This window comes from Nocardioides sp. Z13_37, from assembly GCF_058355585.1.
Map to the genome: position 1 here is coordinate 960732 of NZ_JBZGDV010000001.1, position 56683 is coordinate 1017414.

General features: G+C 72.7%; 52 protein-coding genes and 1 tRNA gene (2 of these 53 only partly in view). 34 read left to right on the top strand and 19 right to left on the bottom strand.

Annotated features, from left to right (window positions below):
• The 3 genes from AC4H2S_RS04500 to AC4H2S_RS04510 form a co-directional block, all read left to right on the top strand.
• Positions 1 to 81, top strand: partial view of an EscU/YscU/HrcU family type III secretion system export apparatus switch protein gene (locus AC4H2S_RS04500; RefSeq protein ID WP_491495753.1) — the 3' end only. Its footprint begins 1119 nt before the window's first position; only the last 81 of its 1200 coding nucleotides appear in the window; its start codon lies off the left edge, out of view; it ends in the stop codon at positions 79 to 81.
• A gap of 72 nt (positions 82 to 153) precedes the next feature.
• Positions 154 to 2199 carry a flagellar biosynthesis protein FlhA gene (flhA, locus tag AC4H2S_RS04505; RefSeq protein WP_491495754.1) on the top strand — a complete coding sequence of 682 codons (2046 nt, stop codon included), beginning with the start codon at positions 154 to 156 and terminating at the stop codon, positions 2197 to 2199.
• Entirely contained in the window at positions 2196 to 2438 is a 243-nt protein-coding gene (locus AC4H2S_RS04510; RefSeq protein WP_491495755.1) for a hypothetical protein, read from the top strand. Before flhA ends, AC4H2S_RS04510 begins: the two co-directional genes overlap by 4 nt.
• A 269-nt stretch (positions 2439 to 2707) precedes the next feature.
• On the opposite strand, the gene AC4H2S_RS04515 is transcribed toward AC4H2S_RS04510, so the two are convergent.
• Positions 2708 to 4069, bottom strand: coding sequence for an MFS transporter (locus AC4H2S_RS04515; protein WP_491495756.1), 1362 nt, complete (start codon positions 4067 to 4069; stop codon positions 2708 to 2710).
• Positions 4070 to 4162: 93 nt separating this feature from the next.
• Between AC4H2S_RS04515 and AC4H2S_RS04520 the strand changes: the two genes are divergently transcribed.
• Complete coding sequence (locus AC4H2S_RS04520; protein ID WP_491495757.1) at positions 4163 to 4609, top strand: Ohr family peroxiredoxin; 447 nt, start codon at positions 4163 to 4165, stop codon at positions 4607 to 4609.
• Positions 4610 to 4652: 43 nt separating this feature from the next.
• Here AC4H2S_RS04520 and AC4H2S_RS04525 read toward each other — a convergent pair whose 3' ends face one another.
• A complete protein-coding gene (locus AC4H2S_RS04525) occupies positions 4653 to 5492 on the bottom strand; it encodes an IclR family transcriptional regulator (RefSeq protein WP_491495758.1) in 840 nt (279 codons plus the stop codon).
• Positions 5493 to 5677: 185 nt separating this feature from the next.
• On the opposite strand from AC4H2S_RS04525, the gene AC4H2S_RS04530 reads away from it, so the two are divergent.
• The 17 genes from AC4H2S_RS04530 (at position 5678) to AC4H2S_RS04610 (ending at position 25203) form a co-directional block, all read left to right on the top strand.
• On the top strand, positions 5678 to 7702 hold the full coding sequence (locus tag AC4H2S_RS04530; RefSeq protein ID WP_491495759.1) for an oxidoreductase: 2025 nt from the start codon (positions 5678 to 5680) through the stop codon (positions 7700 to 7702).
• Between the two features lie 20 nt (positions 7703 to 7722).
• The gene (locus AC4H2S_RS04535; RefSeq protein ID WP_491495760.1) at positions 7723 to 8499 is read left to right on the top strand and encodes an SDR family NAD(P)-dependent oxidoreductase; all 777 of its coding nucleotides are present in this window, start codon (positions 7723 to 7725) and stop codon (positions 8497 to 8499) included.
• Between the two features lie 169 nt (positions 8500 to 8668).
• Positions 8669 to 10273, top strand: a complete 1605-nt coding sequence (locus tag AC4H2S_RS04540; RefSeq protein WP_491495761.1) for an ABC transporter substrate-binding protein — start codon at positions 8669 to 8671, stop codon at positions 10271 to 10273.
• Positions 10274 to 10432: 159 nt separating this feature from the next.
• Entirely contained in the window at positions 10433 to 11452 is a 1020-nt protein-coding gene (locus AC4H2S_RS04545) for an ABC transporter permease (protein WP_491495762.1), read from the top strand.
• Positions 11449 to 12390, top strand: a complete 942-nt coding sequence (locus AC4H2S_RS04550) for an ABC transporter permease (protein ID WP_491495763.1) — start codon at positions 11449 to 11451, stop codon at positions 12388 to 12390. Before AC4H2S_RS04545 ends, AC4H2S_RS04550 begins: the two co-directional genes overlap by 4 nt.
• A gap of 4 nt (positions 12391 to 12394) precedes the next feature.
• Positions 12395 to 13414: an ABC transporter ATP-binding protein gene (locus tag AC4H2S_RS04555; protein WP_491495764.1), complete on the top strand. Its 1020-nt coding sequence runs from the start codon at positions 12395 to 12397 to the stop codon at positions 13412 to 13414.
• A complete protein-coding gene (locus tag AC4H2S_RS04560) occupies positions 13411 to 14415 on the top strand; it encodes an ABC transporter ATP-binding protein (protein ID WP_491495765.1) in 1005 nt (334 codons plus the stop codon). The genes AC4H2S_RS04555 and AC4H2S_RS04560 overlap by 4 nt, the downstream gene beginning before the upstream one ends.
• A gap of 13 nt (positions 14416 to 14428) precedes the next feature.
• On the top strand, positions 14429 to 16429 hold the full coding sequence (locus AC4H2S_RS04565) for an oxidoreductase (protein WP_491495766.1): 2001 nt from the start codon (positions 14429 to 14431) through the stop codon (positions 16427 to 16429).
• 15 nt (positions 16430 to 16444) lie between these two features.
• On the top strand, positions 16445 to 16888 hold the full coding sequence (locus tag AC4H2S_RS04570; RefSeq protein ID WP_491495767.1) for a carboxymuconolactone decarboxylase family protein: 444 nt from the start codon (positions 16445 to 16447) through the stop codon (positions 16886 to 16888).
• Positions 16888 to 17619, top strand: a complete 732-nt coding sequence (locus AC4H2S_RS04575; protein WP_491495768.1) for a DUF2848 family protein — start codon at positions 16888 to 16890, stop codon at positions 17617 to 17619. Before AC4H2S_RS04570 ends, AC4H2S_RS04575 begins: the two co-directional genes overlap by 1 nt.
• A gap of 4 nt (positions 17620 to 17623) precedes the next feature.
• Entirely contained in the window at positions 17624 to 18406 is a 783-nt protein-coding gene (locus tag AC4H2S_RS04580; protein ID WP_491495769.1) for a maleate cis-trans isomerase family protein, read from the top strand.
• Positions 18403 to 19236: an alpha/beta fold hydrolase gene (locus AC4H2S_RS04585; RefSeq protein ID WP_491495770.1), complete on the top strand. Its 834-nt coding sequence runs from the start codon at positions 18403 to 18405 to the stop codon at positions 19234 to 19236. The genes AC4H2S_RS04580 and AC4H2S_RS04585 overlap by 4 nt, the downstream gene beginning before the upstream one ends.
• 85 nt (positions 19237 to 19321) lie before the next feature.
• Positions 19322 to 20521, top strand: coding sequence for a CaiB/BaiF CoA transferase family protein (locus AC4H2S_RS04590; RefSeq protein WP_491495771.1), 1200 nt, complete (start codon positions 19322 to 19324; stop codon positions 20519 to 20521).
• Between the two features lie 43 nt (positions 20522 to 20564).
• On the top strand, positions 20565 to 21395 hold the full coding sequence (locus tag AC4H2S_RS04595; RefSeq protein ID WP_491495772.1) for a cyclase family protein: 831 nt from the start codon (positions 20565 to 20567) through the stop codon (positions 21393 to 21395).
• Positions 21388 to 22827, top strand: coding sequence for an MmgE/PrpD family protein (locus AC4H2S_RS04600; RefSeq protein WP_491495773.1), 1440 nt, complete (start codon positions 21388 to 21390; stop codon positions 22825 to 22827). The genes AC4H2S_RS04595 and AC4H2S_RS04600 overlap by 8 nt, the downstream gene beginning before the upstream one ends.
• A 56-nt stretch (positions 22828 to 22883) precedes the next feature.
• Complete coding sequence (locus AC4H2S_RS04605) at positions 22884 to 24341, top strand: dihydroorotase (protein ID WP_491495774.1); 1458 nt, start codon at positions 22884 to 22886, stop codon at positions 24339 to 24341.
• Between the two features lie 7 nt (positions 24342 to 24348).
• The gene (locus tag AC4H2S_RS04610; RefSeq protein WP_491495775.1) at positions 24349 to 25203 is read left to right on the top strand and encodes an HpcH/HpaI aldolase/citrate lyase family protein; all 855 of its coding nucleotides are present in this window, start codon (positions 24349 to 24351) and stop codon (positions 25201 to 25203) included.
• 39 nt (positions 25204 to 25242) lie between these two features.
• On the opposite strand, the gene gad is transcribed toward AC4H2S_RS04610, so the two are convergent.
• The 8 genes from gad to AC4H2S_RS04650 all read right to left on the bottom strand — a co-directional run bounded on the left by gad (position 25243) and on the right by AC4H2S_RS04650 (position 37402).
• Positions 25243 to 26619, bottom strand: coding sequence for a glutamate decarboxylase (gad, locus tag AC4H2S_RS04615; RefSeq protein WP_186339871.1), 1377 nt, complete (start codon positions 26617 to 26619; stop codon positions 25243 to 25245).
• Positions 26620 to 26810: 191 nt separating this feature from the next.
• Positions 26811 to 27422, bottom strand: a complete 612-nt coding sequence (locus AC4H2S_RS04620; protein WP_491495776.1) for an ACT domain-containing protein — start codon at positions 27420 to 27422, stop codon at positions 26811 to 26813.
• A gap of 363 nt (positions 27423 to 27785) precedes the next feature.
• Complete coding sequence (gene recD / locus AC4H2S_RS04625; RefSeq protein ID WP_491495777.1) at positions 27786 to 29573, bottom strand: exodeoxyribonuclease V subunit alpha; 1788 nt, start codon at positions 29571 to 29573, stop codon at positions 27786 to 27788.
• A 61-nt stretch (positions 29574 to 29634) separates the two neighbouring features.
• Positions 29635 to 33006, bottom strand: a complete 3372-nt coding sequence (locus tag AC4H2S_RS04630) for a UvrD-helicase domain-containing protein (protein ID WP_491495778.1) — start codon at positions 33004 to 33006, stop codon at positions 29635 to 29637.
• 1 nt (position 33007) lies between these two features.
• Positions 33008 to 36397, bottom strand: coding sequence for an exodeoxyribonuclease V subunit gamma (recC, locus tag AC4H2S_RS04635; RefSeq protein WP_491495779.1), 3390 nt, complete (start codon positions 36395 to 36397; stop codon positions 33008 to 33010).
• 102 nt (positions 36398 to 36499) lie between these two features.
• On the bottom strand, positions 36500 to 36628 hold the full coding sequence (locus tag AC4H2S_RS04640) for a hypothetical protein (protein ID WP_491495780.1): 129 nt from the start codon (positions 36626 to 36628) through the stop codon (positions 36500 to 36502).
• Between the two features lie 88 nt (positions 36629 to 36716).
• A complete protein-coding gene (locus AC4H2S_RS04645; protein WP_491495781.1) occupies positions 36717 to 36890 on the bottom strand; it encodes a CsbD family protein in 174 nt (57 codons plus the stop codon).
• Between the two features lie 227 nt (positions 36891 to 37117).
• On the bottom strand, positions 37118 to 37402 hold the full coding sequence (locus AC4H2S_RS04650) for a DUF7218 family protein (RefSeq protein WP_491495782.1): 285 nt from the start codon (positions 37400 to 37402) through the stop codon (positions 37118 to 37120).
• A 115-nt stretch (positions 37403 to 37517) separates the two neighbouring features.
• Between AC4H2S_RS04650 and AC4H2S_RS04655 the strand changes: the two genes are divergently transcribed.
• The 4 genes from AC4H2S_RS04655 (at position 37518) to AC4H2S_RS04670 (ending at position 40387) form a co-directional block, all read left to right on the top strand.
• Positions 37518 to 38117 (top strand): Dps family protein, encoded by a 600-nt coding sequence (locus AC4H2S_RS04655; RefSeq protein WP_491495783.1) that lies wholly within the window; start codon positions 37518 to 37520, stop codon positions 38115 to 38117.
• 65 nt (positions 38118 to 38182) lie between these two features.
• Positions 38183 to 38761, top strand: coding sequence for a TetR/AcrR family transcriptional regulator (locus AC4H2S_RS04660; protein ID WP_491495784.1), 579 nt, complete (start codon positions 38183 to 38185; stop codon positions 38759 to 38761).
• Complete coding sequence (locus tag AC4H2S_RS04665) at positions 38758 to 39882, top strand: SGNH/GDSL hydrolase family protein (protein WP_491495785.1); 1125 nt, start codon at positions 38758 to 38760, stop codon at positions 39880 to 39882. The genes AC4H2S_RS04660 and AC4H2S_RS04665 overlap by 4 nt, the downstream gene beginning before the upstream one ends.
• 22 nt (positions 39883 to 39904) lie before the next feature.
• A complete protein-coding gene (locus tag AC4H2S_RS04670) occupies positions 39905 to 40387 on the top strand; it encodes a MarR family winged helix-turn-helix transcriptional regulator (protein WP_491495786.1) in 483 nt (160 codons plus the stop codon).
• A 15-nt stretch (positions 40388 to 40402) separates the two neighbouring features.
• Here AC4H2S_RS04670 and AC4H2S_RS04675 read toward each other — a convergent pair whose 3' ends face one another.
• The 3 genes from AC4H2S_RS04675 to AC4H2S_RS04685 form a co-directional block, all read right to left on the bottom strand.
• Positions 40403 to 41221, bottom strand: a complete 819-nt coding sequence (locus AC4H2S_RS04675) for an alpha/beta hydrolase family protein (protein WP_491495787.1) — start codon at positions 41219 to 41221, stop codon at positions 40403 to 40405.
• 126 nt (positions 41222 to 41347) lie between these two features.
• Complete coding sequence (locus AC4H2S_RS04680; RefSeq protein WP_491495788.1) at positions 41348 to 42187, bottom strand: nucleoside hydrolase; 840 nt, start codon at positions 42185 to 42187, stop codon at positions 41348 to 41350.
• The gene (locus tag AC4H2S_RS04685; RefSeq protein ID WP_491495789.1) at positions 42184 to 44451 is read right to left on the bottom strand and encodes an LLM class flavin-dependent oxidoreductase; all 2268 of its coding nucleotides are present in this window, start codon (positions 44449 to 44451) and stop codon (positions 42184 to 42186) included. Before AC4H2S_RS04685 ends, AC4H2S_RS04680 begins: the two co-directional genes overlap by 4 nt.
• A gap of 63 nt (positions 44452 to 44514) precedes the next feature.
• Here AC4H2S_RS04685 and AC4H2S_RS04690 point away from each other — a divergent pair, with 63 nt between their 5' ends.
• Positions 44515 to 44874 carry a winged helix-turn-helix transcriptional regulator gene (locus tag AC4H2S_RS04690; protein ID WP_491495790.1) on the top strand — a complete coding sequence of 120 codons (360 nt, stop codon included), beginning with the start codon at positions 44515 to 44517 and terminating at the stop codon, positions 44872 to 44874.
• A 13-nt stretch (positions 44875 to 44887) separates the two neighbouring features.
• Here the strand turns inward: AC4H2S_RS04690 and AC4H2S_RS04695 are convergent, their stop codons facing one another.
• The gene (locus AC4H2S_RS04695) at positions 44888 to 45427 is read right to left on the bottom strand and encodes a hemerythrin domain-containing protein (RefSeq protein ID WP_491495791.1); all 540 of its coding nucleotides are present in this window, start codon (positions 45425 to 45427) and stop codon (positions 44888 to 44890) included.
• A 147-nt stretch (positions 45428 to 45574) separates the two neighbouring features.
• Between AC4H2S_RS04695 and AC4H2S_RS04700 the strand changes: the two genes are divergently transcribed.
• Both AC4H2S_RS04700 and AC4H2S_RS04705 read left to right on the top strand, forming a co-directional pair.
• The gene (locus AC4H2S_RS04700) at positions 45575 to 46165 is read left to right on the top strand and encodes a DUF2867 domain-containing protein (RefSeq protein ID WP_491495792.1); all 591 of its coding nucleotides are present in this window, start codon (positions 45575 to 45577) and stop codon (positions 46163 to 46165) included.
• A 45-nt stretch (positions 46166 to 46210) separates the two neighbouring features.
• Positions 46211 to 46825 (top strand): TetR/AcrR family transcriptional regulator, encoded by a 615-nt coding sequence (locus AC4H2S_RS04705; protein WP_491495793.1) that lies wholly within the window; start codon positions 46211 to 46213, stop codon positions 46823 to 46825.
• Here AC4H2S_RS04705 and AC4H2S_RS04710 read toward each other — a convergent pair.
• Positions 46807 to 47157, bottom strand: coding sequence for a DoxX family protein (locus AC4H2S_RS04710; RefSeq protein ID WP_491495794.1), 351 nt, complete (start codon positions 47155 to 47157; stop codon positions 46807 to 46809). The two genes, AC4H2S_RS04705 and AC4H2S_RS04710, sit on opposite strands and share 19 nt — an antisense overlap.
• A gap of 84 nt (positions 47158 to 47241) precedes the next feature.
• Between AC4H2S_RS04710 and AC4H2S_RS04715 the strand changes: the two genes are divergently transcribed.
• Positions 47242 to 47682 carry an SRPBCC family protein gene (locus AC4H2S_RS04715; RefSeq protein ID WP_491495795.1) on the top strand — a complete coding sequence of 147 codons (441 nt, stop codon included), beginning with the start codon at positions 47242 to 47244 and terminating at the stop codon, positions 47680 to 47682.
• Positions 47683 to 48118: 436 nt separating this feature from the next.
• Here AC4H2S_RS04715 and AC4H2S_RS04720 read toward each other — a convergent pair whose 3' ends face one another.
• The 3 genes from AC4H2S_RS04720 to AC4H2S_RS04730 are packed head-to-tail and all read right to left on the bottom strand — an operon-like array spanning position 48119 to position 49877.
• Positions 48119 to 48769, bottom strand: coding sequence for a TetR/AcrR family transcriptional regulator (locus AC4H2S_RS04720; protein ID WP_491495796.1), 651 nt, complete (start codon positions 48767 to 48769; stop codon positions 48119 to 48121).
• Entirely contained in the window at positions 48766 to 49158 is a 393-nt protein-coding gene (locus AC4H2S_RS04725) for a DUF6463 family protein (RefSeq protein ID WP_491495797.1), read from the bottom strand. The genes AC4H2S_RS04720 and AC4H2S_RS04725 overlap by 4 nt, the downstream gene beginning before the upstream one ends.
• The gene (locus tag AC4H2S_RS04730) at positions 49155 to 49877 is read right to left on the bottom strand and encodes a DUF2867 domain-containing protein (protein WP_491495798.1); all 723 of its coding nucleotides are present in this window, start codon (positions 49875 to 49877) and stop codon (positions 49155 to 49157) included. Before AC4H2S_RS04730 ends, AC4H2S_RS04725 begins: the two co-directional genes overlap by 4 nt.
• Before the next feature lie 61 nt (positions 49878 to 49938).
• Here AC4H2S_RS04730 and AC4H2S_RS04735 point away from each other — a divergent pair, with 61 nt between their 5' ends.
• A complete protein-coding gene (locus tag AC4H2S_RS04735) occupies positions 49939 to 50559 on the top strand; it encodes an NADPH-dependent FMN reductase (RefSeq protein ID WP_491495799.1) in 621 nt (206 codons plus the stop codon).
• Between the two features lie 202 nt (positions 50560 to 50761).
• Here the strand turns inward: AC4H2S_RS04735 and AC4H2S_RS04740 are convergent.
• Positions 50762 to 50834 (bottom strand) — tRNA-Arg (locus tag AC4H2S_RS04740).
• A 171-nt stretch (positions 50835 to 51005) separates the two neighbouring features.
• Here AC4H2S_RS04740 and AC4H2S_RS04745 point away from each other — a divergent pair.
• The 4 genes in view from AC4H2S_RS04745 to AC4H2S_RS04760 are tightly spaced (at most 40 nt apart) and all read left to right on the top strand, a layout consistent with a single transcriptional unit that may run on beyond the window.
• Positions 51006 to 52844: a phosphoenolpyruvate carboxykinase (GTP) gene (locus AC4H2S_RS04745; protein ID WP_491495800.1), complete on the top strand. Its 1839-nt coding sequence runs from the start codon at positions 51006 to 51008 to the stop codon at positions 52842 to 52844.
• Between the two features lie 40 nt (positions 52845 to 52884).
• A complete protein-coding gene (locus AC4H2S_RS04750) occupies positions 52885 to 55167 on the top strand; it encodes a putative bifunctional diguanylate cyclase/phosphodiesterase (protein ID WP_491495801.1) in 2283 nt (760 codons plus the stop codon).
• Between the two features lie 20 nt (positions 55168 to 55187).
• Positions 55188 to 56618, top strand: a complete 1431-nt coding sequence (locus tag AC4H2S_RS04755; protein WP_491495802.1) for a glycosyltransferase family 2 protein — start codon at positions 55188 to 55190, stop codon at positions 56616 to 56618.
• 5 nt (positions 56619 to 56623) lie between these two features.
• Positions 56624 to 56683, top strand: the start of a protein-coding gene (locus AC4H2S_RS04760; protein ID WP_491495803.1) for a hypothetical protein. It continues 141 nt past the right edge of the window; 60 of the gene's 201 nt are visible here — the first part of the coding sequence; it begins with the start codon at positions 56624 to 56626; its stop codon lies off the right edge, out of view.

Below are 56683 nucleotides of genomic sequence, written 5' to 3' on the forward strand. Positions count from 1 at the left end.
GGGCCCGCTGCGCCCGCCGCGCCGGGACCGGCCACTCCCAATCCCTCAGGTGCCGGCGCCGCCGGCCGATGGGAGGCGTGACGCCAGGACGGCGTCACCCGGTGCCACGGACGGCGCGACCCGCGTCAGCGACGACCGAAAGGCACCTCACCCGTGGCCTCCAAGCGACTTCTCCAGCTGGGTGTGCCCGCCGGCATCGTGCTCATCATCGTGATGCTGGTGGTGCCGTTGCCGCCGGTCATGCTCGACATGCTCATCGCGTTCAACATCACCAGCGCCCTGCTGGTGCTGCTCGTCGCGATGTTCGTGCACCGGCCCCTGGAGTTCGCGGCCTTCCCCGCCGTCGTGCTGGTGCTCACCCTCTTCCGCCTGGCGCTCAACGTCAGCGCCACCCGACTGGTCCTGCTCGACGGCTACGCCGGCAAGGTCATCGACACCTTCGGCCACTTCGTGGTGGGCGGCTCCCTGATCGTGGGGCTGATCGTCTTCGCGATCCTGCTCGTCATCCAGTTCGTCGTGATCACCAAGGGCGCCGAGCGGGTCGCGGAGGTGGGGGCGCGCTTCACCCTCGACGCCATGCCCGGCAAGCAGATGGCCATCGACGCCGACCTCAACTCCGGGCTCATCGACGAGGACGAGGCCCGGCGACGCCGCCACGAGGTGCACGCCGAGGCCGACTTCTACGGCTCGATGGACGGCGCCTCGAAGTTCGTCAAGGGCGACGCCATCGCCGCGATCGTGATCACCCTCGTCAACCTCCTCGGCGGGTTCGCCGTCGGCATGGCGCAGCGGGGCATGTCGTTCGGCGACGCGATCACCACCTACAGCCTGCTCTCGGTCGGCGACGGCCTGGTCTCGCAGATCCCGGCGCTGCTGCTGTCGACCGCCACCGGCCTCATCGTCACCCGCAACACCGGCGACTCCGACATGGGCTCCGACATCCTGCGACAGCTCACCAACAACAAGGTGCCGCTGCAGATCGCCGGCTTCGGTGCGCTCGGCATCTGCCTGATCCCGGGCCTGCCCAAGCTGCCCTTCGTCGTCGCCGGCGGGATCATGCTGCTGGCCTCGACGCGGGTGCCCCAGCCCGCCGCCGACGAGCCCGAGGCGGTGGCGGAGCAGGCGCTGAGCTCCGCGCCCGACACCCCCGAGCTGCTCGCCGCCGAGATCCGGGTCGACCCGCTCGGCCTCGAGCTCTCCCCCGACATCATCGACCTCGTCGACCCCGCCAGCGGCGGCGACCTGCTCGACCGGGTCAAGGGCCTGCGCCGCAAGATCGCCGGCGAGCTCGGCATCATCGTGCCGCCGGTGCGCACCCGCGACAGCATCGACCTGCCCGCGAGCACGTACGCCATCCGCCTCTTCGGCATCGAGGTCGCGCGCGGCGAGGCCCCGCGCGGCACCGTCCTCGCGATCGGCGACCACCTCGGCGCCCTGCCCGGCCAGCCCACCCGCGAGCCCGTCTTCGGGCTCGAGGCGTCGTGGATCCCCGCCGAGCTGCGGGTGCAGGCCGAGCTCAACGGGGCCACGGTCGTCGACCGGTCCTCGGTCATCACCACGCACCTCGCCGAGGTCGTGGGCCAGCACGCCGCCCGGCTGCTGGGCCGCGAGGACGTCAAGACGCTGACCGACCTGGTCCGGAGCAGTCACCCGGTCGTGGTGGAGGAGCTGACCCCGGCCCAGCTGAGCCTCGGCGAGGTGCAGCGCGTGCTGCAGGGGCTGCTCGCCGAGGGCGTCGCGGTGCGCGACCTGGTGCGCATCTTCGAGGCGCTCTCGCTCGAGGCGCAGGCCACCAAGGACCCCGACGTCCTGGTCGAGGCCGCCCGCGCCGCGCTCGGCCCGGCCATCGCCGCCCCGCACCTGGCGGAGGGCGCGATCCACGTCATCAGCTTCGAGCCGATGCTCGAGCAGCGGATGCTCGAGGCGGTCCGTCCCGGCGACCACGGCCCGGTCGTCGCGCTGGACCCGATGATCGCGCAGAGCGTGCTCGGCGAGCTGTCCGACCTGCGCACGGCTGCGGAGGAGCGCGGCCTGCGCCCGGTCGTGGTCTGCGCGCCCCAGCTGCGCGCGGCCGTACGCCGCATGGTCGCCCCGGCGCTGCCGAGCACCCCCGTCCTGTCCTACACCGAGCTCGCCGGCGCCGCGCAGGTGCGCTCGGCCGGCACCGTCACCGGCGACCGCCTGGCGGTGACCGCGTGAAGCCGATCTCCGGGACGGTGCTGGTCGTCGCCGCGCTCCTCACCTCGCCGGCCCTGGCGGGCGCTGCGACCGGTGCCGTGCCGCTCGACGTCGCGCTCGGTCGCTACCTGCTCGTGACCGGACTGTGCTGGGTGCTGCTCACCATGGCCGCGGAGTGGCTCTGGTCCGAGCCGCAGCCGGCCGCTCCCGCCGAGCCCCCTTCCGACCCTGCCTCCGGCTCGGAGTCCGATCTCCCCTGACCCCGCCCGCCCGGGGTTGCCGTTGGGCGGTGAGTCAGCAACCGTTTCGACGCGGGGAACGGTTGCTCAGTCACCGCCGGTCGGTGGGCGGGCGTACGGCGGTGAGTCAGCAACCGTTTGCGCGCGGAGGAAGGTTGGTGGGCCACCGCCGATCGACCGGGCGGGCGTACGGGCGGTGAGTCAGCAACCGTTTGCGCGCGGAGGAAGGTTGGTGGGCCACCGCCCGCGGTGGGCACCGGCCGTGGCTCAGCCGACTCCACGGCGGCCGGTCACCGGGTGATGCGCCAGGCCGCGGTGCCGGCGATGCCGCAGAGGCCTGCCGTGACGAGGGAGGCCACGACGAACCCGGCGTGGTCGGGCCCCGGGGAGCTGCCGGCGACGTCGAGCACCACGACGCCGATCGTGCTGCCGACGGAGAAGCCGAGGTAGCGGAGCACCTGCTGGAAGCTCAGCATGCTGCTGGTCTCCACCGGCGGCACGGCGCTGATGATGAGCAGCGGGATCATCGCGAAGGTGCAGCCGCTCCCGATCCCTGCCACCGCCATGACCAGCAGGATCTGCCAGACATGGTCGTGGGCGAGCGCCAGGAGGACGTTCGACATCAGGTAGACGGCGCAGCCGACCGGGAGCACGCGGTTCGGTGGATAGCGACGGCCGAAGGCCAGTGCGAGCCGACTGCCGCCGAGGCTGAGCAGGGAGTACGGCAGCAGCATCAGGCCGGCGACCGCCACCGGTTGGCCCAGGCCCCACCCCGACGGGGAGTCCTCCTGGACGACGATGAGGACCAGGGTGAGCCCGGAGTACATCCCGGCGCCGGCGAGCAGGGCGGTCAGGTGCGCGGCGAGGGCGGCCGGCCGGACGGCCAGGCGCAGGTCCACCAGGGGGTGATTGCTGCGCAGCGTCCACGGGACCCAGGCGAGGACCGCGGCGGTGCCGACGACGGCAAGCACGAGGGTGCGTGTGGACGCCCAGCCCCAGTCCTGGCCCTGGCTCACCGTCAGCAACAGCGCCGCGATGCCCCCCGTCAGCAGCAGCCCGCCGGTCCAGTCCAGACGGGCGCTGCCCGCTGGTGGCGCGGACGGCACGAAGCGCCATGCCGCGGCCAGGGTCACCGTGGTCAGGCCGGCGCCCAGCCAGAAGGCCGCGTCCAGGCCGCCGGTGCCGGCGACCAGGGCCGTCAGGGGGAAGCCCAGGCCGGCGCCGGCCACCCCTGCGACGGAGAGCAGCGACATCGTCCCGCGCATCCGGTCGGGGGCGAGGACGTCGCGGGCCACGGCGAGCGCGAGCGGTGTGATCGCCAGGCCGATGCCCTGCATGGAACGACCGACCAGCAGCCCGACGAAGCCCGTGGGGAGCGCGGAGAGCGCGCACCCGACGACGACGGTCACCAGACCGCCGAGGATGACGGCCCGGCGGTGCGGCCCCCCGCCGGCCCGCCCGACAATGGGGGTGGTCATCGCCCCGGTGAGCAGGGTCGAGGTCAGGGTCCACTGGGCGGCGGTGAGCGAGACGTCGTAGTCCTGCGCCACGGTGGCGACGAGCGGAGCACCCAGGCTGGTCACCACCGCGGTGATCGTCGTGAGCAGGGCCAGGGTGGCCACCACGGGGGCCGGGGCGCCTGCTGAGGGCACTGCCTGCACCTGCCTCAGATGGGTGTCGAGCGTGACGGACCCGCGGTAGCGTACCTGTGAACGGTATACAGGTGCGGCGAGAGGAACAGGATGATGGACAGTTCGGTGGACGGCAAGGTGCTCTACACGGCCTCGGCACAGGTCGAGGGCGGCCGCGCGGGATCTGCCCGGAGTGGGTCGGGCCGACTCGAGGTCGAGCTCTCCCGGCCGACGGACCCGAAGGGGTTGGGCACGAACCCCGAGGAGCTCTTCGCTGCGGGATATGCCGCGTGCTTCGACAGCGCGATGGCGGTGGCGGCGGGTCGGCTCGGTCTGTCGACCGGACCCACGACGACGATCGGTGAGGTCGACCTGGTGCAGGACCCGGACGGCCGCTACGGCCTTCGCGCTCGGCTGCTGGTGCGGGCTCCCGAGGCGACCCCGGGCGAGCTGGAGCAGGTCCTGGCGCTGGCCGACCAGCTCTGCCCCTACTCCCGCGCGGTGCGCGGCAACGTGGCCGTGGAGATCCGGAGCGAGGCTGGCGGGTCCGCAGCCGGCTGAGGCCGCGGCAGGGGAACGGTCGAGGGTCGGGCGGGGACCCCGGTCAGGCGGTGGTGGCGGGCGCGCGCCGGCCGAGCCGCACGGACAGCTCGCGCGTCTCGGCGAGGAGGGCGCCGGCCAGCGCCTCGACGTTCCCCTGGATGCGGGCCGCCGGCCCGCAGACGCTGACCACCGCGGCCGGGCGGTCCTCGAAGTCGAGGAGCGGGGCGGCGACCGCCCCCGCGCCCTGCTGCCGCTCGCCGAAGGACACCGCGTAGCCACGCTCGCGGATCGCGGCGAGCTCGTCTGCCAGCAGACGTCGGTCGATGACGGTCTGCTCGGTCAGGGCGACCAGCTCGACGCTGTCGAGGTAGTCGGCCTGCTCCTCGGACGGGAGGAACGCCAGGAACGCCTTCGAGGAGCTCCCGGCGTGCAGCGGGAACCGCGCACCGACCTCCACCGACATGATCACCTCGCGGCGCGGCGTCACCTGGTCGAGGTAGACGCGGTGGTTCCCGTGCCGGATGGACAATGTCGAGGTCTCGGAGGTCTGTGCGCTCAGCCGCACCAGGGCGTCGCGCGCCAGGTCTCGCACGTCGACGCGCTGCGCGTAGGTGCTGCCCATCACCAGCCACGACGGGCCGAGGGCGTAGCGCCGGGTGGACTCGTTGAGCTCGAGGAAGTCGCGGCTGCACAGCGTCGTGAGGATGCGGTGCACGACGGCCTTCGGCAGGCCGAGGGAGCGGGAGATCTCCGAGACCCCGAGGCTCGTCGCGTTGGGCTGGGTGAACAACAGCAGCACGTCCAGCGCGCGCTCGAGCCCCTCCAGCGTGCGACTGCCTCGCGGGGTCGGTGCGGACTTCCCGGAGCCGGCGGAAGTGATCGGGTCGGCAGAGGAGGGCACGTCAACTCATCTCATGAGGTCGGTAGGTGGGCGTACGTCTCGCTGGGCGGGCCTATCTTTGACACTTCAGGGACCGGATTCTAGGCTTCCGCTCAGCGAGATGTCGATCCTCTGAACGAAACAAGTGGAGAGCGGCTGTGACGGTGACGGGAACGACCGGGTCAGCACCGAGCAGGCCGTCGCCCGTGCCTCCCGCGCTGGAGCCGACCTCGATCGGCCAGCTGCGGCTGCGCAACAGGGTGGTCTTCCCGGGCCACACCACGAACTTCGGGTCCGCGTCCCTCCCCACCGACCGTCATCGCGACTACCTGTCCCGTCGGGCCCGCGGCGGCGCTGCGCTGGTGATCACGGAGGCCATCCGCGTGCACCCGACGAGCGCGGGACGCGACAGCACGCTCGGCTCCTACCATCCCGACGCCGTGCGCGCCTTCGCCTCCGTGGTCGACGCCGTGCACGCCGAGGGCGCGGCGGCCTTCGCGCAGATCATGCACGCCGGTCGCCAGGCCAACGGCGACAGCGCCCGCACGGCCGCCTGGGCACCCAGCCCCATCCCATGGACCTTCGGCGGCCCCGTGCCGCACGCGATGACCCGGGCCGACATCGGCGTCGTGGTCGAGGCCTTCGCGGACGCCGCGCGCCGCATGTGGCAGGCCGGCTTCGACGGCCTCGAGGTGCACCTGGGCCACGGCCACCTGCTCCAGCAGTTCCTCTCGCCGGCCACCAACACCAGGACCGACGAGTACGGCGGAGACCTGACCGGTCGGCTGCGGCTGGCCCGCGAGGTGCTCGCCGCCGTGCGGGGTGCGGTCCCCGCCGACCTCCCCGTCGGCCTCCGCGTGAGCGGTGACGAGTTCCTCCCCGGCGGGCTCGACCTCGACGCGACCGTCGAGGCGGTCTGCCTGCTCGCCGAGGACGGCCCGCCGGCCTTCCTCCACGTCAGCCACTCGGCGTACGTCGGCACGGCGTCGCTCAGCACGCAGATCGCGGACATGAGCCACGACCCGGCGCCGTTCCGGCACCTCCCACGCCGGTTCCGCGCGGATTTCCCGGGGGTCCCGGTCATCGGGGTCTGCCGGATCGACGACATCGAGATCGCCTCGGAGCTGGTGCGGGCCGGGGACGCGGACCTGGTCGCCATGGCACGCGCGCAGATCGCCGACCCGGACCTGGTGGCCAAGGCCGCCTCCGGGCGCACCGCGCAGACCCGCTCCTGCCTGGCCTGCAACCAGGCGTGCATCGGCCGCATCGAGCTCAACCTGCCCCTGTCCTGCGTTGTGAACCCCACGGCGGGTGAGGAGGCGTCGCACGAGCAGGCGCTGTCCCGGGCGAGCGAGGCGCCGGCCCGCTCGGTGCTGGTCGTGGGCGCGGGGCCCGCCGGCCTCGAGGCCGCCGTCACCGCGGCGCGGGCCGGTGCCAGCGTCGTGCTCCTCGAGCGGTCGACCGAGGCCGGCGGCCAGGTCCGCCTGGCGCGCCAGCTGCACGGCCGGGCGCGGCTCGGCCGCCTGGTCGACGAGCTCGAGGCCGAGGCGCGTCGGCGTGGTGTCGACATCCGGCTCGGCACCGCTCTGGGGGAGGCCGGCGCTCCGGACCCCGCCGACTTCGACCACGTCGTGGTCGCGACCGGCTCCGAGGGCCGCGTGCGCGAGCTGGCGGGCCCGGCCCGCGTCGTCGGTGTCGACGACGCGGTGGCGATCCTGGCCTCCGGGACGGACCTGACCGGACGGGGCGTCGCGGTCGTCGACGACGAGGGGAGCTGGACGGCAGCGACGATCGCGGAGTCCCTGGCTGTCGCGGGCGCGCGCGTCCACGTCGTCTCGGCCGGGCCCGGGCTGTTCCCTCGCGTGACGCTCTACAGCCGCCTCGGCCTCGTGGACCGGCTCGCGCGGCACGGCGTGGCCACCCACGCGCTCCGCCGTCCCGTGCGCTCGACCGCGGCGGGCCTCGTGATCGCCGACGTCGTCGGGGGCCAGGAGCAGCTGGTCGAGGGCGTCGACCTCGTCGTGGACCTGCCGGGGCGACGCGCGGTCGACGAGGTCTACGGACGCCTGCAGGACGACGGCGTCGCCCCTCGGGTCCGCGTGGTCGGCGACGCACAGGCGCCGCGCACGCTGACCGAGGCCACCCACGAGGCCCGGAGCACCGTGCTCGGGCTGCTCGACCCCGGGCCGGTCGGCCCGGCCGACGGACCGTCCGCTCGACCGAGCGGGTGAGAACCCTCCGAGAGGACGACATGAACGCAATTCCTGCCGGCGCCACGCCCGACCCCATCCACCTGTCCGGCGCGGTGGCGCTGGTGACCGGGGCGGGCGGAGGCATCGGGCGCGGGGTCGTCGAGCTGCTCGAGGCGCGCGGCGCCCGGGTCGCGGCGGCCGACCGCGAGGGCGGCCCGGGATGGGCAGAGCTCGTGGACACGCGGGTGGGCCGCACCCGCCACGCCCTCGACGTCACGGCCGAGGGGGCCGCGGCCCGCGTCGTGGAGGAGGTCCTCGAGGCTCACGGGCGGCTCGACGTGCTGGTCAACTGCGCCGGGATCAACGCCAGGTCGGCCGCCTCGGAGACGTCCCCCGAGGAGTGGGCGGCCGTCCTCGGCGTCAACCTCACCGGGACCTACCAGGTCATCCAGGCCGCCTACCCGGCGCTGCGGGCCTCGGACCGAGCCGCGATCGTCAACCTCACCTCCACGGCCGCCGCGGTCGCCGTGCCGCACAACACGGCGTACTCCACCTCCAAGGCGGGCCTGGTCCACCTCACGCGGGTCCTGGCCTCGGAGTGGGCCGCCGACGGCATCCGGGTCAACTCGGTCGCGCCCACCATCGTCGCCACGGACATGACGGCTGCCGTGCGCGCGGACGCCGACTACATGGCCGACAAGCTGGCGAGCATCCCGCTCGGCCGGATGGCCAGCGTGGAGGACGTCGCCCACGCCGTGGCGTACCTGGTCTCGCCGGCCGCCGGCATGGTCACGGGCCAGACGCTCTACGTCGACGGTGGTGTCACCACCCGGTGACCCCCTGTCCGGTGTGCCCCGCCCCGCCACTCGTCGACTCCATTTGTAACGGGCGTGTGAAACCCGGGCCGAACCCCTTGACGCGGACCCTCACTCGCGATTGAGTGTGCGCGTTAGAGGAACACCATTCCGCTCGAAGGAACGCTCGGGGTCTCACAGGAGGTTGCACATGCGTGGACGAAAGCTGCGCGTTGGACTGGTCGGTGCCGCGGTACTGACCCTCGCCCTGGCAGGGTGCTCGGCTTCGAACCCGGGCGACGACGGGGACGGCGCGAACAGCGCCGACGACACCCTCATCGTGGCTGCCGTCAACGTGCCCGGCGGCTTCGACGGCGACGTCATCACCCCGGGCACCCAGCACACGGTCACCCAGATCTACGAGCCCCTCGTGAACTACGGCGTCAAGGACGTCGAGGGCGGCGCTCGCGAGGTGGATGCCTCGGTCATCGAGCCGGGTCTCGCCGAGAGCTGGGAGGCCTCGGACGACGAGCTCAGCGTCACCTTCAAGCTCCGCGAGGGCGTCGAGAGCCAGTGGGGCAACGAGCTCACGGCCGAGGACGTCAAGTGGAGCTGGGACAAGTCCCTCGACCAGGGCCGGACCGGTGCGTTCATCGCCAGCGTCTCCAACGTCGAGAGCGTCGAGGTCGTCGACACCTACGAGGTGCGCTTCAACCTCACCGACCCGAGCCCCATCCTGCTCAAGGCGCTCACGCTCTACACCCCGTCGATCTATGACTCGACGGAGATGAAGAAGCACGCGACCAAGGACGACCCGTGGGCCCTGGAGTGGCTCGTCTCCAACAGCGCCGGCTTCGGCCCGTACTACGTCGACGAGGTCAAGGCGGGTGAGGAAGCCGTCTTCAAGGCCAACCCGAACTACTACGGCGACGAGCCGCACTTCTCCACCGTCGTCTACCGCTCGGTGCCGGACGCCTCGACCCGCGTCCAGCTCCTGCAGGCCGGCTCGGTCGACTGGATCGAGGAGCTCACCTTCACCCAGCTCAACGAGCTGGAGAAGAGCGACGGCGTCAAGGTGCAGTCGACGCCGGGCAACTTCCAGGCCCGCGCGCTGATGAACCCCAACTACGAGCCGTTCAAGGACAAGCGCGTGCGCCAGGCGATCAACTTCGCCACCCCGCACGAGCAGATCCTCAACAACGTCTTCGCCGGCCGCGCGCAGCAGAGCCGCGGACCGCTGGTCTCGACGATCCCCTGCTACAACCCCGACGCCTGGGCCTACGAGACCGACGTCGACAAGGCCAAGTCGCTGCTCGCCGACGCCGGGTATGCGGACGGTGTGGACATCACGCTCGAGTACTCCGGCCTGAACTGGTGGGAGGAGCCGCTCGGCATCCAGCTCAAGGACGGCCTCGCGAAGGCCGGGATCCGCGTCAACCTCAAGCGCATCCCGGACGCCGACATGACGGCCCGGGCCGCGATCACCGAGCGCGACCTGCCGTTCTTCACCTTCTACGAGCAGTCCATCGTCCTGGACCCGGGCTACAGCATGCTGCTGACCTCGACCCCGGATGGCTCGGCGGACCGCAACGACTACGACAACCCCGAGGTCACCAAGCTCATCAAGCAGGCGAACGTGATCACCGACGAGGAGGAGCGTTGCAGCCTGATCGACCAGGCGCAGCGGATCCACCTCGAGGACGCGTCCTGGATCTACTCGGCTGAGATCGGGGCCCACGAGGCCATGGCCGACGACATCGAGGGCTGGGTCTGGCACCCGGACAACCACGAGCGCTGGGCCGACCTCAGCCGCTGAGCTCAGGCCGCTCACGCGGCCGCCCGGTGGAGGGCTGCGGGACCGACGACGGCGTCGGTCCCGCAGCACCCCACCCCTGCACGACCCCGGAGCGCCGACGGCGCTCCGTCGATGCACGACACGTGCATCCCTGACTTTCCGTGAAAGGTGGCAGAGGACATGGGGAAGGGACTTGCCAGATACCTGGCCTACCGGCTCCTGTTGCTGGTCCCCCTGTTGTTCGGCGTCTCGGTCCTGACCTTCCTGCTCGTCAGGCTCGGTGACTCGAGCCCGGCGGTGATGGTGGCTGGTCCGACCGCGACGCAGGCGCAGATCGAGGACATCGAGGCCGAGATGGGCCTCGACCGGTCGCTCCCGGTGCAGTACTGGACGTGGCTGACCGACGCCGTGCGCGGCGACCTCGGCACCTCCTGGATGTCGAACCGGCCGGTCACCGAGGAGCTGATGGAGAAGCTGCCCATCACCTTGGAGCTGATCGGCTTCGGTGTCGCCGGCGCGATCGTCTTCGGAGTCCTGATCGGCGTCGCCTCCGCGGTGCGTCAGCGCGGGCTCGTCGACCAGGTGCTGCGCCTCGTCACCCTGGCAGGGGTCTCGATCCCGATCTTCTGGGGCGCGCTCCTGATGATCGCCTTCTTCTTCACGGTGCTCGGGTGGGCACCTGCTCCCCTGGGACGCGTCGAACGCGGTCTGGCCATGCCGCCGCACGTGACAGGGATGCTGGTCTTCGACAGCGTCATCACCGGCTACTTCGCGACCGCCGCGTCGGCGCTCGCCCACCTGGCCCTGCCGGTGCTCACCATCACCGTGATCACCGGCGCGACGATCGCCAAGCAGGCGCGGGCCGCGATGGTCGAGACCCTCGGCAGCCCGGCGGTGCGCTACGCCCGTGCCTGCGGCATGTCCGAGCGCGGCGTGGTGTGGCTGGCATTCCGCAACGCGCTGCCCGACCTGATCGGCTTCTTCGGGATCACCTTCAGCCTCGCCATGGGCGGGGCGGCGATCTCGGAGCTCATCTTCTCCTGGGGCGGGCTCGGACAGCTCGGCCTCGAGGCCATCACCAACGCCGACTTCGCCGTCGTCCAGGGCTTCATCCTGGTGATGGGCGTCCTGACCGCGGCGATCTACCTCATCGCCGACCTGGTGGTCGCTGCGATCGACCCGAGGGTGAAGCTGCAGTGAGCATCCCGATGAACGACGACGCGGTGGCCTCGACCCGGCCGATGCCGACACCGGGCGCTCCGCCCGCGCACGTCGACCACGACCAGGTCGGCCGCCTCCGGGCGACCGCCCGCGGCCTGTGGAGGTTCATGACCTCCAGCATGGCCGCCTTCACCGGCACCGTCATCGTCCTGCTCTTCGTGGTCGTCGGAGCGCTGGCCGACGTGCTGGTCCCGACCGACCCGCTGAAGGTCTTCGGCAGCGACCTGCTCGAGCCCCCGGGCGCCGACCACTGGTTCGGCACCGACGGCAACGGCATGGACGTCTTCGCCCGGACCATCCACGCCATCCAGATCGACCTGGTCATCTCGGTGTCGGCAGTCGCGGCGTCGATCGTGGTGGGCGTGGCGCTGGGCCTCATCGCCGGCTACCGCGGCGGCTGGTTCGAGATGGTGCTGCTCCGCCTGATGGACGTGCTGCAGGCGTTCCCGGCGCTGATCCTGGCGCTGGCGGTCGTCGCCGCCTCGCAGGAGTCGATCACCGCGGTGATCTTCGTGATCGCCTTCCTCGACACCCCGGTCTTCATCCGCATGACCCGAGGCCAGGTGCTGAGCCTTCGCGAGGCGATGTACGTCGAGGCCGCACGCTCCACGGGCAACAAGCCCTGGCGCATCATGTGGCGCCACATCATGCCCAACACGCTTCCGCCCCTGATCATCCAGACCGCGGTCCGGCTCGCGTGGTCGGTGATGATCGTGTCCTCCCTGGCCTTCGTCGGCGTCGGCATCCAGGTCCCGACCCCGGAGTGGGGCGCCATGATCCGCCACGGATCGGCGTTCATCACGTCGGGCCAGTGGTGGCCCTCGGTCTTCCCGGGCCTGGCGCTGATGCTGCTGGTGCTGGGGTTCAACCTCCTCGCGGACGCGATCCAGGATTATCTCGACCCGAGGAAGGACTGAGCGCATGGCCCTGCTCTCGATCAAGGACCTCCGCGTCCACATCGCCACCCCGAACGGCACCGCGCACGCGCTGAACGGCGTCAGCCTCGACGTCGACGAGCACGAGATCGTCGGACTCATCGGCGAGACCGGTGCCGGCAAGTCCCTCACGGCCTGGTCCGTGCTCGGGCTCCTCGGCCCCCGCGCCCAGGTGGTGGAGGGGACCGCGGAGTTCGAGGGGACCGACCTGGTCTCGATGTCCGAGCGCCGTCGCCGCCGCCTGCGCGGCAAGGACCTGGCGGTCATCGTGCAGAACCCGCGCGGTGCGCTCGACCCGCTGCGCTCGGTCGGGCGCCAGATCGCCGAGACCAACCGCCGGCACCGGGGCACCGGGCGCAAGGCGGCGAAGGCGAACGCGATCAGCGCCCTGCGCGACGTCGGCATCTCCGATCCGGCCCGGCGCGCGAAGGCGTTCGCCCACCAGCTCAGCGGCGGCATGGCGCAGCGCGTGCTCATCGCGCTCGCGATGATCAACGAGCCCAAGCTGATCATCGCCGACGAGCCGACCACCGGTCTCGACCTGACGGTGCAGGCCCAGATCCTCGACCTGCTGCGCGCCCGCGTCGACGCGACCGGGTCGGCGGTCCTGCTCATCACCCACGACCTGGGCGTCGTCGCCAACTACTGCGACCGCGTGGCGGTCATGTTCGCCGGCCGGATCGTCGAGCAGGGCACCGTCGAGCAGATCTTCGGCAACCCCCGCCACCCGTACACCCAGGCACTGGTCAAGGCGAGCCGGGAGACGCTGGACGAGACGGTCTCGGAGGAGACCGATCGGTCCGAGCCGCCGAACCTGGTCGACCTCCCCAGCGGTTGCCACTACCGGTTCCGCTGCCCGCTGGCGACCGACGTCTGCGCGACGCCGGTGCCGGAGGTCGAGGTGGGTGGCGGTCACCGCGCGCTGTGCCACTTCCCCGCGGAGTCGACCGGCGAGCCGGGCGCCGACACCGTACGAGCCGAGACCGTCGAAAGGGTGGGCCCATGAGCGAGCACATCGAGGCCCGCGGAATCGTCAAGACGTTCTCCGTCCGGGGCTCTCGCGCCCCGGTGCGCGCCGTCAACGGCGTCGACATCGTGATCCCGCGGGGCAAGACGCTGGGTCTGGTGGGCGAGAGCGGCTCCGGCAAGAGCACCGTCGGACGCTGCCTGCTGCGGCTCCTGGAGCCGACCGAGGGCACGGTCCACCACGGGGAGCACGACGTGCTCGCCATGAAGCCCGAGACGCTGCGACGCCACCGGGCGCGCGCCGCCATGGTGTTCCAGGACCCCTACGAGTCGTTGAACCCCCGGATGCGGATCCGCTCGGTGGTCGAGGAGCCCCTCATGCTCCACACCGACCTCACGCCCTCCGCCCGGCGCCGGCGCGCGGCCGAGCTGATGCGCCTGGTGAGGCTCGAGGAGTTCCACCTCGACCGGTTCCCCCACGAGCTCAGCGGCGGCCAGCTCCAGCGCATCGGCATCGCCCGGGCGCTCGCGACGGACCCGGAGTTCCTCGTCCTCGACGAGCCGACGTCCTCGCTGGACCTGAGCGTGCGAGCCGGGGTGCTCCGGCTGCTGAAGCGGCTGCAGCGCGAGCTCGACATCACCTTCCTCTTCATCTCCCACGACCTGACGACGGTCGCGGCGATGTCCGACGAGGTGGCGGTGATGTACCTCGGCACGGTGATCGAGAAGGGTCCCGCGGCCGAGGTGCTCGGCAACCCCCAGCACCCCTACTCACAGGCTCTGCTCTCGGCCGCGCTCTCGGTCGACCCCGACGGCCGACGCGTGCGGCACGTCCTGGAGGGGGAGACCCCCAGTCCGGTCGACCTGCCGCCGGGGTGCCCGCTCGCCTCGCGGTGCCCGTTGGTCCGCGACGACTGCCGCCAGGCGGTCCCGCCGCTCCACGAGGTCTCGGCCGGCCACAGCGCCGCCTGCGTACGTGTCCCTGAGGGCACCAACGTCCTTCCGGCCACCGGGCCGGCCCCCATCGTCACCGCTAGCTGAGGAGTACTTCTCGATGTCCCACCCCTACGCGCACCTCTTCGACCCGATCAAGATCGGTCCGAAGGAGGCGAAGAACCGGCTGTGGATGACTGCCCACAGCACCCAGCTGGTCAAGGACCACAACTTCACCGACCGGCACGTGGCCTACTACGCCGAGCGGGCCAAGGGTGGTGTCGGCGTCATCACGATGGAGGCGATGGCGACCCACCCGACCACCCAGCCGTACGCCGGCAAGATCCACGCCTTCGACCCGGCCGTCATCCCGAACTACCAGAAGCTGGCCGCCGCGGTGCACGAGCACGGCGCACTGCTGCTGGCCCAGCCGTGGCACCGCGGTCGCGAGACCAACGGCGTGGTCAACCGCCTGCCGGTCTGGGCGCCGTCGTCCATCCCGGACACCGTCTACCGCGAGATGCCGCACGCGATGGACGAGGAGAACATCGCCGAGATCGTCGAGGGCTACACGCTCGCGGCCCGCTACGCCGCCGAGGGCGGACTCGACGGCGTGGAGGTGCACGGGCTGGCCCACGGCTACCTGCTCGGCCAGTTCCTCTCGCCCGCGACCAACCACCGCACCGACCAGTACGGCGGGTCGGACGAGAACCGCCTGCGCCTGGTGCTGGAGATCATCGAGCGGACCCGTGCGGAGGTCGGCTCGGGACTCATCGTCGGCGTGCGCATCAACGGCGACGACGGCGAGGTCGAGGGCGGCCTCCGCACCGAGCACTGGGCGAGGATCGCGCGGGCGATCGCCGACACGGGGTTGATCGACTACGTCTCGGTGTCCCAGGGGACCTACCAGAACCGCATGCTCATCTACCCCACCACTCCCCGCGAGCAGGGCTACCAGATCGAGGCCACGCGGCAGATCAAGCAGATGGTCCCCGAGCTCCCCGTGGTGGTCGCCGGGCGGATGACGTCGCCGGAGAAGGCGGAGTACGCGATCGCCAGCGGCGCCGGCGACATGGTGGGCATGGCGCGCACCCTGATCGCCGACCCGGAGTGGCCCAACAAGGCCCGCGAGCAGCGCGAGACCGACATCCGTCCGTGCGTCGGCGCCAACCACTGCATGGCCTCCATCGTCAGCGCTCCGCTGGCGTGCATCCACAACCCGGCCGTTGGTCGGGAGGCGGAGCTCGGCACCGGCACGCTGCAGATCACCGAGCGTCCCCGGTCGGTCGCCGTGGTCGGCGGTGGTCCCGGTGGCATGCGCGCGGCCCTCACGCTCTCGCAGCGCGGGCACGAGGTGACGCTGTTCGAGAAGGGCACCGAGCTCGGCGGCCAGGTCAACTGGATCGCTCGCTCGGAGAGCTACAGCGAGTGGGGCAGCATCGCCGGCTGGCTGATCAGCCAGCTCGGCGGCACGAACGTGAAGATCGAGCTCGGGGTCGAGGCGACCGTCGAGTCCCTGGTCGCCGGCGGGTTCGACTCCGTCGTCGTCGCGACGGGCTCCACGCCCCTGCGCACCGGCTGGAGCGTCAACCACCCCGTCCGCTGGGCGAACCCCGACGGGGTCCCGGGCGTCGACCAGTTCAACGTGGTGACCGCCCAGGAGGCGCTGCTCGACCACGCCGAGCTGGGCCCGAACGTCATGGTCTTCGACGACATCGGCGGGCGCCACGCGGTGGTCGTCGCCGAGCACCTGCAGGCCAACCGGCACCAGGTCGAGCTGGTCACGACGCTCAGCTCGGTGGCCCCGGAGCTGTCCGCGACGCGTGACGTCGGCTGGGTCCACAAGCGCCTGCGCACCGCCGGCGTGGTCTTCACCCCGAACCGCGAGATCGCCTCGATCGACGAGGACCGGGTGAGCCTGCGCGACGTCCACACCGACGAGGTCGAGGTGCGCGAGCCCGTCGACTCCGTCGTCCTGGTGACCGGCGGCAAGGCCGAGGACTCCCTGTACTACGGCCTCAAGGAGGCCGGCGTCGAGGTGCGCGCAGTCGGTGACTGCGTCTCGCCCCGCCGCGTGTTCAACGCCATCTGGGAAGCCGAGCTGGCTGCCCGCGAGATCTGAGCTGAGGAGAAGAGCATGTCGAAGGTGACCTACGAGTGGCAGTACGACGAGGCGGGCGAGGAGGCCCTGGCGGAGGTGCGTGCGCGGCGCGGGTTCACCCTGCCGGTGCACGAGGTGATGGCGTCGGTCGACCCCGACATCCTGCGCGCCTACAACGCGCTGGCGGGCAACCTGATCTTCGGGCCCGAGCCGCGGCACCTGGACCTCAAGACCCGGTTCCTCGTGCTGGTCGGCGTCACCACCGCGGTGAAGGGTGACCGTGAGGGCGTCGAGTGGGCCTCGCGCAACGCGATGAAGTACGGCGCCAGCGAGAAGGAGGTCCTCGAGGCCATCCTGCTCGCCGGGCTCCCCGGCGGCATGCCGACGGTCGAGGCGGCCACCATCGCCTTCGCCGACATGCTCCAGGGCAACGGCTGGGTCGAGCAGGGCACGCCCGAGACGGACGAGGGCACCGCCTGATGGCCCATGTCTTCACCGCCACGGTCGCCGGCACCGACGGCAGCCTCACCGAGCGGGAGATCACCGTCCGCAGGATGTACAACCTCGGATCGGCGACCCGCGACGCGGCCGTCGCCGTTCACCACCAGGAGGAGGTCGCAGCCGCGGGCGTCCAGATCGCCTTCGACATCCCCGCGCCGCGGATCTACCCGATCGCGCCCTACGCACTGACCTCGGACACCACCGTCGAGGTGCACACGCCGAGGAGCTCCGGTGAGGTCGAGATCGTCCTCGTCGTCACCGGGGGCGAGGTCCTGGTCGGGGTCGGGTCGGACCACACCGACCGCGACCTCGAGCGGCACAGCATCGTCTACAGCAAGCAGGCCTGCCCGAACGTCCTGGCGCCGACCCTGTGGCGGCTCTCGGAGATCGCCGACCACTGGGACGAGTGTGTCCTGGAGTCCTGGGTCGACGGCGAGCCCTACCAGGCCACGCCGACCGGCACGTTCCTCTCCCCCGAGGACCTGCTCGACGTGCTGCGGACCCGGGCGGAGGTGCCGGAGGACGACTTCGTGCTCTACGCCGGCACCATCGTGGCGCTGGGCGGACAGCTGCAGTTCGGGACGACGTTCTCGTTCCGGATGCACGACCCGGTCCTGGACCGCGAGATCCGCCACGAGTACACCCTGGAGCAGCTGATGCCCGAGATGCGTGAGGGCTACCGGGTGCCGATGACGGTGCAGGGGAGCTGATCGCATGTACGGCGAGCGTGCCCGTCTCGGCCTGATCGTCCCGTCGACCAACTCGGTCGTGGAGCCGGAGATCTCGGCGGCCCTGCCGCCCGGGGTCGCGGCGTTCGCCACCCGGGTGCCGGTCGGCGAGGCAGCGCGGCCGGAGGACAAGGTGGCGTCCATCCTGGCGATGCGCGACCGGCTTCCGGCCGCGGCGGCCGAGGTGGGCTCGCTCGGCGTGGACGTCGTCGCCTACGCCTGCACGTCCGGCAGCTTCCTCCACGGCCGCGACTCCGACGCGGAGACCTGTGCGGAGCTCGCGGGCGTGGCCGGCGTGCCGGCCCTGACGACGTCGACGGCCATGGTGGCGGCGCTGCGCACCCTCGGTGCGCGCCGCGTCGCTGTCGTGACCCCCTACATCGGTCCGGTCGCGGACGGGGCGGCGGCCTACCTCGCGCAGTCGGGCTTCGAGGTCGTCGCCCGGCGCGACCTCGACCTGCTGAGCAACCTGGCCAAGGGTCGACTCGGGCCCGAGGTCAGCGCGGGCCTGGTGCGGGAGGTGGACCTCTCGGACGCCGACGCGGTGATGATCAGCTGCACCAACTGGCGCACCTTCGACCACCTCGCCGAGCTCGAGCACGAGACCGGCCTGCCGGTGGTCTCGAGCAACCTGGCCACGATGTGGGCCGCCCTGCGGCTCGCCGGCATCGAGGAGGGTGGGCCGGACGTCGCGCTGCTGCGCGAGCCCGGCACCGCCCTGCCCGACCACGTCCGGCCGCCGGCCACGACCACGGGGCCGGTGGGGTGAGCAGCGGGGAGGCCGCGCTGGTGCGGCGGGCCCGGGTCCGCACGCCGCGCAGCGACCTGCACCTGCGATGGGTGCGGGGGCCAGACGCCTCGTGCGCGTGGGTCCTGCTGCACCAGTCGCCGCTGTCCTCACGTCGCTTCGAGCCGCTCCTGCCCGTGCTCGGACGCTGGTCGGACGCCTACGCGCCCGACACGCCCGGCTACGGCGACTCGCTCGCCGAGGACGGTGACTGGCGGGTCGGGGACTACGCGGACGCGCTGTGGAACGGGATCGACCAGCTCACCGACCTCCCGGTCCACCTCCTGGGCCGGGCGACCGGCACGGTGCTGGCCGTGGAGATGGCCAGGTCCCGCCCGGAGCGGGTCCGGCACCTCGTGCTGCACGGCCTCCCGGTCTACACCGAGGAGGAGAAGACCGACCGGCTCGCCGGGTTCGCCCCGCCGTACGTGCCGAGCGCGGACGGTGCGCACCTGGCCTGGATCTGGGAACGCGCCTCGGGGGAGTACCCCTGGGCGCCACCCGAGCTGATCACCAGCTTCGTCGCGGACTACCTCGCGGCGGGGCCCGACTTCGCCGGCGCCTACCGGGCGATCTGGCGCTACGACCTGCACGCCGCGCTGGCGGACGTCCAACGGGCCGGCCTGCCGACGACCCTCCTCGCCGGGGGACGCGACCGCATCGGCTTCATGCACGAACGGGCCGTCGCGGCCTTGCCCTGGGCCGCCCAGCGGGTGCTCCCCGAGGCCACCGACTTCGTCGCCGAGCAGGACCCGCGTGGGTTCGCGGCTGTCCTGCGCGAGGTCGTCGGCGCCGAGCGCGCGGCACGTTGACGCCTGACTGCCCACCCCCATACGCTCCGTTCAGCGGTACGCCGTTCGTATCAGCGGAACGCTCTCCCGACGTGAAGGAAGACCCATGCAAGACGGACCCCTGACCGGTATGCGGGTCGTCGACGCCTCGACGATCCTCGCCGGCCCGCTGTGCTGCCAGATCCTCGGCGACTTCGGCGCCGACGTGATCAAGGTCGAGCACCCCGTCGCCGGCGACAGCATGCGCGGCCACGGTGAGTCGAAGGACGGCGTGCCGCTGTGGTGGAAGGAGATCTCGCGCAACAAGCGGACGATCGGCCTGAGCCTCTCCGACAGTGACGGGGCCGCGGCCTTCCTCGAGCTCGCCCGGACCGCCGACGTGGTGGTCGAGAACTTCCGGCCCGGCACGTTCGAGCGCTGGGGCCTCGGCCCCGAGGTGCTGCTCGAGGCCAACCCCGGCCTGGTGCTGCTGCGGATCAGCGGCTTCGGCCAGGAGGGCCCCTACTCCTCGCGAGCCGGCTTCGGCACGCTCGCCGAGGCGATGAGCGGCTTCGCGCACCTGACCGGCGAGGAGGACGGCCCGCCGACCCTGCCGGCGTTCGGCCTCGCCGACAGCATCTGCGGCATCGCGGCGTCCTCGGCGGTCTCGATGGCCCTCCTGGCGCGCCAGTCCAACGGCGGTCGCGGCCAGGTCATCGACGCCAACCTCCTGCTCCCGATCATGACCGCGGTCGGACCGGGCCCCACGGTCTACGACCAGCTCGGCGTGATCGGACAGCGCCACGGCAACCGGTCGACGAACAACGCCCCCCGCAACACCTACCGGACGTCCGACGGCTCGTGGGTCGCGGTCTCGACCAGCGCGCAGCGGATCGCCGAGAAGGTGCTCACCCTGGTCGGGCACCCCGAGGTGCTCGACGAGCCCTGGTTCGCCTCCGGCCACGGTCGGGCCCAGCACGCCGACCTGCTCGACGGGTACGTGGGGAGCTGGATCGGCGCCCGCACCCGTGCCGAGGTGATCGACAGCTTCACCGAGGTCGGCGCCGCCATCGCCGCCGTCTACGACGCCCGCGACCTCGTCGAGGACGTGCACGTCCGGGAGACCGGCATGCTCAAGCACGTCCCGGACGAGGACCTCGGCCAGGTCCTCATGCACGACGTCATGTGGCGCATGTCCGAGACACCCGGGCGGATCCGGTTCCCCGGCCGCTCCCGCGGCGCCGACACCGACCAGGTCCTCGTCGAGGAGCTGGGCATCCCGGCCGAGCGTGTCGACGAGCTGCGCGCCCGCGGCGTCGTGTCCTGACCTCATCGTCCCCATTCCCGTCCCCAGCAACGAAGGAACCACCGTGACCTCCACCAGCGTCGAGCCGCTCGTCGCCGCACTCGCGCCAGGCATCGAGGTCTTCGACCTCGGCCGCCCGCTGACCGTCGGCATGCCCCAGTCGCCGAACCACCCGGCGTACTGGCACGCCCTGCCCCGCCGACACGGCGACATGGTCCGCAGCGACGGTGGCTCGGCCGCCAACGACATCATCAGCATGGGCACCCACGTCGGCACCCACGTCGACGCCCTGGCTCACGTCTCGCACGACGGCAAGCTGTTCGGCGGCCTCGGCGTCGACGAGGCGCTCACCGGCGGCCGCTACGAGCAGCTCGGCGCGCACACCATCGCGCCGATGGTCTGCCGCGGCGTGCTGCTCGACGTGCCCGCCGCCCTCGGCACGCCCGAGGGCTGCGAGCCGGGGTACGAGATCACCGCCGCCGACCTCGACGCGACCGTGGCCCGCCAGGGCGTGGAGCCCGGCCCGGGCGACGTCGTCCTGATCCGGAGTGGCTGGGGCCGGCACTTCGAGGCCGGTGCCGCCTACGTCGGCAAGGACTCCGGCGTCCCCGGGGTCGGCGAGGAGGGCGCGCGCTGGCTGGCACGGCGCGAGGTCCGCGCCGCCGGCGCCGACACCATCGCCTTCGAGTGCCTCAAGCCCGGTGCCGGCCACGCGGTGCTCCCCGCCCACCGGGTCCTGCTGGTGGAGACCGGCACCTACATCATCGAGGCGATGGCGCTCGAGGGCCTGGCTGCCGCCGGGGTGCACGAGTTCCTCTTCGTGCTCTCGCCGCTCCCGCTCTTCGGGGCGACCGGCTCGCCCGCCCGTCCACTGGCGGTGGTGAGCCGTGGCTGAGCAGACCCTCGCCCAGCAGCTGGCCGGCTTCGCGGCCGGGGTCGCCCGTGCGGGGACCCCGGAGGACGTCGCCGCGAGCGTGAACCAGCGCGTCGTCGACGTCCTCGGTCTCGCCGTCGCCGCGCAGGCGCTGCCGACCAGCCAGGCCGCCATGTCCTACGCCGAGGACCTCGGCGGGCGCGGCCAGGCGCACGCGGTAGGGGTGGCCACCAAGCTGCCGGCTCCCGCCGCGGCGTTCGTCAACGGGGTGCTCGCGCACTCCCTCGACTACGACGACACCCACCTCCCCTCGGTCCTCCACCCCAGCGCGAACATCGTCCCGGCGGCGCTGGCCGCCGCCGAGGAGGTCGACGCCACCGGCGAGGCACTCGTGCGCGCCGTGGCGGTCGGGCTCGAGGTCGCGGTGCGGCTCGGCATGGCCGGCTACGACGAGAGCATCCGCAACTCCGTCTACTTCGAGCACGGCCAGCACGCCACGTCGATCTGCGGCGCGATGGGCGCGGCGGTCGCGGCGGGCATGTTGCTCGGCCTCGACGAGACCGGACTGGTGGACACCCTCGGTCTGGCCGCATCGATGGCCTCGGGGATCCTCGAGGCCAACCGGACCGGCGGCACCGTCAAGCGGCTGCACTGCGGGTGGGGCGCGCAGTCCGGCGTCTCCGCCGCGCACCTGGTCCAGCGCGGCTTCACCGGGCCCCCGACGGTCCTCGAGGGCCGCTTCGGCTTCTTCGAGTCGTGGCTGCACGGCTCGAAGATCGACCTCGACGCCGTCGTGCGCGGTCTCGGGTCGGAGTGGGCGGTCCCGGGGATCTTCTTCAAGCCCTACCCCGCCAACCACTTCACCCACGCCGCGGTCGACGCGGGCATGGAGCTGCGCGCCCAGGGCGTGCGCCCCGAGCAGGTCCAGCGCCTCGTGCTGGGCGTCGCGGCCGCGCCGCTGCGCACGATCGGCCAGCCCATCGAGACCAAGCGGGAGCCGGCGACGGGCTACCAGGCCCAGTTCAGCGGTCCCTACGCCCTGGTCGCCGGCCTCCTGGGCGGCTCGGGACTCGGGGTCGGGCTCGCCGACTACACCGACGAGCTCGCCCAGGACCCCGAGCGTCGTGCGCTGATGGCCCGGGTCGACGTCGTCGCCGACCCCCGGTGCGACGAGATCTTCCCCTACCAGTTCCCGGCCGTCGTCCGGGCCGAGCTCATCGACGGCACCGAGCGGGTGGTGGAGGTGCTCACCAACCGCGGCGGGCCGCAGCGCCCGCTCTCCGACGACGAGCTGACCGTCAAGTTCCGGGAGAACGTCTCGGGACACCTCGCGGCCCCGGACCTCGATGCGGTCGAGACCGCGTTGCGAGGTCTGCGTGGGCTGGACTCGCTCGCACCGCTCATGTCCCACCTCGCCCGAGCCTCGTCGTCGCGGCTCCAGCACACCCACTGACCCCGCCGGGACCGGCCGCCCCGGCCCCGACCCGGTCGCTACCTAGGAGACAAGCCATGGATCTGCTGCTTAAGAACGTCCGCGTCGTCACGCCGGACCACGACGAGCCCCAGCCGCTCGACATCGCCGTGACCGACGGCCGGATCACCGAGCTGCGCGAGGGCATCGAGCCGGACGCGGGCACCCGCGTCGTCGACGGCGGCGGGAAGATCGCCTTCCCCGGCGTCGTGGACGCCCACCAGCACTGGGGGATCTACAACCCGCTGTCGGAGGATGCCCAGACCGAGAGCCGCGCCTGCGCCCAGGGCGGTGTCACCACCGGCATCACCTACATGCGCACCGGCCAGTACTACCTCAACAAGGGCGGGGAGTACGCCGAGTTCTTCCCCGAGGTCCTGGCGGCGACCGAGGGCCGCTCGCACGTCGACTACGGCTTCCACCTCGCCCCGATGATGAAGAAGCACATCGAGGAGATCCCCTCGCTCGTCGGCGACCACGGGGTCACCTCGTTCAAGGTCTTCATGTTCTACGGCAGCCACGGCCTGCACGGCCGCTCGACCGACCAGAACTCCTTCCTGATGATTCCCGAGGGCGAGCGCTACGACTACGCGCACTTCGAGTTCGTGATGCGCGGGATCCAGCGGGCACGCGAGGAGTTCCCCGATCTCGCCGACGAGATCTCGCTCTCGCTGCACTGCGAGACCGCCGAGATCATGCGTGCCTACACCGAGCTGGTCGAGGGCGCAGGTGAGCTCACCGGGCTCGAGGCCTACCACGAGTCGCGGCCGCCGCACTCCGAGGGACTGGCGATCAGCATCGCCTCGTACCTCGCGCACGAGACCGGCCTGCCGACGATCAACCTGCTGCACCTGACCTCTCGCAAGGCGGTCGACGCGGCACTGCGCATGTCGACGGCCTTCCCGCACATCGACTTCCGCCGTGAGGTCACGATCGGGCACCTGCTCGCCGACATCACCACCGCCGACGTCGGCGCCAAGGTCAACCCCCCGATCCGGCCCCGCGAGGACGTCGAGGCGCTGTGGGAGTACGTCCTGGACGGCAGCATCGACTGGGTGGTCTCCGACCACGCCTGCTGCAAGGACGAGAAGAAGTTCGGCGAGGACCGCGACGACGTGTTCGTGGCCAAGTCCGGCTTCGGTGGCACCGAGTACCTGCTGCCCGGTCTCGTCACCGAGGGCAGCAAGCGCGGCCTGTCCTACGGCCGGATGGCCGCCCTGGTCTCCGGAAACCCCGCGAAGCGCTTCGGCCTGCGCACCAAGGGCGCCATCGCGGTCGGCTACGACGCCGACGTCGCCCTCATCGACCCGGACGTGTCCTGGACCGTCCGCGCCGCCGACTCGGAGTCGACCCAGGAGTACACCCCGTTCGAGGGCTTCGACATGACGGCCCGCGTGACCGACACCTTCCTTCGCGGCCAGCACGTCCTGGAGGCCGGCAAGGTCGTCGGCGAGCCGACCGGTCAGTACCTGCGCCGTCCGCTCGGTCGGGGCTGATCCTCCCGTGAGCGCCGCCCGCACCTACCTCTACGCCCCCGGCGACCGGCCCGACCGGTTCGCCAAGGCGGCGGCGAGCGGCGTGGACGCCGTCGTCCTGGACCTGGAGGACGGCGTCGCGCCGGCCGGCAAGGACGCCGCCCGGCTCGAGGTCGGCCGCCACGAACGCCCCGCGGGACCGCAGTGGTGGGTCCGGCTGGACGTGCGGACGCTCGAGGAGGACGTGGCGGCGGCCGTCCGGCCGGGGACGCACGGCGTCTTCGTGCCCGGCGCCGAGCCCGCCCTGCTCGGCGAGGTGGATCGGCTGCTCACCGCCGCCGAGGCACGTGCGGGCTTGCCCCGGGGCAGCCTCGAGGTCGTCGGCCTCCTGGAGACCGCCCGTGGTCTCCAGGAGGTGGCCGCCGTCGCCGCCGCGCCCCGGGTGACGCGGTTGGGGCTCGGTGAGGCCGACCTCGCCGCCAACCTCGGGATCACCCCCGGTGCCGAGCGCGAGGAGCTCTGGCCCGCGCGGTTCAGCGTCGTCCTCGCCTCGGCCGCCGCGGGGCTCTCGGCGCCGATCGGTCCCGTGGAGACCCGGCTCGGGGACGAGGACCTGCTGCGTCGCTCGACGACCCGACTGGTCCACCAGGGGTTCGCCGGGCGGACGCTGATCCACCCCGCCCAGGTGCAGGTCGTCCACGCCGTCCTCGCGCCGACGGCCGCGGAGGTCGCGACCGCCCGGGAGGTGGTCGAGGTCTTCGACCGCGCCGACGCGGAGGGTCGCGGCGCAGCCGTCACCCAGGACGGGCGGCTCGTCGACCTCGCCGTCGTGCGCTCGGCCCGCAGCGTGCTCGCCCGCGCCGGAGCGACCCCGACCCGGTGACCGGGTGCGGGGGCTCCGGGGGGCTCCTGCGGCAGACCCTCAGTGGTGGAAGGCGGGGTGGGGAGCCTCGACCGGCATCGGCCCCTCGAGGTTGTCGAGGTAGACCGTCTCCTTCTCGATGTCGGCGAGGAGATCGGCGGCCAGGTCCATACTCAGGCCGTTGCGCACCACGATCCGCTGGACCGTGAGGTCGGTCATGTCGTCGGGCATCGGGTAGGCCGGCACCAGCCAGCCCTTCATCCGCAACCGGTCCTGAAGGTGGTAGAGGTTCCAGTTGTCGGTGTGGCCCTTCTTGAGACGCCAGGCGAAGACGGGGATGTCGCTGGCGTCGTTCCACAGCTCGAACGCGTCGATCTTGGCGATGCCCTCGGCGAGGAACTTCGCCACCTTCTGCGACTCCTGCTGCACCGACCGGTATCCCTCGTAACCCAGTCGCAGGAACATGTAGTACTGCAGCAGCACCTGGGCGCCCGGCCGGGAGAAGTTCAGCGCGAAGGTGGGCATCTCGCCGCCGAGGTAGCTGACCTCGAAGACGAGGTCCTCGGGCAGCCACTGGCGATCGCGCCAGACGATCCAGCCGAGGCCCGGGAACACCAGGCCGTACTTGTGGCCCGACGTGCTGATCGAGTGCACGCGCTCGAGGCGGAAGTCCCAGAGGAGGTCGGGCTGGAGGAACGGCGCGATCATCGCCCCGGAGGCTCCGTCGACGTGGATGGGGACATCGAGACCCGTCTTGGCCTGGATCTCGTCCAGCGCCCGGGCGATGTCGGCCACCGGCTCGTACATGCCGGTGTAGGTCACGCCCATGATGGCGACGACGCCGATGGTGTTCTCGTCGACGTACGTGTCCAGGTCGTGGCCGTCGAGCGTCTTGTGCTCCTCGCTGATGGGCACCAGGCGGGCCTCGACGTCGAAGTAGTTGCAGAACTTCTCCCAGCAGACCTGCACCGCCGAGGACATCACGAGGTTGGGCTTGGTGGTGTCCTTGCCCGCCTCGCGGCGCGCGTGCTGCCAGCGACGCTTGAACGCGAGCCCGCCCAGCATGCACGCCTCCGAGGAGCCGATGGTCGAGGTGCCGATGCTCGTCTCGGGGTCCGGCGCGTTCCACAGACCGGCGAGCATGTGCCAGCAGTTGTCCTCGATCGCGGCGGTCTGCGGGTACTCGTCCTTGTCGATCATGTTCTTGTCGAACGCGTTCTCGTACACCTGACGGGCGTCGTCGTCCATCCACGTCCCGACGAAGGTCGCCAGGTTCAGCCGCGAGTTGCCGTCGAGGATGGTCTCGTCGTCGACGATCTGCTTCGCCGTCTCCGGCAACGACTCCTGCTGGGGGATGGTGCGGCGCGGGGCGACGGTCGCCTCGCCGGGCCGAGAGAAGAGCGGCTCCGACGGGCCGTCTGTCTGCGGTGAGGTCATGACTCATCTCCGATCTGCGCGGTTGTGTGGGTCCTCAATCGAGGCTATGCGCACACGCGCGGCTGCCCAGAGGCGTCCGACCGGTGCCGTTCGACCCGGTGGGCCGGTCGCGGGGAGACTCCGCCGCGGCCGGGACGACCGGTCCGGAACGGCTGGAGCCGGACGCCTCGCGCACGCCTGGAGCGGAGCGCTCAGGCGCGGCTGATCGTCATCGCCAGCCCGAGCAGGTGCCCGAAGCGCGCGAGCTCGGAGTCGAGGAACTCCGGGCCGCCGCGGCGGCCCATCAGGACGAGGTCGTCGCCGAACGGCGCGGCGCACTCGACGTAGACCTCGTCGCCCGGCAGGCGGGTAGGGGTGGCGACCTGCTCGACGTCGTAGGCCGACGGCGCGGCGTCGGTGGCGTGGACGACCTGCGCCCCGACGCCGTCGACGCCAGGCGTGACGCGGGCCGCCCAGTCGACGCGGAACGCGACGGGCAGCATCTCCACCAGCCGGTCGGGCGCGGTGGAGGGGTCCTCGGTGAGGGCTTCGACGACCTCGAGGTCGAGGAAGAGGTTGCCACCGGCGGCGTAGCGGTTGATCCACAGCACGCTGACGCCGTCGAGGATGCTGCAGGCGGAGACCACCGAGTCGGGCATGGTGCCGTGCGCCATCTCGAGGAGCACGTCGTCGACGGCGAAGCCGTCACGCTTCTCGACGATCTCGATCGCGTCGATGTCGCCGCCGGCCTCACCGATGGCGGTCGCGACACGACCCAGCGACCCGGGGACGTCCGGGAGCTCGACGCGCATCAGGTAGGGCATGCGTCGAGGCTAGCGGTCACGCGTGTCGCACACATTTCAGACGCGCGACGGCGGGTCGTAGGGGCGGGGAAGCCCCTCCGCCGCCTCGTGTCGGCGCACCGGCGCACGGGCGGTGCGGAAGGGGTTTCCGGGGATGAGAAGTCCCCCTCAGCCACCGCCCGTCGGCGTACCGGCGTACGGGCGGTGAGCCAGCAACCGTTTCGGTGCTGAGGAACGTTGCTGAGCCACCGCCCGTTGGCGCACCGGCGTACGGAAGGTGAGCCAGCAACCGTTTCGGTGCTGAGGAACGTTGCTGAGCCACCGCCCGTTGGCGCACCGGCGTACGGGCGGTGCGGAAGGGGTTCCGGGGACGAGAAGTCCCCCTCAGCCACCGCCTGAAGCGACGCCGCCGGAGCGCCCCGCAGAGGCGAGCCGGACCGCGAGGCCGCTCGCGCGCTGGGCCCGGCGCCCGATCGCCGCGCGGATCGCCGGCTCCGAGCCGACGACGCGCACGCGGGTGCGGGCCCGGGTGACGGCGGTGTAGAAGAGCTCGCGCGAGAGCAGCCGGGAGTCCTCGTCGGGCAGCAGCACCGTGACGACGTCGGCCTGCGAGCCCTGCGACTTGTGGATCGTCATCGCGTGCATGGTCTCGACGTCGCCGAGTCGGGAGGGCGCCAGGTCGCGCGGCCCGTCGCTGGCGGCGATCACCGCACGGGGCCCGGCGGGCGTCAGCACGACCACCCCGCTGTCGCCGTTGTAGACGCCGAGCTGGTGGTCGTTGGCCGTGACCAGCAGCGGCCGGCCGACGTAGGCCCGCTCGTGGAGCGGGTCGCCGGTGACGGCGGTGAGCCAGTGCTCGATGCGCCGGTTCCAGTGGCGTACGCCGAACGGGCCGTCGCGGTGCGCGCAGAGCAGGCGGTGCCGGTCGAGCGCGGCGAGGGCCCCGGGCACGTCGCCGCGCTCGGCGGCGTCGCGCACGGCGAGGGCCGCGTCGAGGGCGGTGGTGCGGATGCGCGAGGACGGGTCGGGCTCGTCGACCCACTCGACCGCGTCGTGACCGGCGGCGAGCACCTCCAGCGCGGCGTCGGCGTCGCCGGTGCGCAGCGCCTCGGCGAGCGCGCGGATCTCGGGGCCGAAGCGGTGGGTGGACTCCAGCGCCGTGACCGGCGAGTCGGCCCGCCCGGCGAAGCCGCGCACCACGTCGCTGAGCACCGCGCCGGCCTCCACGGACGACAGCTGGTGCGGGTCGCCGACCAGCACCAGGCGCGCGTCGGGGCGCACCGCCTCGAGCAGGCGCGCCATCTGGGTCAGCGAGACCATCGACGACTCGTCGACGACCACCACGTCGTGGGGCAGCCGGTTGCCGCGGTGGTGGCGGAAGCGGGTCGAGTTGCCCGGGTCGGGTCGCAGGAGCCGGTGCAGGGTGGAGGCCGTCACGCCGGCCAGGCGCAGCCGGTCGGCCTCCTCGAAGGCCTCCGCCTCCTGGTGCACCGCCTGCTGCAGGCGCGCCGCCGCCTTGCCGGTCGGGGCGGCGAGCGCGATCCGCAGCCCGCGCGGGTGCTGGTCGAGGAGCCCGACGAGCAGCGAGGCGACGGCGGTGGTCTTGCCGGTGCCCGGGCCGCCGGTGAGCACGGTGGTCCACTGGCCCGCCGCCGCGAGGCACGCCGCCACCTGCTCGTCGTAGGTCGTCCCGGGGCGCGCCCGCTGCATCGCCGCCACCACCCGCGCCATCGAGGCGCGCATGAGGTCGGGGTCGTGCTCGGGCGAGGTGGCGGCGCGCGAGAGCAGGTCGTCGACGACCTGGGTCTCCTGCTCGTGGTAGCGGTCGAGGTAGAGCAGGTCGTTGTCCCAGCGCACCAGCCCGGCCGCGACCAGCGGGCTCGCGGCGACCGATGCGGTCCAGTCGCCGGTCTCGGTCCAGGGCAGGTCGGGCGGGTCGGCGACCGTCGCCAGGTCGACGCACACCGACCCGCCGCGGACGGCGCGCACGGCCAGCGCGACGGCGAGCAGCACCCGCTCGTCGGACTCCTGGCCGAGGCGGCCGAGGGCGGCGGCGACGTGGACGTCGGCGCTGGTGAGGACGCCGGCGGAGTTGAAGGCCGCCAGCAGCCCGGTGGCGCCCAGCGCCAGCCGGGCGTCGGTGCCGTCGACCGGCTCGAAGAGGTCGCTCATGCGGGGTCCCTGCGGCGTCGGTCGGAGGAGCGGAGCGGGGGAGAGGGACGGCGGGGGGTGTTCACGGCCGCACCCCGTCGAGCAGGTCGGAGACCGACGTGACGAGCGCGACGGGCGGCTGCCACGAGAAGACGCCGCACGGCCGGCCGTCGACGCTCGGCGTCGCGGGGCCGCACATGCCGCGCAGGTAGAGGTAGAGCACCCCGCCGAGGTGCTCGGCGGGGTCGTAGTCCGGCAGCCGCCAGCGCAGGTAGCGGTGGAGCACCACGACGTAGAGCAGCGCCTGGAGGGGGTAGTCGGAGTGCCCCATCGCCTCGTCGAGGACGGCCGGGCGGTAGTCCCAGGCCGTCGCGGGCGTGGCGCGGTCGCCCAGCCAGTTGGTCTTGTAGTCGATGGTCAGGTAGCGGGTGCGGCCCTCGACCGGCACCCGGACCACCACGTCGATCGAGCCGGTGAGGTAGCCCAGCAGGCGCTGCGCCGCGAGGTCGGGATCGGACTCGAGCGTCGCGGCGAAGGCCAGCAGGGGGTCGCCGGCCGGCAGGTGCGCACGGAGCAGCGGACCGAGGTCGCCGAGGACGACCGGGGCCGCATCGCGCGCGGCGGCCAGGTCGCCGCCGGCGAGGGGCACCTCGAAGTCGAGCTCGCGCAGCCGGTCGCCGACGTGGATGTCGCGCAGCGTCAGCCCACCAGCGAGCGGGCCCAGCGGGGAGTCGCAGACCGCGACGAGCGCGTCGGCCAGGGCGTCGGCGTCGACGTCGACGGCCCACCACGCGCGGTGCTCCTCGATCTGCGCCAGCAGCTCGGCGCGGAGGTCGGGCGAGGCGGGGTCGGCGTGCTCGAGGACCTCGTGGACCAGCGAGCCGAACTCCGCGCCCACCGGGAGGTCGGCCATGGGCGAGGCGACGGCCGCCAGGTCGAGGTCGGGGTCGGGGACGGGCCCGTCGTCGAGCGGGTCGAGCTCGACGTCGTCGAGCTCGGGCGCGTCGTCGGGCTCGGACAGCACCCGCTCGGCGGCACCGCCGTGCGGGGCGCCGGCGGCGGCCAGCGCGGAGTAGGACGTGCGGCGCCAGTCGGTGTCGACGTCGCGGTCGAAGCGGCGCACCGCCAGCGGGGGGAGGTCGCGCTGGATCGGGGTGGTGTCGACGGGCGCGAGGACGGCGAGCTCGGGCTGCGGCCCGCCGGCCGACTTCCAGCGGCCCAGGATCTCGACCAGCTCGTCGTCGCCGACGACCGGCTGCTCGTCGTTGACGCGGGGGTGCCCGGGCGCGCGCCCGAAGAGCATCCGGTGGAGCGGCGCGCTGGCGGTGTTGTTGGCGGTGGGGCAGTACCACGCGACGACCTGCGACTGCGCCCGCGTGAGGGCGACGTAGAGCAGCCGGAGGGACTCGCCGGCGTCCTCGTGGCGGCTCGCGGCGACGGCGGCGTCGCGCCACCGGCTGGGGCCGCCGACGTCGCGGCAGCGCTCGCCGTCGGCGTCGTGGAAGAGCGGCACGTCCTCGTCGCGCACCCAGCGGTCCCAGAGCGTCGGCAGGTAGACGACGGGGTACTCCAGCCCCTTGCTGCCGTGGATCGTGACGAGCTGGACGGCGGCGGCGTCGGAGTCGAGTCGCCGGGTGCGCTCGGAGGCGACCTCGACCTTGTCGTCGGCCACCTGCGCGCGCAGCCAGCCGAGCAGGCCGACCACGCCGAGCCGTTCGCTGACGGTGACCTTGTGCAGCGCCTCGCCGACGTGGCGCAGGTCGGTGAGGGTGCGCTCGCCCCCGACGCGGCCCAGCACCCGGGCGGTGAGCCCGTCGAGCACCGCACTCTCCAGCACCGCGGCGACCCCGCGGGCGGCGAAGACGTCGGCGAGGCGGCGTACGTGCTCGCTCAGCGCGTCGGTCGGGTCGGGCGTGGTCTGGAGGTCCTCGGCGGTGCGCCCGAAGAAGTCGGTCAGTGCCGCCGCGCGCACCCGGTCGGCGCGGTGGGGCTGCTCGAGCGCCTCGAGCAGCGTGAGCCACTGCGTCGCCGCGGCGGTCTTGAAGACCGAGCCGCCGGCGTTGAGCACCGCGGGGACCCCGACGGCGGCCAGGGCCTCCTGCGCGGCGAGCAGGTCGGCTCGACGGGCGGCGAGCACCGCGACGTCCTTGGGCTCGATCGGTCGGGCCTCGTCGCCCGTGCCGACGGTGGCGTCGCTGGTCAGCAGCCGCTTGACGTCGGCGGCGAGGTCGGTGAGCACGTGCTGGCGCCAGTCGCCGATGCGCGGACGCCGGCGCCCGAGCTCGTCGTGGCGCACCACCCGCAGCCGGAACGGCGGCCCGGCCCCGTCGAGCCGGGGTGTGCGGTGGTGCGCGGACACGGGGTGGACGGCGATGCGCTCGTCGCCCAGGGCGGCGCCCTCGACCAGCACGTGGAGCGAGTCGAGCAGCGGCCGGTCGGCACGCCAGTTGACCCCGAGGGTCTGCCGGGTCGTGGCCTGCTCGGCCGCCTCCAGGTAGGTGACGATGTCGCCGCCGCGGAAGGCGTAGATGGCCTGCTTGGGGTCGCCGATGAGCACGAGCGTGGCGACGCCGTGGAACGCCCGCTCGAAGACCTGCCACTGCACCGGGTCGGTGTCCTGGAACTCGTCGATCAGCGCGACCTTCCAGCGCTGGCGCATCCGGGCGCGGGCCGGTGCGTCGTCGTCGCGCAGCGCGTCGGCGAGCTGGCCGAGGAGGTCGTCGTAGGACAGCACGCCCAGGCGGCGCTTGCGGCGCTCGATCTCGCCGAGCACGTCGCAGGCGAACCGCACGCGCGCGGCCGGGAGCCCGTCGGGCTCCTCGACCAGCGCCTCCTGCGGCGCCACCCGGGCGCGGGGATCGCCCACGACCGCGCGGGCGATGCCCAGCGCGTCGTCGCGGCTCCACGAGGCGTGCTCCTGGCGGGCGAAGAGGTGGAGGTAGCGGTCGTCGGTGACCTCGGTGGTCAGCTGCTCCAGGTCCTCGACGAGGACGGCGCCGGTGTCGGTGTCGCCGGCGACGCCGAGGCTGCGCAGCACCAGCTGGCAGAACTGGTGGATGGTGGCGATGGTCGCGGCGTCGAACGAGGTCAGCGCCTCGGTGAGCCGGGCGCGGCGCACGACGCGCTCGGCCTCGTCGGCGGCGAGGAGCCAGTCGTGCAGCCGGTTGGCCGGGTCGGCGGTGGTCGGGTCTGCCAGGACGGCGGCAGCCTCGTCGAGCTGGCGGCGCACGCGGTCGCGCAGCTCCTGGCTGGCCGCGCGGGTGAAGGTGACGACGAGCATCTCCTCCAAGGTGGCGGCGCCCTCGACGACGTAGCGCGTGACGAGCGCGGCGATCGTCCAGGTCTTGCCGGTGCCGGCGCTCGCCTCGAGCAGGGTGGTGCCGGTGGGCAGGGGGCCGCAGATGTCGAAGGTCTCCATGGCAGCCGGGTCGGGCAGGTCGGGGAGCTCGCTCATGTCAGATCCCCCGCACCAGCTCGTGGGCGAGCAGCGGTGACCAGACCCGCAGGGCGTAGTGGCCCAGGCGGTGGGGAGCGGCGGTGCCGTGTGCCGACTCCTCGACCGCGGACCGCTCGTCGGGGAGCAGCGGCGCGGCGAGCAGGTCGTAGGGGGCGCGCTCGCCCCACGCGCGGACGTGCCACTGGTCGCCGTCCTCCTTGGGGAAGCCGGTCTCGTTGAAGCGCGGGGTCTCCCACTCGGCGCGGGCCTTGGCGTCGGGGTCGGCCTGGCTGCCGCCCCCGGCGCGGGTGGCGATGGCGTGCTCCTCGGCGTAGGCCAGGCTGGTGCGCACCGGCAGCGGCAGCGGCTCGCAGCGGCCGCGCTCCATGACGGCCACGAGGTCGCGCAGGTGGGTGCGGGCGTCGTCGTCGGGCATCGGCGACACCAGCGCGCGGCGCCCGGACCGCCCCCAGCGCCCGATCGTGTGGGCGGTCCAGTTCTCGTCGGGGTGGCCGGCCGCCAGGGCCAGGGCGTCGAGCCACGCGGCCAGCCGGTGCTTGGCGGCGAGGCTGGAGTAGCTCACCGCGACGAGGTTGTTGCCGAAGACGCCGCCCACCGTGCCGGTCAGCCGGCGGTCGCCGAGGTCGATGTCGACGTCGAGGGTGCGCGCGGGTCCGCGGCGGAGCGGCACCGCGGCCTCGACCAGCGGGCGCACGCGCTGGACGATCTCGGTGAGCATGGCGGCGCCGAGGTCCTCGGGCGGGAGGAGCCCGCGCAGCTGCTCGGCGAGCATCGCGGCCTGGGGGTCGCCGCCGTTGAGCACGTCGCGCACCAGCCGGTCGCCGACGTCCCACTTCTCGAGCCCGTCGAGCGAGATCGGGATGGCGTCCTTGGTCTCGTCGACGTCGTAGGGGGTGGTGATGCGCAGCTGGTGGCGCAGGAAGCTGCGCACCGGGTGGGCGAGGAAGTCGTGGAGGTCGGCGAGCTCCACCTCGCGGGCGGGCTCGGGCGGCGCGAGCGGGCCGGGCACGAGCGCGCGCGGCGCCGGCCGGGGCGCCCGCGCCGCCCGCGCGCCGGCGAGCGCCGTGCGGTCGAAGGAGAAGGGGCGGTCGCCGGGGGCGACCAGCGTGCCCGCGGTCAGGTTGGCCTCGTCGAAGGGTTGGAGCGGGTGGTGCACCAGGACGTCGTCGCGCACCGGGGCGCTGCTGGTGCGGTCGAGCGCGTCGAGCAGCTCGCCGAGCGGGACGGCCGGCGGCTTGTCGTCGTTGGTGTGCTCGCCGCGGCCGGCGTAGGTCACCACGAGCGTCTCGGTGGCGGCGCCGATCGCGTCGAGGAGGAGCTGCCGATCCTCGGAGCGGATGTCGCGCTCCCCGGCCATCGGCCGCCGGGCCAGCACGTCGTCGCCGTCGACGGCCTCGAGGCGCGGGAACACGCCGTCGTCGAGCCCGACGAGGCACACCACGCGGTGCGGCACCGACCGCATCGGCACCATCGTGCAGACCGTCAGGGTGCCGGTGCGGAAGTTGCTCCGCGTCGGGCGCCCGCGCAGCCGGTGGCGCAGCAGCGCGCGTACGTCGGCGTGGCGCAGGCGGGTGTCGTGGTCGCCGACGCCGGCGTCGATGCGGGCCAGCTCGCGGTCGAGCTGCGCGACCCGCCAGGCGTCGTCGGTGCCGCTCCGGGTGAGCCCGTGCACCGCCCGGCCGAGCGCGCCCGTCCAGTCGCCGACGGTCGTCGCGGCTGCGGCCTCCCGCACGAACGTGTGGAGGCGCTCGACCATCTCGACGAAGCTGCCGACGAGGTCGAGGTGGCCGTCGCCGACGTCGTCGAGCGGCAGCGTGCCGCGCACGAACCGGTGCCCCTCGCCGGACATCGCCGCGCCCAGCAGCACCCGCTGCAGGCCGGCGAGCCAGGTGTTGGCGTCGAGGTCGAGGCCGAAGCCGGCGCGGTGGTCGCGGTCGTAGCCCCAGCGGATCGCCGCCTGGTCGACCCAGCGCGCGATCCGCTCGAGGTGGTCGTCGGTGAAGCCGAAGCGGGCGCGGACCGGCTCGGTCGCGGCGAGGTCGAGCACCGCGGTGGCCGTCATCCGGCCGGCGGCCAGCTCGACGAGGTCGGCGGCGACCCCGAGCAGCGGGTTGGTCGCGCCGGGGGACCGGTCGGCGAGGCGGACCCGCAGCCGGTGCGCCGGGTGCCCGGCGTCCTCGTGGGCCACGTCGGCGAGGCCGAAGCCCGCCGAGATGAGCGGGGCGTAGGTCTCGATGTCGGGGCACATCACGAGGATGTCGCGCGGCTCGAGCGTCGGGTCGTCCTGGAGCAGCCCGACCAGCACCTCGCGCAGCACGTCGACCTGGCGCGCGGTGCCGTGGCACGCGTGCACCTGCACAGAGAGGTCGGTGCGCCCACGCACGCGACCGGCGCGGGCGCCCGGGTCGGGCAGCCGGTTGGCCCGCAGGTCGGACTGCAGCCAGCCGAGCAGGGTGGCGGGGTCGGCGTGGCCCGACGGGTGCTGCTCGGCCTCGAGCTCGCCGAGCGTGCGGCGCAGCTCGCGCGCGTCGCGGCCGAGCGAGGCGAGGAGCGGGTGCGCGACCAGGCCGGCGGAGCGGTCGTCGGCCCGCGGCACGGGCCCCTCGGCCCCCGTCGGGGCCAGCGCCTCCCAGAGGGCGGGGGAGGGCTGCGGCAGCCACAGGTGGACGTCGCGGCGCTCGGCCAGCGCGCGCAGCAGCTCCACCTCGGTCACCGGCATCCGGGTGTGGCCGAACAGCGACAGCCGGCCGGGCAGGTCGAGCCCGTCGTCGCCGTCGCGCAGCAGCCGCAGGGTCGTCTCGTGGCGGAGGTCGGGCGGGGGCGCGTCGATGCGCTCGAGCAGGCGGCGCCACAGCTGTGCCTGCCACTGCAGGTCGGTGTCGAGCGGCCCGCCCGCGCCGTCGGTGTCGTGCCCGGCCCGCCAGTCGCGCACCAGCTGCGGGCGCTGGACGGCGTAGGAGGAGAAGAGCCCGGCGAGGCGGCGGGCCACCGCGTAGCGGCGCGCGGAGCGCTCGTCGTCCGGGTCGCCGGCGCCGAGGTGGCGGGTGAGGTCCTCGAAGCCGGCGCCGCCCATCGCCTCGTCGATGACCTCGAGCAGCGGCCAGGCCAGCCGGTCGGGGCTCCACGGGTCGTCGGCGTCGCGGTCGAGAAGCATCGAGACCAGCGACGAGGGGGTCACGAACTCCACGCCGGCGCACACGCCGTCGCCGCCGCGCGCGCCCACGCCGAGGCGGTGCGAGAGTCGCTGGGTCAGCCAGCGCTCGATGCCGCGGGCCGGCACGACGACGACCTCCCGCGCGAAGGGGTCGGGCAGCGGGGTGACCAGCAGGTCCGCCAGGCCGTCGGCCAGCGCGTCGGTGCGCTCGGCGGTGTGGAGGTGCAGGGTCACGGGCGCCACCCTATGAGCGGCGACCGACACCCGCAGCGGTGCGGCAGGCCCGGACAGGCCGGAACACGCCAGGAGTGGGCCGGGAGCGGGCAGAGGCCGGCGTCAGCGGGCGATGAGGTAGACGACCACCATCAGGGCGAGCGCGAGGAACAGGCCGACCAGGGCTCCGACGAGCATCACGGGGCGACCGCTCTGGTTCGACGGGTCGATCTTGTCGGGGTCGTTGGTCATGGCCGGGAGGTACCCATCGACCGGCGCGGCATGCGCGGCGTACGCGGCGGCCGCGCCGGTCGGCGGGCGGATGGCTCGAGGAGCCCGGTCAGCCCTTGAAGGCGTCCTTGATCTTCTCGCCGGCCTGCTTGAGGTTGGCGCCCGTCTGGTCGGTCTTGCCCTCGGCCTCGAGCTTCTCGTCGTCGGTGGCCTTGCCGGTGGTCTCCTTGGCCTTGCCCTTGAGCTCGTCGGACTTGTTGTCGAACTTGTCGTCCAGACCCATCGTCGTTCCTCCTCTGAGGTAGGTGCGGGACCAGCTGGTCCTTCCTCCAACCTGCCACGGCGCTGGTCGGACAAGGACACCCGTGCGGGTGGCCCCCGCCGGGCCGTCGAGTCGGCGCGTCCTGACCGCGGATGACCGTCGAGTCGGCGCATCCTGACGGCGAATGACCCTCGAGTCGGCGCGTCCTGACCGGCGGCGCGGGCGCAAGGGGGGCGCAGGAACGGCGCTCAGTGGTTGCGGAGCGCGTCGATCAGCTCGGCCTTCGACATGGTGGAGCGGCCCTCGATGTCGAGCTCGGCCGCGCGCTGGCGCAGCTCGTCGACGGTGCGGTCCTCGTAGGCGGTGGCCTCGCCCCCGCGCTCGCCGACCGACGAGCGGCCCCGCGCCGCCGAGGCGTTGGCGATGCGCGCCGCCTTCTCCTTGCTGGCGCCGTCGTCGCGCAGGGCCTCGTAGACCTCCGCGTCCTTGACCGACGGGCCCGGATCCTTCTTCGTCGTCTTCTTCTCGGCCATGCGACCACGGTGCCACCGGCCCCGCGGCGGGCTCCTCACCCGGGAGGGGGAGGGGCGTCGCGACGGCTCGGATCGCGGCCCCGGACTGCTTGTGCGCCGGGCCTAGGTTGGAGACATGACCAAGAAGACGACACGTACCCCCACCCCGTCCCAGGTCACCAGCGACGCCGACGCGCCGCTGACCGTCCCGGGCCTCGACACCGCGACGGGCCACGCCGTCGCCGACGCCCTCCAGATGCGGGTGCACGCCCTCAACGACCTCGCGCTGACGCTCAAGCACGCGCACTGGAACGTCGTCGGGCCGCACTTCATCGGCGTCCACCAGATGCTCGACCCGCAGATCGACGGCGTACGCGCCATGGTCGACGTCCTCGCCGAGCGGATGTCGACGCTGGGTGTCGCGCCCAACGGTCTGCCCGGCGCCCTCGTCGCGGCCCGCTCGTGGGACGACTACGACCTCGGCCGCGCCGACACCGCGGCGCACCTGGCCGCCCTCGACCTCGTCTACAACGGCATCATCGCCGATCACCGCGCGGCGATCGAGGCGGTCGGCGACGACCCGGTGACCGAGGACATCCTCACTGGGCAGACCGGCGAGCTCGAGCAGTACCAGTGGTTCATCCGCGCGCACCTGCAGGGCGCGAGCGGCGCGCTGGTCAGCGAGGGCGCCAAGGACGAGGTCGACGCGGCTCGCAAGGCGGCCCGCGCGCGCTGAGTCCCCGACCTCCTTCCTCATGCCATAAGGTTCAGGCCTCACCGCATGAGGAAGGAGGTCGCGCCATGCCCCGAGCCGGGTTGACCAGCGCGCGCGTCACGGAGGCTGCCGCGGAGCTCGCCGACGAGGTCGGCCTCGACCGCGTCACCCTCGCCGCGCTCGCGCAACGCTTCGGCATCGCCACCCCGAGCCTCTACACCCACGTCCGCAGCGTCGACGACGTACGCGTCCGGGTGGCGCTGCTCGCGCTGGAGGAGACCGCCGGCGCCGTCGCGACCGCGCTCGCCGGGGTCAGCGAGCGTTCGGCGCTGGCCGCCCTGGGCGGTGTCTGGCGCGACTACGCCCGGGCCCACCCGGGCCGCTACGCCGCCACGCGGCTGCCGCTCGACGCCGAGGCCGCCGCGGCCAGCGCCGGCCCGCGGCACGCCGAGCTGACCCGGTCCGCCCTGCGCGGCTACGCGCTGTCGGAGGCCGACGAGACCCACGCGGTGCGCCTGCTCGGCGCGACCTTCCACGGCTACGCCGCCCTCGACGCCGCCGGCGCGTTCGGCCACGGCGGCCCGTCCGCTCCCACGTCCGACGACACGTGGGAGCGCGTGCTCGACGGGCTCGACACCCTGCTGCGCTCCTGGCAGGCACGATGATCGACCCCGCCCTCGTCGCCGGCGCGCTCGAGCTCGAGCAGACGGCGCGCGGACTGCTGCCGCACCGGCTGCCCGCCTGGGCCCGCCGCCAGGCCGACGACCCGCAGCTGCGCCTCGTCGAGGCCCAGCCCGCCGGCGTACGCCTCGCGCTGCGCACCGCGGCCACCCGGCTCGAGCTCGACGTGCTGCCCACCAAGCGGCGCTACGTCGGCGCGCCCGCGCGGCCCGACGGCTCGTACGACGTCGTGGTCGGCGGCGAGCTGGTGCAGCGGGTGCAGGCGCCCGGCGGCAACGTGCTCGACGTCGACATGATGACCGGCGCCAGCACGCTCACCGCCGGCGAGCCGACCACCCTGGTGATCGACCTGCCCGCGGACGACGCGACCGGGGAGCGCGACGTCGAGATCTGGCTGCCCCACGACGAGCAGACCGAGCTGATCGACCTCCGGGCCGACGGCCCGCTCGCGCCGCTGGTGCAGGAGCGGCCACGCTGGGTGCACCACGGCAGCTCGATCAGTCACGGCTCGGTCGCGACCCACCCCACCGAGCCCTGGCCGGTGGTGGCCGCCCGCCTCGGCGGGCTCGACCTGGTCAACCTCGGGCTCGGCGGCAGCGCGCTGCTCGACCCGTTCGTCGCCCGCACGATCCGCGACACCCCCGCCGACGTGATCAGCCTCAAGATCGGCATCAACCTCGTCAACGCCGACCTGCTGCGCCGCCGCGCGCTCGGTCCGGCGGTGCACGGCTGGCTCGACACGATCCGCGACGGCCACCCGCGTACGCCGATCCGGCTGGTCTCGTCGGTCTTCTGCGGCATCCACGAGTCGACGCCCGGCCCGACGGGACCCGACATGGAGGCGCTGGCCGAGGGGCGCGTCGCCTTCGTCGCCACCGGCGACCCCGAGGCGGTCGGGCGGGGCGCGCTGACCCTGGAGGTCGTGCGCGAGGTGCTGGCCGAGGTGGCCGAGCGGCGCGCCGACCCGCACCTGGCGTACGTCGACGGCCTCGCGCTCTACGGCCCCGCCGACGCCGAGCGGCTGCCGCTGCCCGACAACCTGCACCCCGACTCGCAGACGCACCGGCTCATCGGTGAGCGGTTCGCGGCGTTGGGCGAGTGGTAGCGGGCCACCGTAAGGTGCCGCCATGTCTCGGCGATCCTCGGACCCGGCCCCGCCCGTGCTCGACGAGCCGGGCAGCAACCTGCTGCTGGACCTCTTCGTGCTGGACCAGCGCCTGGGCGCGCTCCTCAAGACCGCGCTCCTGCGCGAGGGTGTCGCACCCGCGCACTACGCGGTCTACGGCCAGGTCCACCGGGGAGCGGACACCCCCGGCCGGCTCGCCGAGCGGCTGTCGCTGTCCCCGGGCACCCTCACGGGCTACCTCAACCTCCTCGAGCGCCGAGGCCACCTGAGGCGCACGAAGTCGGAGAGCGACGGGCGCTCGGTCACCCTCACGCTGACCGCAGCGGGCGAGGCCAAGCGGAAGGCGTGCGAGGCGATCGTCGCCGACGTCGTACGCCGCCTCGACCGGTCGGTCGGGGGTGCGGCCGCGCGTGACGAGCTCCGTGCGGCGCTGGGGCGCATCGCCCACGGCCTGGACGACGTGTCCGCGACCTGGCACCGCTGACCGGCCGCGTCCGCACTACCGGTCGTCGCACGCCCCCGGCCGGCCCGAGCAGACGAACTCCAGCACCGCCCGTCCCACGCGCGTTGGGCGGTCGTCGAGGTCGAGCAGCATGTCCCAGCCGTGCCCCGAGGGCGCCTCGACGAACGTCGCTCCGGTGCGCGCGGCCAGCCGTCGGGCCCGACCGAACTCGGCAGGGTCGCCGTCGCTGCGCGCCCGGACCACGAGACCGGGCTCGTCGACATCCCCGGCCACGTCCAGCAGCCACTGCCCCTCCCACGCGCTGGGTCCGGAGAGGTCGACCCAGCTGTCGACCGCGGCGCCGGCGCCCATCGCCCGTACGGTCTGCGACCCGCCCATCGAGGCACCCATCAGCACGACGCGGTCGGCGCCGAGGTCACGCAGGTGGTCGATCGCGAGCCCGACCTGGGCCTCGATCGGCACGTCGCAGTCGGACTCGCCGTAGCCGCAGGGATCCACCGGCAACGACGTCACCCCGGCGCGCGCCATGACCGCGGCGTACGGCAGCCACCCGCACAGGCCCGCCGGCCCGATCTGCGGCAGCAGCACGACCCCCGTCGTCGCGGGTGAGTCGCCCACGACGGCTCCGACCATCTCCGTGCCATCCCGCTCGAGCACGACGCGCTCGACCGGCACGCCGTCCGGGTACGCGCTGAGGCAGCGATCGGGCAGCGGGGTGGTCGTCGCCGCCGACGGCCGCGGGGCGTCCGCGGGGTCCGGCTCCTCGGCACATCCGGACGCTCCGGCGACCACGAGCGCCGTCACCAGGGCGAGCTCGGCCGACCGGCGCAGGCGGTGACCGAGGCGGCTCGACATCTCCGCATTCTTTCGCATCCGAAGTACATGTGCCAGACCCTCGCGTCCGGGAGGAAGTCCCGTTCGTCCTGCCCAAGCCGTAGCGGCACGAGCGGCCGCGGCACGACCGGCCCGGCCCGGACCTCGTCAGCGCGCGAGCAGCGCCTCGACGAAGGTCCGGGCCACCGCCGGGGCGTCGACCTGGACCACCACCTGCAGCACGCGGCCGTCAGCGGTCTCGGTGAGGTGGGCGCCCGCCTGCCCCACCCGCCGCGGCTCGACGCGGAACAGGTGCGGGTGGGTGAGCAGGACGAGCGCCCCGGCGTCGCCGACGAGGTGGGCGCGGCGCACGGCGAGCAGGTCGCCGGCGAGGGCCGCGGCCGGGCGGTCGGACGACCGGAGCCGCTCGACGTCATCGGGCTCCACCGAGACCTGCTCGAACACGTCCGCGACGTACAGCGTCGTCGGTCGGTCGCCGGCGAGGACGCGCGCCGTGGCGTCGGTGTCGTGGGCTGCGTTGAGCTCTGGCGGCTCCTCGACCGCGAGCTCGCCGGCGACGAGCACGAGGTCGCGCACGAGGTCGCCGGCGAGGTCGGCCAGAGACGCCAGGTTGGTCTGGGGCGCCAGGCCCGCGAAGGTGATCGGTCCGCCGTCGGCCGCGGTGCGCAGCACGGCCGCCGGGTCGGCGTACGCCGCGTCGCGCGCGGACGGCAGCCGCACGCCGCCGAGCCCGTCGCGACCATGGTTGCTCGCACCCTCGCGCGCCCCGGTGCCGGACAGCGTGGTCGTGGCGCCGAGCGCCACGGGCACGTCGCCGGCGCCGGCGTGGGCGAGGACGGCCGCGGAGTTGCGGGCCGCGACGTCGGCCGGGACGTTGCCGACCACGGTGGTGACCCCGCACAGCTCCAGGGCCGGGCTCGCGACGGCGTAGAGGATCGCGAGCGCGTCGTCGATCCCGGTGTCGACGTCGAGGACGACCCGCCTCACGCGGCAGGGCCCTCGGCGGCGAGGTCAGAGGCGACGTCAGACGCGACGGCCGGAGGGATGAAGAAGTTGTCGCGGAACAGGCCCGTGGGGTCGTACCTGCCCTTGAGCTCGCGCAGCCGGGCGAGGTGGGCCGGCGGGAAGGCGCGCTCGAGCCAGACCGGCCCGGTGCCGGTCTCGAAGCTGAGGTAGCTGCCGGACAGGTGCGGCACCAGCCGCTCCCAGGCGTCGTCGAAGCGGCCGTCGGCGCCGAACGCCGACAGCGAGAAGGCCGCGCTGCGCCCGGCGTACGCCGTCGCGTGGCTCGGCACGTCGCTGACCGCGCCGCCGACCGCGCGGATCGAGAAGAAGTAGGACGACCCGCCGTCGAGCAGGGCGGCGACCTCCGCGGCGAGCTCGGGGGTGAAGTGGTCTGCCAGGCCGGAGTGGGTGTGCGGCTCGCCCTGGCCCTGCTGCGGCGCGTCGCTGCTGAACAGCCCCATCACCTGGTCGTACGTCGTCAGCGCGACGTTCTGCTGCACGAGCGGCGCCACCTCGGCCACTGGCTGCAGCCGCGCGACGACGGTCTCGGGGTCGTCGGACTCGACGACCAGCATCGCCTGCGCGATCCGCTGCCCGCCGCGCCGCTGGCCGAGGATCACCTGGCCGGTCACGCTGCGGTCGGCCTCCTCGATCGCGCGGCCCCACCGCTCGAGGAAGGTCGCGGTGTCGCTCGCGTCGAAGGCGAGCTGGGCGAAGGCGATGGTGCCGACGCGGGCGGCGGTGAAGTCGAAGGAGGTGGCGATGCCGAAGTTGGCGCCGGCGCCGCGCACCGCCCAGAACAGGTCGGGCTCCTCCTCGGGGGTCGCCCGCACCAGCCGACCGTCGGCCAGCACCAGCTCGACGCCGGTCAGGTGGTCGATCGTGAGGCCGTGGGAGCGCGCGAACCAGCCGACGCCACCGGCGGTGGCGAGCCCGCCGACGCCCACGCCGCCGTAGTCGCCGCTGCTGATCGCCAGACCGTGCGGGGCCAGCGCGCGGGCGACGTCGGCCCACCGCGCCCCGGGCCCGATGCGCACGGCGCCGGACTCCGGGTCGAGGACCTCGATCGAGCTGAGCGCGCTCACGTCGACGACGAGCCCGCCGTGGTTGAGCGAGCGGCCGGAGATGCCGTGCCCGGCGCTGAGGATGCCGAGTGGCACCTCGCGGTGCTCGCGCGCGACGGCGACCGCGTCCTGCACCTCCGCCACCGTGCGCGGTCGCAGCACCAGGCCGGGCGCGCCGCCGCGCAGGTAGCCCGACCGGTAGCGGGCGTACGCCGCGTCGCCCGGCTCCACCGCCCGCTCGGCCAGGGTGTCCGGGAGGTCGTCGTACGCGATGGCGGGCAGCCGCCTCGCCAGCGCCGCCGGACCGCGCACGGTCGTGCGCACCGTCGTGCCGCTGGCGCTGCGCGCCTCCGCGACCCGCTCGCGCACCTCGCCGAAGCGGCCGGCGAAGCGGCGCAGCCCGCCCTCGTCGTCGCCCGTCACGATGAAGGTGCTGACCCCGTCCTCGACGGCGAGGCGCACGAGGTCGTCGGCGCTCAGGTCGGGGCCCACGTTGAGCAACCGGGTCACCTCGGCCGGGTCACGGCCGGCCTTGCGGGCCGCCTCGTCGATGGTGAGCATGCCGCGCTGGAGGTCGCCGGGCTGCAGGTAGGGCAGCGAGGGCAGCCAGCCGTCGGCGGTGCGCCCGATGAGCCGCAGCATCCGGGGCTTGAGGGCGCCGAGCCAGATCGGCACCCGGTGCGACGGCGCCGGGCCGCGCTTCGCGCCGTGGACCCGGTGGTGGGAGCCGGGCACGGCGAGCACCGAGCGGTCGCCGGTGTCCCAGATGCCACGGATGATCTCGATGGCCTCGGCCAGGGCGTCGACCGCCTCGCCGGGGGTGAGCCGCGTGCCGCCGTAGGCCTCGATCGCGTCCCAGAACCCGCCGGCGCCCAGCCCGAGCGCCACCCGGCCGCCGCTGAGCAGGTCGAGGCTGGCCACCGACTTGGCGAGCACGGCCGGCTGGCGCAGCGGCAGGTTGAGGACGTTGCCCGAGAGGTGGATGCGCTCGGTGCGGGCCGCCGCGTACGACATCAGCGTCCACGTGTCGAGGAACGACGGCTGGTAGGGATGGTCCTGGAAGGTCGCGAGGTCGTAGCCGAGCTCCTCGCTGAGGAGCGTGAGGTCGACGGGTCGCTGCGGTGTCGCGGCGGTGGGCGTCAGGAAGGTGCCGAAGCGAAGGGGGTGGCCGTAGTCGGGCATGCCCCAAGGATCCGCCCCCGCCGGCACCGGGACAACTGCAGGTAAGCAGGTTACGATGGGTAAGTGACCCGCACCCTCGCCCACCTCGACCTGATCGACGACGCCACCTGCCGTGAGGCGACCCCGATCCTGGAGTTCGTCGGCCGCCGCTGGACCGGCGCGATCATGCTCGCCCTCGGGCGCGGTGCGACCCGGTTCGGTGAGATCGAGGCCGCCGTCGACGGGCTGTCGGCCCGCCTGCTGACCGCCCGCCTGCGCGAGCTCGAGGCCCACGACCTCGTCGAGCGCGAGGTCGTGCCGTCGACCCCGGTCCAGGTGCGCTACCGGCTCACCCCGCGCGGACGCGACCTGCTCGCCGCCCTCCAGCCGCTGATGGCCTACCAGCTCCGCTGGGGACACCGGGAGCGCCGGGCGACGGTGTGATCGGCGTGCCGGGCTAGACGCCCAGCCCCAGCAGTCCCAGCGGCTCGGCCATCTCGGCCTCCTCGTAGGCGAAGTGCGACTCGAGGTCGGCCCGGAGGTCGGCGACCGCGGCCAGCAGCTCGTCGACCCGGCCGGGGTCGGAGGCGGCGGCCAGGGCCAGGTCGTCGACCCGCTCGAGGTGCGCGTGGATGACCAGGTGCTCCTCGGCCAGCCGCACGGCGACGGGGCGGTACCTCTCCACGGTCGCGACGGCGGGGAACAGGCTCTGGTCCTCGATCGAGTGGTGCATCGTCAGGAAGCGGCAGACCTGCCCGCACATGCCGGCGACCTGCTGGGCCGTCAGCGACGGCGCGAGTCCGTGTACCCCGGCTCGCACGGCGCCGACGTCGAGCGCCCCGTCCCGAGCGCCCTCCACTGCCCGGGTCAGGGCCGCCAGCTGGCCGCGGAAGTGGTCGTGGATCATCCGCAGGTGGTCACCGCCCGCCCGCTGCCGGGGCGTCAGCTCGACCGAGCCCGCCACCCGCGGACGGGACTCGTCGTCGATGGGCGGCACCACTCGATCCTAGGCGCAGCTCAGCCCGGGTCGGGCAGGTCGAGCACCCGGCGGGCCCGCGGGCGTACCGTCTGGTACATACGGGTTGTACCATGTGGTACACATCCGTGTCCGCCGCAGGGCACCCCGACGAACGGAGAGCACCTCATGAGACTGCCGCGACAGGCCCACGTCGACCAGCCGTGGCGCATCCACGACGCCACCCGGGACTTCATCCTCGAGGACGTCTGGGCCATCGACACCAGGGGTGCCGGCGACGAGTTCCACTCCCTCGTGGACGCCTTCGCCGAGGACGACTTCCCCGACAGCGCACCGCGCATCGTCCAGGTGCTGTGGGCGGCGCGATGGCGGATCGGCCAGCTCCTCAGCTGGGACCGCCCCGAGACGGGCCTCGGCGAGCGCGTGGCGTCGCTGCGGGGCCGTCTGCCCGCCGACCTGGTCCAGGCCCCGTACAGCGAGCTGCCGGGCGTGCCGTTCGTGACGCTCTACGAGACCGAGCGCGAGTGGGCCGCGGAGATGGCCAATCGCACCGTTCACACGGTGATGCACCTCGGCTGGGTGGCGGACGGCCACGGCGCTCATCGCGGTCAGATGGCAGTCCTCGTGCGTCCCAACGGTCGTCTCGGGCGTGTCTACCTGGCGCTCATCAAGCCGCTGCGCCACTGGGTCGTCTACCCGGCCCTTCTCGGCGGGATCGAGAAGCGGTGGCGCGAGTCGCGGACCGAGCGGGTGTCGTGACCGGCGCGTACGTCCGCAGCCGCGCGGTCGTCTAGTGTTGTGGGCGTGTCGGAGCGGAGCAGCGGAGACTCTGTGGGGCCCACCGACCCGCGGCGTCGGCTGCTCGACGCCACGATCGAGCTCATGGCCCGCGAGGGGAGCGGGGGTTGGACGCTGAGGCGTCTGGCCGAAGAGGTCGGAACCAGCCACCGGATGCTCATCTACCACTTCGGCTCGTTCGACGGCCTGCTCGTGGCGGTCGTCGATGAGGTCGAACGCCTCCAGCGTGAGCGGCGCGCCGAGCTCGCCGCCATCCACCCGGATCCCATCGCTGCCGCACGCGCGATGTGGCGCTCGTTGTCGAGCCCCTCGCTTGCTCCGCACGAGAGGTTGTTCTTCGAGCTCTACGCCGCCGGCCTGCAGGGCTCTGGCGCGGCGGCCGAGCTGCCCAAGCGCTCCATCGAGGAGTGGATGGAACCCCTGACGGGCATGTTCGCGACCGCGACCGGGAGCACGGAGCACGCGTCGGTCGACGCGCGGCTCGGCATCGCGGTGATACGCGGACTGCTGTTGGACCAGTTGGCCACCGGCGACACGCACGCGGTGGCGGAGGCGCACGACCGCTATCTGGACCTGTATGCCGCTCTGCTCGAGCGCAAGGCTCAGGCGAACGAGGCGTAGAGGACCACGAGGCACAGGCCCAGCATTCCAGTCGCGTTGACGAAGAGGTTGCGGCCGAGGTCCCGCGCTCGGACGTGGGCGCCGACGGCGAGGACGAAGTAGACGACAAGGCCGGCTGTGGCCGCCATCGCCAGGTAGGGCACGGCAAGACCTACCAGCAGTCCCGCAGCGGCTGCGAACTTGACCACCGGAAAGATCCAGCGCCAGCGTCTCGGGAATCCGACACCGTCGAAGCACTCGGCGATGAACGCCACCGGTTTGACGCACAGCAGACCGTCCACCACTTGGAGTGCCGCAAGAACGACGATGGGCCAGGAGGGGTCGGGATACATGCGGTGAACCTCCTGGGCGGGAACGTGATGTACCGTATGGTACACGGCGCAGCCATGGAGTGATGGAGAGAGACGGTGGGGACAATGGCCACGGAGTACCGCAGGAGCGTCGTCATCGACGCTCCGATCGGGGAGGTCTGGCGGGTGCTGGTCGACGTCGAGCGGATGCCGGAGTGGACCGAGTCCATGACGAGCACACGTATCGTCGGCGGGACCGAGGTCGGGCTCGGGAGCGAGATTGCGATCGAGCAACCGCGGATGCCCGCGATGGTGTGGAAGGTGGATGAGTTCACGCCCGGCAGGCACTTCCGGTGGGTGTCCTCCAAGGCGGGCGTCACCACGTTCGCCGATCACTGGGTAGAGCCGATCGACGATGGGGCGCGAGTCGCTGCGAGGCTCCGCATCAAGCACACCGGTCCGCTGGCGTCCTTGGTCGGAGCTCTGACCATGCGACGGACTGCCCGGTACGTCGACATGGAGGCGGAAGGCTTGAAGGCGCGGTGCGAGGCGGTGGCCGGGGGCTGACGTCACGAGCTGGGCGGGTCCGGGTGCCGCTCATCCGGATGCAGCCGTCTCATGGTGCGTCACGCCGGCTCGGGGTCCGCGAGGCAGCCAACGCAGGGCGAGCAGGCCGACGAGGAGGTGCAGGAAGGCGGCCGTCGCTGCGGCGATGGCCCGCTGACCCGGGACGCCGCCCTTCGATCCCGCGCATGTTCTTCCTGGACCCGCTGACGCGCCACCTTCATCGCAATTGGGACGAGCTCGCTCGCGTCCACGTCGCGTAGCAGGTCTGGCTCCAGCCCGGCAGTCCGGACCACCGCCTCGAGGTCTACACGCCCAACGACGTGACTTCGGCAGACACCCTCCGACGTCTGTCTCGCGGCATCGCTGGCGTGGCCTACCGACCAGCAGGGCAGACTCGGGCGCCGCGGGGACAATCGCAGGACTGAACAGGCGCGCGTCAGCCGCCGGGCGTCGTTCGGCAGTCGCCGCCGCCGGGTGGCACGGGCCATGCTCCGAGGACGCCGCGTACGGCTCCGAGCACCAGCTCCTCATCGTGGGAACTGCCGGCGACCTCGATCCCCACTGCCTCGAGGACCGACAGGAAGGCCCTTGCCGTCAGCTGCGGGGGTGGTCCCGACGGGATCCGGGAGATACGCCGTGCTGCCTCGACAAGCGCCGCACACTGCGCGAGCAGCACCTGGTACGCGTCCTCCATGGCCTGACCCACCGGGTGTGCGTCGTGATCTCGCAGCTCGATGCGCAAGGCCATCATCACCCGGGCGCCGACATGGTGTCGGCAGTAGCGGGCGTGCTCGACCGCCATGGTGAGCAGCGACTCGAGCGGATCGTCGTGGCTCATCGCCGGTTCGTGCACCTCCGCCTCCCACGTCGACCGCACCCATCCCACGACGGCGAGGGTGAGCTCCTCCTTGTTGGCGAACTGGTGGTAGAGAGCGCCACGGCTGTAACCCGCCTCCTTGGACACCCGTTCGAGCACGAGGTTGGCATAGCCGTGGGTCGCCAGCCCTCGTGCCGCAGCTGCCACGAGCGATTGGCGGCTCTGGGTGCGCCGCTCGGCCTGAGTGCGACGGACGAGAGCGTCGTTCACGGTTCCTCCAGTGTCGGGCGTCGTCCGCGTCGGTGATCGACCGCCAGCATGGCAGCGGGCAGGAGCAGGAGGACCAATGGGGAAGGCCCGGATGCGAGGAAGGTGAGGACCACCCAGGCGGCAATCGACCACGCCACGAAGGGCGGGGGCGTCATGCCGTGACGGTGCATCCATATCATCAGCGCGCCCAGCAGCAAGGTGGGCGGGCCGAAGCTGAACATGGAGTACCAGAAGCCGGCCGCAGCGTCACTCTGGTCGGAATAGTCGCGCTCCCTCCACAGGGAGCCGTCGAACCACCCCGCGAGGTGGTGCGGAGCGGTTTCGACGAGGCTGCCGACGGTGTGCCCCAACCCCGCGAGGGTTACGAGCCACGGCGTCCACCTGCTCACTGCCGCTCCTCCGTTCGACGATCGGGGCGATCGGCCGCCCGATCGCTGTCCGTGTGTGGACCGGAGGCGAGAAGCGCCTCGCGGTTCAGCCAGGCGCGTTCCCACTTCCTCGCGAGGGCTGGATACACGATGACGTAGCGCAGGGGTCGGATGGCGGTCATGTACAGCGTGCCGAGCCGACCGTTGGTCTTGACCAACGCCGCCATGCGGAGCTCGTACTCGCCGTCGGGGCGCTGAACCCAGCCGAGGTGACAGATGTCGTGAACGGTCCCGTTGGCCAGCTCGACCGCGCACTCGTCGACGAGCTCGTAGACCAGGGTGAACGGTGTGTTCGGGATGCGCGATCCTGCCTCGTCCTGCTGCAGATCCGGAGGAAGGCGCTCGCGCAACGAAGTGACCCGGCCGGACAGGCCCCGGTCGGGCCGGTCCCAGCCGAGCACTTTGCCGAGCTTCCAGCGGACGGCGAACAGAAATCGGACGACCGCGGGGTCCTGATCAAGGCCACCGGCCGCCCGCAGCGCGTCGATCATCGTCGGGAAGTCGTCGCGTCCAGCGCCCGGTGTTCGGTAGACCCACACGTCCTCGAGCCGGAAGTCCGGTGCCAGCTGATGGATGCGCCACGGCTGCTCGAGGTGGTTGACGTCGGCTATCCGGTTCGACGCGAACATCGTGCGGCCCGCCGTCGCAATACCGTGGGCGGCCTTCTTTACGGAGCGCATTCCAACAACATACCATCATGAATGTATGTTTGTCCGAAAGTGGAGCGAAGGGCCAGCGAGGATGACGCGCATCGGTGTGATCGTGGGAAGCACGCGACCCCACCGCCGCGGGCGAGAAGTCGCCGAGTGGGTGTTGGACGAGGCGCAGGGTGCCGCGCCAAGCCTCACGTTCGAGCTGATCGACCTGCGTGAGCACGGCCTGCCCCACGTCGACGAGCCGGAGTCACCGGTCCTGGGTCGCTACGCGCACCCGCACACTCGAGCGTGGGCTGACGTGGTGGCACGACATGACGGATTCGTCTTCGTGACGCCCGAGTACAACCGATCCATGCCGGCTGTCTTGAAGAACGCCATCGACCTCCTCCACGAGGAGTGGTCACACAAGCCAGCGGGCTTCGTCTCCTACGGCGGCATTGCCGGAGGCATCCGGGCAGTGGAGCATCTGCGGTCGGTGCTCGTCTCGGTGCAGATGCCGACCACCAGCTCGCAGGTCGCGTTGTCACCGTTTCACGACTTCTCGCCGTCGGGATTCGCGCCGCAGCCGCATCAGCGGCTCGCCGTCGTCTCGATGCTCGATGAGTTGATCGAGTGGTGCGATGTGTTGAAGCCGACCCGCCGCCGGACGGTGTCTCGTCAACCGTCGGACGGCCTCGACGTGCTCCACGGGAGATCCGGCCTGTGAGGAGACGCCGCACAGGTGGGCGAGCAGGTCCACGTTGATCCGGGTCCTGGGCCTGGGTGGCCCAAGAAGGAGCGCTCGTGAAGGCTCATCGCCCCGGTGTGTCAGCCGGCGACGCCAGGACGGCGACGTTTCAGCGACGCGACGGCTGCTCACCGATGAGGAAGCCGCAGGTCAGTGGCCTGACCTGCGGCTTCATGTCTTGCGCGCCTGTAGGGATTCGAACCCCAAACCTTCTGATCCGTAGTCAGATGCTCTATCCGTTGAGCTACAGGCGCCCGTCTGCGCGAACCGGTGGGCTCGCGACGACTGGTCGAGGATAGCCGACGTACTCCGGAGCGGCGAAATCAGCACCCCCGGGAGGGCGGGTGAGGGCGCCGTCGCGGTGCCATATGGTGCCTAGCACCCGCATCGCGGCGACGCACCGCCGCACGACGAGAGGGAGCGCCATGACAGATCTCGAGGCAGTGATGGACGGGGCCGGGTTGACGAACCCGAGGGTCCGCGAGTTCGTGAGGGAGTACGCCGAGCTGACCGGCGCCGAGCGCGTCGAGGTGGTCAACGCCTCCGACGACGCCCGGCTGATCGAGGAGGCCGTCGCGGCAGGCGAGCTGCAGATGGCGGGCGAGGGTCGCTACTACTCCCGCAGCTACTACAAGGACACCGCCCGCTCCGAGGAGCGCACCATCGTCGCGACGAACGACGAGAAGGACCGCGGCGTCTACAACAACTGGCGTCCGGCCTCGGAGATGAAGCCGCTGCTTCACGAACGGATGCGCGGGGCGTCGGCGGGCAAGACGATGTACGTCATCCCCTACCTGATGGCGCCCGCCGGCAACCCGCTCGAGCGCTGGGCGGCGGGCGTCGAGCTCACCGACACCCGCACGGTGGTGCTCCACATGATCCGCATGTCCCGCGTCGGCGTGCAGTTCGTCAACGACCTCGAGGACCCCGACTCGTTCGTCCGCGCCGTCCACGTGACCGGCGACCTCGAGCACCTGGGTCAGGGCACCCCCGACGACCAGCGCTACTTCGTCACCGTCGCCGACGAGCGCACGATCCTGCACTTCGGGTCGTCCTACGGCGGCAACGCGCTCCTGGGCAAGATCGCCCACGGCCTGCGGCAGGGGGCGTACGACGGCTGGGCGAGCCGGAAGTTCCTCGCCGAGCAGTACATGCTGATCGGCATCCACGACAAGCAGACGGGCCGCACCTACCACGTCTGCGGCGGCTTCCCGAGCGCCTCGGGCAAGACCAACCTGGCGATGATGGCGGCCCCCGACGCGCTCGGCGACCGCTACCACGTGTCGTTCTACGGCGACGACATCGCGTGGCTGTGGGTCGACGAGGAGTCGGGCCGGCTGATGGGCATGAACCCGGAGTACGGCGTCTTCGGCGTCGCCAAGGACACCAACGAGACCACCAACCCCAACGCCCTCCACTCCGTCGACGAGGGCTCGAAGGCGATCTTCACCAACGTCGCCTACAACCCCTCGACGGGCGAGGTGTGGTGGGAGGGCAAGACCCCCAAGCCGCCGTCCGACGTGCGCGGCTGGCTCGACTGGACCGGCTCCCCGCTGGCCGACCGCAAGAGCAACGACACCGCGCCCTGGGCGCACCCCAACAGCCGCTTCACCACCACGCTGGACAACGTCCCCAACATCGCCCCCGACTACGACGCCCCGGCCGGCGTGCCGATCGACGCGATCATCTTCGGCGGCCGCACGAGCGACCGTGAGCCGCTCATCCGCGCGATCACCGACCTCGCCGAGGGCGTCTACGACGGCCTCACGCTGGGCGCCGAGGCGACGTTCGCGGCGGAGGGCGTCGACGGCCAGCTGCGCTACGACCCCATGTCCAACCGCCCGTTCATGGCCTACGGCGAGGGCGACTACGCGCGTCACTACCTCGACATCGTCGGCGCGGCGAAGGAGCAGCCGATCTTCGCCCACGTCAACTGGTTCCAGAAGGACCCGCAGGACGGCCACTTCCTGTGGCCGGGCTACCGCGACAACCTGCGTCCGCTGCTCTGGCTGCTCCAGCTCAAGAACGGCGAGGTGGAGGGACGCCGCACGGCCGTGGGCATCCTGCCGACCGAGGAGGAGCTCGACCTGTCGGGCATGGACGTCCCGGCGGAGGACCTCGAGCGCATCCTGAGCATCGACACGGAGCGCTGGCAGCAGGAGATGGGCTTCCGCGAGGAGCACCTCGCGCAGTTCGAGCGGATGCCCGAGGAGATCTGGGAGGCGCACCGCCGCGTCGCGGCCGACCTCGACCAGACCGACTGAACCGCGCGCGCGACGTCGCACCCGCCAGTACGCTGGCGCGGTGCGACGTCGTTTCCCGGGGGCCGCCGCACCCGTGTCCTCCCTCACCGACCTGAGGAGGGGTAGGCCCGCACTCGCCGCACCGTTCGGCATCGTGGCCGTCGCCGGCCTCGTGGCCGTGCTCCTGCCGCCCTACGAGCGCCCGTGGTGGGTGGCCGGGCTGGCCGTGCTCTGCCTGGTGCTGGTCGCCGTGGTCTACGCGCTCGGCCAGCGCCGCGGCGGGCGCTCGTGGCTCGTCCCGCTGGCGGCCTACCTGCTGTTCCCCTTCGCCGCCCTCGTCAACGACGCCGCCGGCGCCGGCGGCGGTGGCTCGTCCTCCGGCATGACGGTGCTGCTCCTGCTGCCGATCCTCTGGCTGGCCATCACCGGCACCCGCACCCAGCTGTGGATCGCGAGCCTGCTGGCGGTGCTCACCTGCGCCGTGCCGATCGTGCTCATCGGGCCGCCCAGCTACGCGCTCGGCGACTGGCGCCGCGCCGTGCTGTGGGCGACCGTCGCGGTGGTCATCGCCCCCGTGCTGCAGCGCATCGTGAGCGACCTCGAGCGGCAGAGCCGCCGCGCCCGGGTGTCCAACGACCGGGTCGAGCGGCTCTTCGACGACGCCCCGCACGGCGTCGCCCTCCTCGACCCGTCCGGCTCGATCATCCGGGTCAACATCTCGATGGCCGTCCTGGTGGGCCTCGACCCGCCCGAGATGGTCGGCCACCGCTTCGCCGACTTCGAGACGCCGGGTGAGGGCCGCGTCCAGGACCACCTCGACCGGCTGCTCAGCTGTCGCGGCGAGTCCCTCCAGTCGGAGTGCAACCTGCGCGACTCCGGCGGCAACGACGTCAGCGTGTCCCTCAGCGGCACCGTGGTGGGCGACCCGCAGATGGGCGAGATCGTGATGCTCAACGTCGTCGACATCTCCGACCGCCGTCGCTACCTCGACCGGCTGGCCCACCTCGCCGACCACGACGTGCTCACCGGCCTCGCCAACCGCCGGCGCTTCGAGAGCGAGCTGCAGCGCCACCTCGACCGCTGCCGACGCCACGGCCCGACCGGCGCGCTCCTGCTGCTCGACCTCGACAACTTCAAGCAGGTCAACGACACGCTCGGGCACAACGCCGGCGACCAGCTCCTCGTCACGATCGCCGGGCTGCTGCGCCGCTCGATCCGCAGCACCGACGTGGTGGCCCGGCTCGGCGGCGACGAGTTCGCCGTCCTGCTCACCGACGGCGACCAGCGCGACGCCGCACGGGTGGCCGAGCTCGTCGTCGACCGCATCGCCCACCACGCCGCCACCCCCGACGGCGTGGCCCGCCGCGTCACGGCCAGCGTCGGCGCGGTGACGTTCCGCGCCGCCGCCGAGCACGCGGCGGACGTGCTCGCGCTGGCCGACATGACGATGTACGACGCCAAGGACGCCGGCCGCAACCAGGCGGTCGTGCTGTCCGAGGGCGACGAGCGCGGGCCGCGCACGGCCGCCCGGCTGCACTGGGTGAGCCGCGTCGAGCAGGCGCTCGTCGAGAACCGCTTCGAGCTCCACCTCCAGCCCATCCTGGACATGGCCACGGGACGGATCTCGTCCGCCGAGGTGCTGCTGCGGCTGCGCGACGACGGCGAGCTCGTGCCCCCGTCCCGGTTCGTCGACATCGCAGAGCGGGTCGGGCTGATGCCCCAGGTCGACGCCTGGGTCGTCGACCACAGCCTGGAGCTGCTGGGCCGGATGCGGCGCGAGCACCAGCCCGACTTCGCGTTCGAGGTCAACCTGTCGGGACACTCGATCGGCAACCCCGAGATCGAGCGCGCCATCATCGACGGGCTCGCGCGGCACGGCGTCGACCCGTCGGCGCTGATCCTGGAGATCACCGAGACCACCGCGGTGGCCGACGTGGCCCTCGCCCGGGTCTTCGCCGAGCGGATGACCGACCTCGGCTGCGCGTTCGCCCTCGACGACTTCGGCGCCGGCTTCGGCTCGTTCTACTACCTCAAGCACCTGATCTTCGACTACGTGAAGATCGACGGTGAGTTCGTCGCCCACGTGCACGAGTCCGCGGTCGACCGCACCATCATGCGCTCGATCGTCGGCATCGCCCGCGACCTGGGCAAGCGCACGGTCGCCGAGTTCGTCTCCGACCCGCGGATCCTCGAGGTCTGCCGCGAGGAGGGGGTCGACTTCGCCCAGGGCTACCTCATCGGCCGGCCGGTGCCGTTCGACGAGTTCGTCGCCACCCACCTGCCCCCCGTCGGGACGGGCACCCCGGACGTCGTGGGCACCCCGGGCCACGGCGTCGGCGACTGAGGCACAGGAGGCTTCGACACATGCAATGGATCCAGCGGTCCGTGGGACTGGCCATCATCGGCACCGCGTCCCTCGGCGCCCTGCTGCTCTGGCTCGCGGTCGCGGCCGGAGACCCGGAGGCGGGTGAGGCGCCCCAGGAGGGTGTCGTGCTCGGGGTGTGGCGGGTCTTCTACGACACCGCGGCGCCCCCGCCGCGAGTGCTGGTGGCCGCCGTGGGCGTGGCGTTGCTGCTCGCCGCCGGCGTCGCGCTGCTCGAGCGCCGCATCGCCACGCGTGCGCGGCGCAGCGAGGACCCCGACCGGATGCCCCTCGCCCCCAAGATCGTGATGGCCGAGACCCGCGGCGTCCACGCCGGCCCGGTGACGATCACGGTGCTGATCCCCGCCCACAACGAGGAGGGGTGCATCGCCGAGACGCTCGCCTCGCTGCGGGCGCAGTCGCACCCGCCCGAGCGGATCATCGTGGTCGCCGACAACTGCACCGACCGCACCGTGCCGATCGCGCGGGAGGCGGGCGTCGAGGTCTTCGAGACCGTCGCCAACACCAAGAAGAAGGCCGGCGGGCTCAACCAGGCGCTGGCCCAGGTGCTGCCCGGCATGGGCGACAACGACTGCGTGATGGTCATGGACGCCGACACCACGCTCGACGCGGGCTTCCTCGACGGGGCCGTACGACGCCTCAGCGACGACCGTGCCCTGATGGCGGTCGGCGGGCTGTTCTACGGCGAGGAGGGCGCGGGGCTGATCGGGCAGTTCCAGCGCAACGAGTACACCCGCTACCAGCGCGACCTCAAGCGCCGCCGGGGCCGGGTGTTCGTCCTCACCGGCACAGCGTCCGTCTTCCGCGCCCGGGCGCTGAGGGCCGTGGCCGAGGAGCGCGGGCGCAACCTGCCCGGCGTGCCGGGCGACGTCTACGACACCGTCGCCCTCACCGAGGACAACGAGCTGACCATCGCGCTGAAGTCGCTGGGCGCCCTGATGATCTCGCCGGCCGAGTGCACCGTCGTCACCGAGGTGATGCCGACGTGGCGCTCCCTGTGGGCCCAGCGGCTGCGCTGGCAGCGCGGCGCCCTGGAGAACCTCGGCGCCTACGGGATGCGTCCCTCGACGTTCCGCTACTGGGCCCAGCAGCTCGGCATCGGCTACGGCGTCATCGCGCTCGCCAGCTACCTCGCCCTGATCATCGTGATGCTGATCGCCACCGACACCTGGGTCTGGTTCCCGTTCTGGATCGGCGTCGGCCTGGTCTTCGTCGTCGAGCGGGTGGTCACCGTGTGGCGTGGCGGGTGGCGGGCCCGGCTGCTCGGGCTGAGCCTGTTCCCCGAGCTCTTCTACGCGATGTTCCTCAACGTCGTCTACGTCAAGGGCGTGTGGGACCTGTCCCTGGCCAGACAGGCGACCTGGAAGCATGTGGTGCAGCCCGCCAACGGCGCGCGGACGGAGGGCAGCTGATGGTCGTGTGGGGGATCCTCCTGCCGGAGAGCACGCTGCGCGAGGAGTTCATCGCCGTGCTGTCC

Excerpts from the sequence above, each read along its gene's own strand:
- AC4H2S_RS04570 (WP_491495767.1), top strand. The coding sequence starts at position 16,445 with ATGTCGAAGGTGACCTACGAGTGGCAGTACGACGAGGCGGGCGAGGAG.
- AC4H2S_RS04745 (WP_491495800.1), top strand. The coding sequence starts at position 51,006 with ATGACAGATCTCGAGGCAGTGATGGACGGGGCCGGGTTGACGAACCCG.
- AC4H2S_RS04735 (WP_491495799.1), top strand. The coding sequence starts at position 49,939 with ATGACGCGCATCGGTGTGATCGTGGGAAGCACGCGACCCCACCGCCGC.
- AC4H2S_RS04660 (WP_491495784.1), top strand. The coding sequence starts at position 38,183 with ATGCCCCGAGCCGGGTTGACCAGCGCGCGCGTCACGGAGGCTGCCGCG.
- AC4H2S_RS04670 (WP_491495786.1), top strand. The coding sequence starts at position 39,905 with ATGTCTCGGCGATCCTCGGACCCGGCCCCGCCCGTGCTCGACGAGCCG.
- AC4H2S_RS04520 (WP_491495757.1), top strand. The coding sequence starts at position 4,163 with ATGGACAGTTCGGTGGACGGCAAGGTGCTCTACACGGCCTCGGCACAG.
- AC4H2S_RS04540 (WP_491495761.1), top strand. The coding sequence starts at position 8,669 with ATGCGTGGACGAAAGCTGCGCGTTGGACTGGTCGGTGCCGCGGTACTG.
- AC4H2S_RS04640 (WP_491495780.1), bottom strand. The coding sequence starts at position 36,628 with ATGACCAACGACCCCGACAAGATCGACCCGTCGAACCAGAGCGGTCGC.
- AC4H2S_RS04655 (WP_491495783.1), top strand. The coding sequence starts at position 37,518 with ATGACCAAGAAGACGACACGTACCCCCACCCCGTCCCAGGTCACCAGC.
- AC4H2S_RS04650 (WP_491495782.1), bottom strand. The coding sequence starts at position 37,402 with ATGGCCGAGAAGAAGACGACGAAGAAGGATCCGGGCCCGTCGGTCAAG.
- AC4H2S_RS04575 (WP_491495768.1), top strand. The coding sequence starts at position 16,888 with ATGGCCCATGTCTTCACCGCCACGGTCGCCGGCACCGACGGCAGCCTC.
- AC4H2S_RS04685 (WP_491495789.1), bottom strand. The coding sequence starts at position 44,451 with ATGCCCGACTACGGCCACCCCCTTCGCTTCGGCACCTTCCTGACGCCC.
- AC4H2S_RS04535 (WP_491495760.1), top strand. The coding sequence starts at position 7,723 with ATGAACGCAATTCCTGCCGGCGCCACGCCCGACCCCATCCACCTGTCC.
- AC4H2S_RS04590 (WP_491495771.1), top strand. The coding sequence starts at position 19,322 with ATGCAAGACGGACCCCTGACCGGTATGCGGGTCGTCGACGCCTCGACG.
- AC4H2S_RS04620 (WP_491495776.1), bottom strand. The coding sequence starts at position 27,422 with ATGCCCTACCTGATGCGCGTCGAGCTCCCGGACGTCCCCGGGTCGCTG.
- AC4H2S_RS04555 (WP_491495764.1), top strand. The coding sequence starts at position 12,395 with ATGGCCCTGCTCTCGATCAAGGACCTCCGCGTCCACATCGCCACCCCG.
- AC4H2S_RS04715 (WP_491495795.1), top strand. The coding sequence starts at position 47,242 with ATGGCCACGGAGTACCGCAGGAGCGTCGTCATCGACGCTCCGATCGGG.
- AC4H2S_RS04630 (WP_491495778.1), bottom strand. The coding sequence starts at position 33,006 with ATGAGCGAGCTCCCCGACCTGCCCGACCCGGCTGCCATGGAGACCTTC.
- AC4H2S_RS04605 (WP_491495774.1), top strand. The coding sequence starts at position 22,884 with ATGGATCTGCTGCTTAAGAACGTCCGCGTCGTCACGCCGGACCACGAC.
- AC4H2S_RS04710 (WP_491495794.1), bottom strand. The coding sequence starts at position 47,157 with ATGTATCCCGACCCCTCCTGGCCCATCGTCGTTCTTGCGGCACTCCAA.
- gad (WP_186339871.1), bottom strand. The coding sequence starts at position 26,619 with ATGACCTCACCGCAGACAGACGGCCCGTCGGAGCCGCTCTTCTCTCGG.
- recD (WP_491495777.1), bottom strand. The coding sequence starts at position 29,573 with ATGAGCGACCTCTTCGAGCCGGTCGACGGCACCGACGCCCGGCTGGCG.
- AC4H2S_RS04675 (WP_491495787.1), bottom strand. The coding sequence starts at position 41,221 with ATGTCGAGCCGCCTCGGTCACCGCCTGCGCCGGTCGGCCGAGCTCGCC.
- AC4H2S_RS04560 (WP_491495765.1), top strand. The coding sequence starts at position 13,411 with ATGAGCGAGCACATCGAGGCCCGCGGAATCGTCAAGACGTTCTCCGTC.
- AC4H2S_RS04755 (WP_491495802.1), top strand. The coding sequence starts at position 55,188 with ATGCAATGGATCCAGCGGTCCGTGGGACTGGCCATCATCGGCACCGCG.
- AC4H2S_RS04580 (WP_491495769.1), top strand. The coding sequence starts at position 17,624 with ATGTACGGCGAGCGTGCCCGTCTCGGCCTGATCGTCCCGTCGACCAAC.
- AC4H2S_RS04665 (WP_491495785.1), top strand. The coding sequence starts at position 38,758 with ATGATCGACCCCGCCCTCGTCGCCGGCGCGCTCGAGCTCGAGCAGACG.
- AC4H2S_RS04730 (WP_491495798.1), bottom strand. The coding sequence starts at position 49,877 with ATGCGCTCCGTAAAGAAGGCCGCCCACGGTATTGCGACGGCGGGCCGC.
- AC4H2S_RS04565 (WP_491495766.1), top strand. The coding sequence starts at position 14,429 with ATGTCCCACCCCTACGCGCACCTCTTCGACCCGATCAAGATCGGTCCG.
- AC4H2S_RS04700 (WP_491495792.1), top strand. The coding sequence starts at position 45,575 with ATGAGACTGCCGCGACAGGCCCACGTCGACCAGCCGTGGCGCATCCAC.
- AC4H2S_RS04545 (WP_491495762.1), top strand. The coding sequence starts at position 10,433 with ATGGGGAAGGGACTTGCCAGATACCTGGCCTACCGGCTCCTGTTGCTG.
- AC4H2S_RS04645 (WP_491495781.1), bottom strand. The coding sequence starts at position 36,890 with ATGGGTCTGGACGACAAGTTCGACAACAAGTCCGACGAGCTCAAGGGC.